Genomic DNA, 41,624 nt, shown 5'->3' with positions numbered 1-41,624 from the left:
TTCGAGAACGTGGTTACCCCAAGCTTCGTATGGTCCGCGAGAACGATGCCTTCCTCCGCACGCGCAAGCATTTTTCGCGAGATGTAGGCTTCGTCCAGATCATAATCGGTAATGCCATCGGTTAACGAGATCCCGCCAACCGAGATAAACGCTTTATTTACCTTGAACTGCTCCAGCAGCATTTCGGTAAGAGGACCGGTTGACGCTTGCTTGTTCCGGTCCATATCTCCGCCGATAAAAATAATCCTCCCCTGAAACATCTCCATCGCGAGGTTCAATATAGGCAGCGAATGGGTGATGACCGTGACATGAGGCCGGTCCTTAAGATAGCGCATGACCTCAATCGTGGTCGTCCCGTTATCAAGCAGAACGGTTTCGCCATCCTTGACAAGGGAGGCGGCGAGTTTGCCGATCGCGGCTTTTTCTTCCGCGCATGTCTGGGAACGACTGGTAAAGGACGGCTCGATATGCCCGGAACGCGATTTGACGGCGCCGCCGTAAACCTTGCGCAGCTGGCCTTCTTTCTCTAACCGGTCCAAATCCCTCCGGATCGTTTCGGCGGATACCTCCAGCTGTTCTGCCAAGGCGTGGACCTTCACCTTGCCTTCAAGCTCTAATTGATTCAAAATCTTCCCTCTGCGCTCCTCATAGGTTACGGACATAAATGCATTCGCCTCCATGTGATATATGACTGATGATGACCGAAGTTGTGGATTCGATCTTATATTAGGATGGATAATTGACGATGTCAACAAATATCATTGACTTCTGGGCATTTCCTCCTCTAATATACACATAAAACCACAACAACCAACATGAAAACCGCATGTCCAAGTAAAGGAGGCAATGTGCGATGAAGCCGATTCTTCGATTCGGAGACGATCATACCTTCAAGATCGTGCAGTTTACAGATATTCATTGGAAGAATGGGGAGCCGGAGGATCTGATGAGCCGGCGCTGCATGGAGACGGTGCTCGACCTGGAGCAGCCCGATCTGGTGGTGTTTACGGGCGATCTTATTTATTCCGGCGAAGCCGACACCGGTTATAGAAAGTGCCAGGATCCGGGGCAGGCCTTCAAGGATGCCGTGTCTGCGGTGGAGTCCCGCGGAATCCGCTGGGCCTTCGTATTCGGGAATCACGATACGGAGGGCGAGATCACGCGCGAAGAGCTGATGGATGTCGCCATGCAGCACGCTTATAACTGCGCAGAGCACGGCTCGCCGGATATTCATGGCGTAGGAAATTATACGCTGCCTTTATACGGCAGCAACGGAGAAGAGACGGCGGCCGTTTTGTACTTCTTCGACTCAGGGAGAGAGTCCGAACACCCTGCCGTTCCGGGGTACGATTGGATCCGGCGCGACCAGATCCGGTGGTATGAAATGGCGTCCCGGGCATACAGCGTCAAGCATCAGGGGAACCCGCTGCCGTCATTGGCTTTTTTTCATATCCCGCTGCCGGAGTATCGCGAGGTGTGGGAGCGGAAGACGTGTTATGGCAGCAAGTTTGAGAGGGTGTGTTGTCCGGAGGTGAATACCGGGCTGTTCGCGGCGATGCTCGAGCGAGGGGATGTGATGGGAACGTTCGCAGGACATGATCACATCAATGATTATTGGGGTGAACTGCACGGCATCCGCCTCTGCTACGGCAGAGCGACCGGGTATGGCACATATGGCCGTGAAGGCATGCTCCGGGGGGCAAGGGTCATTCGCCTGCATGAAGGAGAGCGGCAGTTCGACACTTGGATCACGCTGAGCGACGGCTCGCAGATCCGGGAGCAGGAGAAGCATGAACCCGGGACGTCTGACTGATACACAACACGCATAGCAGTAACAAACACACCTCTTATGAACATGGCGGTTATGAACCCGACCATTTCATGAGAGGTGTGTCTGTTTGCGTTATTTTCCCTGTCCGTTCGTAAGCATGCGCAGCAGCAGCTCCGCTCTGGGAGGCGCATAGCTCGGATCCTCCTGGGACTTCAGCGTCATTAATCCCGACAGCACGGATAAATAACAGGCCGCCAGTTCTCTCAGATCGCCAGCCGCGATCTCTCCTGCCTGCTGTCCGGCTTCGAACAGCGGCATGAGCTGATCCACGAAGGCATGGATGGAATAGCTCTCGATTATCTGTTTGGCCTCTTCCGGCACGCCATCCGAGGTGCGTGCTTGCTGAATCAGCATGAAGTGCGAATTATCGTCCTCTTGAAGAATCATGGAGGTCAGCAATGTAATTTTCTCAAGAGGGGTACCGGGCACGTCATAGATGTCGGAGAGCGCGTGCCGTGCCTCATCCATTGACCACTGTACGAGCGTAATGAACAACTCGTCTTTGGATTTGAAGTAATGATAAAGCAGGCCGTGACTGACTCCGGCTTCGGCGGCGATCATGCTCATTTTGGTTCCGAAAATACCTCTTTTTGAGAATACTTTGATGGCTGCTCGCATGATTTGTTCTTTTCGTTCGTCGCGTATTTGATGCAGTTGTTCTTCATTTAACGGGGCCATTTCTTGTCAATCCCTCACCATGGTATTCTCTTGCTGATATCCACAATAACGCATTTGGATTATTCGGGCAATCCCATGGTTAAGGGCAGGAATTCCGTATTGAAAGCGGGGATGATCTGTTCCAATAGCTCCTCCAGCGGCACACCGGCCTCTTCCAGCACTTGATGGAGCCAAGCGTTACCCTGTCCGGAACAATCCGCATTCACGATGGCGGCGATGCTTTTAGCATTAAACAGATCATTAGGCGAAGCGAGCAGGCCGGTGACCATCATGTACTGCTCAAATACGGCCATGTCGTGATGGCTGTAAGCCAGTTCCTGGCATATGTCGAACAGCCTCTGGGCAAAAGAAAACCCTTGGGCGGACAAGCGTCCTTCGTATTTCACGCCTGCCCATCTTAGATCAGCTGCTGCACTAAGCCACCATGCAGGTTCTATGGCGGATTGAATCTCCTGAAGTGCCGAACGCTCGAATCCCTGTTCAAGCTGGACTCCTTCCTGCTTAGACTGCAAGCAGCGGTCCAGCGTATCTGCCTGGATGGCCGCCACCGTCATGCCTTGGCCGAATATCGGATCGAAGCTGCAGAAGGCATCGCCAAGCACTAGAAGACCGGAGGGCCAGTCCTCCATCTCCTCGAAGTGCTGTCTCACGCACTCTTCGATCCGGTAGCCCCGCGGACTCGAGACAGGCTCCAACTGCTCAAGCAAGTTTCCGATGGCGGGTCCGAATAGATCTTGGGCTTCCTGATTGTACAGATCGCTTTCGGTTGTCGGATAAGATGCCCCTCCCGCTCGATACAGCACGATTTCCGCAAGCTGATTCTCGATCGGATTGAAGACGGCCGTGCCGATGCCGAGGGCGGGGTCTCCTTCGTTCACAATGGTGCTCCACGCCGCATGGATTTCCTTAGGCACCTTATAATGCCGCGTGCTGTAGCCAAGAGAGATGTGCAGCCGTTCAGCCTCCGGTATCGCATAACCGAGGTCCTGCAGCCAATCAGCCAGCTTGGACCCGCGACCGCTTGTATCCACGACGATATCCGCATTCATATGAAGGAGCGCCGTCTCTTTAGCGCTTCTGTCCCGGAACACAACGCCGGTAACGGCCTTCTTGCCGGCGTCAAACAGCAATTGTTGCGCTGTCAGTTTCGGTAAGAGAGTAACGTTTGGCAGCGTAGCCACTCTGCTGCGAAGGGTCCACTCCAGCAGGGATCGGCTGCATCCCGCATTGGGCTCATCAGGCAGTTCCAGCGTGCCGAAACGGTTGGTCATTTTAACGGACTTTTGCGCTCGGGGGTGAGCACCCTGCTGAAGCAGTTCCTCGGTTATGCCGGGGAACCAGCGTTCAACGATCATTTTGCCGCGTTCAAGAAAACGGTGGGGATGATAAGCCTGCGGCGTCCCGGCTCGATTCTCAGGACCTGCGGGAAATTCATCCCGATCGGCGATGACCACCTCCTCATAATGCCTCGATAACACGTTGGCGGTGAATAGTCCGGCTATGCCTCCACCAAGAATCAGCGCTTTTCCTTTGGAATTCATTTGATTACCTCCAATGTAGATTGATTTAGTCAGTCAATAATAAACGAAAAAAATACCATCTGATTTTCTGACTTGGACGAAGGTGACGGACTGATCGGGAGTGAGCCGCCGAAGAATTAGCGAGAAGTTGTAGCTCTTTTCGTTTCTCTAAATTATGATTGATTCAATCAGTCAATTATAAGATAGAGGGATTTCATGGATATGTCAATCCCGTTTTGTGTAAAAGAAGCGTGAATTGCCTATAACTCCCCTTGTGTTCCCCTCGGAATTTTGGGACAATAAGGAGTGGACTATGAATAGAAAGAGGACCAATCAATGAACAAACCATCCATTTATGGATTAACATTAGATCAGTTGACGGCTTGGCTAGGCGAGCGTGGACATAAGAAATTTCGGGCAACGCAGGTGTGGGAATGGCTGTATCGGAAGCGGGTTACGTCTTTTTCCGATATGACGGATGTGCATCCGGAATGTCTGCAGCTGCTCGAGGAACATTATACGATCCTGACCTTGGAGGAGCATACCAAGCAGGAGTCTCTGGACGGCACGGTTAAGTTTCTGTTCAAGCTGGTGGACGGCAACCTGATCGAGACCGTATTGATGCGGCATAAATTCGGATTGTCGGTGTGCGTGACCACACAGGTCGGGTGCAATATCGGCTGCAGCTTCTGCGCCAGCGGGTTGCTGAAGAAGAGCCGGGATTTGTCCGCAGCGGAAATCGTGGAGCAGGTCATGCAGGTTCAGCTTCACTTGGATCGGAGAGGCAGCAGCGAACGGGTCAGCCATCTCGTCGTGATGGGGATCGGGGAGCCGTTTGACAATTATGAGAACATGTCGGATTTCATCCGCGTGATCAAGGATCATAAAGGGCTTGCGATTGGCCCTCGTCATATTACGGTATCGACCAGCGGGCTGGCTAACAAAATCGTCGAGTTCGCGGACAGCGATCTGGGCGTGAACCTCGCGATTTCCCTGCATGCGCCGAACGACGAGATCCGGACCCGCATCATGAAGATCAACAAAGCGATTCCGATCGAGAAGCTGATGGCCGCGATTGATTACTATTTGGAAAAAACAAATCGCCGCATCACGCTGGAGTACATCCTGCTGAAGGATGTGAACGATCAGCGGGAGCATGCGCTCGAGCTGGCCGAGCTCGTGGGCGAGCGCCGCAATCTGGCGAACGTGAACCTCATTCCGTACAACCCGGTGGATGAGCACAGCCAGTACCAGCGCAGCACCAAAGAATCGATCACCGGGTTTTACGATACCTTAAAGAAACAGGGCATCAGCTGCAGCGTGCGGCTGGAGCATGGCACGGACATCGACGCAGCCTGCGGGCAGCTGCGCAGCAAGCAGATCAAGAAAGCTCAGTAACAAGCAGACAACGGCATCGTTGGAGGCATTACCAACGCACCATAAGTTGCCGAGTAGTAAGGGCGTATCCATTCGTATGGGTATGCTCTTCTTAAATTGGGGCCGGTAGGTGGCCTGTATGAATCCATTGCGAGAGGAATGAGCAGAAATGCCGGAGATCCATCCAATCATCAAAAAGCTGCAGTACAAGGACCTCGGCCAGCCGGTGCTGATGCTTAACGCACCGCAGGCCTATCAAGAGGTCATCATCTCCCTGCAGGGAGATGTTCATACGGAGCCTGTGCAAGCACCTTACGACTTCGTGCAGGCCTTTGGGACAAGCAATGAAGAATTGCGGCGGCTGGCCGAGATTGCTGCCGGCTCCGTGGCGGACAACGGCCTGCTCTGGCTGTGTTACCCCAAGAAGACGTCCAAGACGTACAAGAACTCCGATTGCAGCCGGGAGAGCGTTACGGGCATCCTTGCCGACGAAGGCTACGAGCCCGTTCGGCAGATCGCCATCGACGAGGATTGGTCCGCCTTGCGTTACCGCAAAGCGGAGCTGATCAAGACGATGACCCGATCGTTCGCCGCAACCGCGAAGGGGAAGGAACGGACCGGTCAAGAGGATGATAAATGATCGGCATCAGTCGTTTATAGCCCGATCAGCAAAATGACCCCTGTGAGGGTCATTTTTCTTAATGCGTTCTTTTCTTTTTTGGCGGGCGCCCGCTTGTGTATAATAAGCAGAGTGATAGAAAGGGTGGGAATATGTTAACGATCAAAGAATACAGCGTCGAGCTGGTGAAGGACCCGTTTGGTATCCTGACCGGCAAGCGCTTTGAGTTTGTATGCGATTTGGACGTGCCGGAGGATGACGAGCTCTATTCGGAGCATGGCGTCTACCTGCGAGTGATCTACCTGGATGATGAGGACGCTTCGCGTATCGTCAAATACGATTTCTATGAGCGCACAACGGATCAGTATCTGGATTTTGATATGGAGCCCGAGGAAGAGGAAGAACTCACGGCTTTTTGCAGGGAGCATTTGCAGGAAGAAGCCTAAGGCAAGATGATGCGGATAGAAAAGCGCCGTTGAGGGCTTCATTGCTCATCCCGTGTGAAACTTGCGTGTTATGCGTCACCTTAAAAAGCAGCAAACTGCTCAAGAAGGTCTTGCAAAGATTTCGTGGTTTTGGTAAAGTTATACACAACTTAGGATGAACGGAGGGTTACGTATGTTGGATTATTCCCGATTGAGATCTTTTCGCGGCTAATGAAATAGCGCTAAAGAGACCTGCACAGTTGCAGGGTAATCGGGATGGGTCCGTCTTTTTTACGTAACCCATTTTTATGATATGTCTATAGGAATGCATGTTTTTTCATGTGCGGGATAAGAGGTATGCTCACCTTCCCGTATTTGAACGTGTATTCGAGTAGGCATTTCCAGGAACGGTGGACGGTAAGGTCCCGTTTCGGTTACCCAGCACAGGCAGCTCGTTGCCTGTGCTTTTTTTGTTGTGATGACGGCCTATTACGATATCAATGAAATATGGAAGGGATGGATTCCTTATGACAATAGCTAAGCCCAATGACGATTATACGCAAGTGATCCAAGAGATGCTGGAGATAGCCGGTAAGCACGGGGTGAATTTGAATTCCGAAGGCATTGAGATGAATGAATCCGGGATGGACTTTCTCGTTGGATTTGCGGAGGAGGCCAAGACCGGGGCAAGGTGGATCCTGCGTAAGCCGAGAAGAACGGATGTGCTGGACAGGGCGGATAATGAGGCGCGGGTCCTGAAGCTGATCCAGTCCCATCTGCCGGTCGACGTGCCGGATTGGCGCATATATACGCCGGAGCTCATCGCCTATCCGCTGCTCGGCGGGCAGCCTGCCGCTTCCGTCAGTATGGAAGGTTATGCTTTTAATATGGATGCCGAGAATCCGGGTGAGCCGTTCGTTCACTCCCTGGCTGAGGCTCTGGTCGCCCTGCATGGAATCGACCACGATGCAGCCCGAGCCGCAGGCCTGCGGGTAAAAAGCCCCCAAGAAGTTCGCGAGGAGACTGCCCGAAACATGGACGACATCAAGGGCCGCCTAGGCGTTTCCGAAACGCTCTGGGAGAGGTGGCAGAAGTGGCTGGGAGACGACTCCTACTGGCCAACGCATTCCGCGCTGATCCACGGAGATCTTCATCCGCCGCATATCCTGATTGATGAGCGCGTGCGGGTTACCGGGCTGCTGGATTGGACGGAGTCGGAGGTAGCCAGTCCCGCCAAAGATTTCGTGCTGTACTATGCCATATACGGCGAGGATAATCTTCGTGTCCTGTTGGAACGGTATGAACAAGCGGGAGGAGTGGTATGGCCGCGCATGTTCGACCATATTGTCGAGCAGCATGCGGCTTATCCCGTGCTGATCGCCCAGTTCGCGCTCCTCGCGGGTCAGGAAGAATATATGACGATGGCGCGGAATGCGCTGGGCTTGACGGAGCAAGCTGGTTCGAATTAAGAGGGCGGGCATAGGCGAGGTGCCCGATGCACCCTGATTCCGCAGAAATTAAAGAGCCAACCGACGCATACATTCGGTTGGCTCTTTGCATGATATAAATAACAGAATTCAACATAATTTTGGATGAGCCGTAGGACATATAATGAAATCGTGGTGAAATAAGAAGTAGGTTTAACGTATTTTACTCCATTTCGTAACGCAATTTACATACCTGTAAACCTCTTGGAAGAGTAAATATGTTATCCTAGACATACTAAACTTACATACATCATTCATTAAGGAGGGATTGACCGTGAATATTGAGGTACGTTTATGCCCGAAGGAACAGTCATTTATTCTGCATAACATATATCCGCTGTACTTGCATGACATTGCTGAGATATGGGGGGTCCGTCCTAACCGGTTCGGTGTTTTTGAAAAAGAGGAAGTGCCGACCTTAAGCGAACAGAGCAAACAGCTCGATGTATGGTGGGAGCAGCCATCGGTTCTTTTTCCTTATCTGATCACCGTGGATGGCATAGCGGCGGGATTGGCCCTGGTGGCAACGACGCCATACATTCCATCGCCGAATATCCAGTACTATTTGAATGATTTTTTTGTGCTTCGGACTTTTCGAAGACAAGGTGTAGCCCAACGAGCGGCTGAGCTTGTGTTCGATCATTTCCAAGGCGCATGGGAGCTTCAGACGAATCCGACCGAGCGCAATATGAGCACCCAGATTTTTTGGCGCAAAACGTTAAACACGTACACGGGCGGACGGTATACGGAACATGATGGCGTCCATCCGGAGAAGGGGGATATGCTGGTCTTCCGTTTTAATAACAAATAAGACGAGGACTTTAGCATCCTATTTGGAACAGGGCTTGACAGCTGAATACTGCCGGGATAAACGGAGTTAAATTTTTCGAAAAATGCTAGGATGAGGACGCCAAGATCGCAAAGGATGCTGAATCAGAGAACTGCTGGGCGGTGCGAAGCAGTCAGCGGCGATGAATGGCCATCACCTCGGAGCAGATCCGCCGATCGTTTATGTTGAGGCGTATCCGGGTTTACCCAGCCGTTACCATGGGGCATCATTGATGGATGATGACAAGAGTGCGTGCTCGGCTAGCCGGCACGAATCAGGGTGGTAACGCGGAGACAAGGCTCCGTCCCTACAGGGGACGGGGCTTTTTTGTGTTCTCTGGGCTGCTGGAGACGCCAAAAAGGCGGCAGGTCCGTGCGATCGGTCCACCGCTTGGGTCTGGCAGAGAAAGATTATGGGAAGAGAGAGGGATGAATCATGTTAACGAAGCTGATGCCACAGGACGAGGCGCTGTGCCGGGAAGAATTTATTCGGGATGAGGTATCGTACAACCTGATCCATCTCATTGCCGGGTCGCCGCAGCGTATAGGCCTGAAATCGCCGGACGGACGCATGATCTATGCGCAGTCGCCCCGCGGGAACGCCTGGTTATGGATATCCCGGGACGTTACCATGGATCGACGGCAGGCTCTGCTACGAGAACTGGTCAGCGAGCTGGGGGAAGCAGCCCTGCCGGGCGTGACGGGAGAACCGGGCGTGGCCGGGCAGTTCGCCAGCTGCTACGCAGAGGAGCGCCATGGAGCCTATCGTCATCAGATGACGATGGAGGCTTACCATGCCCCTGCCGTGAAGAGCCCTTATGGCGTCGAGGGGAAGATCAGAAGGGCCGCTAAGGAAGATACGCAGCAGGTGGCCCGGTTTCTGGTCGGATTCTCGGAGGATGCTTATGGAGTCCGAGCGAATGCGGCAAGCCAGGTCGAGGCAGCGCAGCGGCTCATCCGGGATGGCGGATTATATGTATGGACGGCCGGCGGCAAAACGGTATCGATGGCCAACATTGCGCACCGGTCGCCAAGGCACGGCCGCATCAACGCGGTGTACACGCCGAGGGAGGAACGAAAAAAAGGGTATGCCAGCGCATTGGTTGCAGACCTTGGATCTATCCTGCTGCAGGAGGGATTGGTTCCCATGCTGTACGCCGACCAGGCCAACCCGGACTCCAACCGGCTGTATCAACATGTCGGGTTTACCCGATGCGGGACGATTAGCGACCTCAAGTTTGTCCACAATGGATAACAAAGCCCCGATGCGGCACGCTTGGACAAAGCTGGGGAAGACGAGGGGCCTCAACAAGTGTTATTCTATAAAGGTAGCTAGAAAATGCCGGGCCCGATTGGACAGGACATGATCCCTGAGCCAAACAATGCCCACGTCCGATTGGAAATCAGCGCTTGTAATGGACAGCGTCCGGATGTTGGGAATCGCGAAGGAGGACATGACCGACTCGGGCAAAATGGTGGCGCCAATGCCTTCGGCTACCAAAGCGACGATAATGGCAACGCTGGAGCATTCGCATATGACGCGCGGTTCAAGTTCGCCGCGTTTGAATTCTTGAATGACCCGCTCATGCATCCCGATCGTCTGATCGGTTTTTAAGGACAGGAACGGATACTCCGCCAGCTCGCGCATCGAGATTTCCGAATGGGAGGCAATGTTCTCCCAGCTGCTTGGAATGACCGCGACGAACGGGTCGGAGGGCAGGGGCTGAACGGCATAACGCTCGGGCCCGAAGCTGGATTCGAACGGAAGCCGGGTCACGGCGAGCTCGATATTGCGCTTGTCGAGCTGATCGGCCAGCAGGGAGTGGTCGCCTTCCCGAATCTTGAAGGTGACCTCGGGATATTGCTGCCGGAAGATATGGATGCGCTGAGGCAGGAGCGAAATGCAGGAGACGACGGCACCGATGGAGAGCATGCCGCGGACTCCCGCGTGGATCTCTTTCACCTCGGTCAGCGTTTCATTGAATTGGTTCAGCAGGGAGGCGGCCCTGTTCTGCAGCAGCTCGCCTGCGTGGGTGAGCTGAAGCTGCTTGCCGCTGCGTTCAAACAGCAGCACGCCGAGTTCTTCCTCCATCAGCTTCAGCTGACGGCTTAATGGAGGCTGCTCCATGTTAAGCTGTTTAGCCGCACGCGTGATCTGTCCTTCCTGGGCGATCGTCAGGAAATATCGCAGCTGCCGAATGTCCATTTTTCATACCCCCTCTCCATACCTTAAAGGTATGGTATCCCTATAAATCAGATATTTTTAATATAGGGCATCGATTGATATGATTCAACTAATAACGTTTGCAAAATAAGGAGATGTGTGCACATGACTTACGCGATATCCGTGGAATTAACGACCACCCCGAAGGAGAAGCCGAGCCATCATAAACAGGCTTTCGGCACGGTATTTACGGATCATATGTTTATTCTGGACTATGACGCCAGCAAAGGCTGGCACGACCCGCGCGTCGTCCCGTACCAGCCGATCGAACTTGACCCTGCCGCCAAAGTATTTCACTACGGCCAGACCGTATTCGAAGGCTTGAAGGCTTACCTGACGGAAGATCAGCGGATCCTCATGTTCCGCCCGAACAAAAATATTCAGCGGCTGAACCTGTCCAACCAGCGCCTGAGCATTCCGACATTGGATGAAGGGCTTGTGATGGAAGCGCTCAAGCAGCTCGTGCTTGTGGATCGGGACTGGATTCCTTCCGAGCCGGGCACATCGCTCTATATCCGTCCGTTTGTCATCGCAACCGAGCCCGTGCTCGGCGTAGCGCCGTCGCTGCAATACAAGTTCATGATCATCCTGTCGGTCGTCGGTTCGTATTATGCGGAAGGCATCAATCCAGTCAGCATCTACGTGGAGCCGAAATACGTGCGTGCCGTTGCCGGGGGCGTGGGCAATGCCAAGACGGCCGGCAACTATGCGGCAGGTTTGAAGGCGCAGGATGAAGCCACCCTCAAGGGATATTCGCAGGTGCTGTGGCTCGATGGCGTGCACCGCAAATATATCGAGGAAGTCGGCAGCATGAACGTGTTCTTCAAGATCGGCGATAAGGTGATAACGCCGGCGCTGAACGGAAGCATCCTGGATGGGGTTACCCGGAACTCCGTCATTCAGCTGCTGCAGCATTGGAACATCCCCGTGGAAGAGCGGGCCCTTTCCATCGACGAAATCGTGGAGGCTCACCGCAGCGGCTTGTTGACCGAGGCATTTGGCACCGGCACCGCAGCGGTGATATCGCCGATCGGTTCACTGGAATGGCAGGAGGAGCAATTGGTGATTGGCGAGGGAGCGACCGGCGAGCTATCCAAACGCGTTTATGATGCCATCACGGGCATCCAGCTCGGAAACGTTGAGGATCCGTTCGGCTGGACGGTTGAGCTTCCGTTATCTTAATGCACCTGTAAGGACCCGCCCCAGGCATACTGGGGGCGGGTCCTTTTTTTTCTACAGGCAAGAATAAGGCTTCCGTGGTTTATCTTCTATCTCGCCAAGAAAGACCCTCGCAACTTGCGGTGTATCCTCTGAGCGTAAACGTCGATCCATGTTTTTCTTAAGAGAGGCGCTCATGTTACGATGTGAGTACATCGTTGACACGTTGATTTACGAGGCATGGAGGTGCAATTGAAGTGAATCGTCCGCAAAGCGTCGTTCCGGACGCCATAGATTTTACGAACGCTGCCTTTCCGTTTACCGCGTCGACCACGCACGGCATATTCGCCGGAGCCCAGCGCCTGCATTGGCATCATGCATTGGAGCTTAACTATATTCAGGGCGGAACCGGTTTTATTCTGATCAACGGGATGAAGCTCCCGTTTCGGCAGGGGGATATCATATTCATCAACAGCAATGATCTGCATCGCGCGTATGAGACCGATAACCTGGTCATGGACGTCATTATGTTCGAGCCTTCCCTGCTGTCCATCGATCTCAAGTTCGACCCGGACCTGATGGCTCCCTTCCGCTCGCTCGGAAACGTAGACAGGCAATCTCCCGTGCACGATGAACTGGCCCGGCTGCTTCGGCGCATGATGGAGGAATATGAAGCCCGGGGGACCTCTTATATGAGCCTGATCCGTTCGGATCTCATTCGTTTCCTGAGTTTGGCGAACCGCCATCTGTCGTCTCCGGCTAAGGAGCACAGGCCGATCAAGGGCAGGGGGATGCACGCATTAAAAGAAGTCCTGCGCACGATGGAGCTTCATCTGGACTACGGCTGGACGCTGCAGGAGCTGTCGGATTTAACGCATCTGAGCCCTTCCCGGTTCAGCGCCCTGTTCCAGCAGGCCGTCGGAACCTCACCGCATCATTATCTGATCCAGCTGCGCTTGACCCATGCCGTGCACCTGCTGGAGACGACGGACCAGAAGATTATCGAGATCGCGGAAACCTGCGGGTTCCGGAACCTGTCCAATTTCAATCGTCTGTTCAAGCAACATGTCGGGGCTTCGCCAAGCGAGATCCGGGAGCGCGCTTATGCAGGCAGTCCCATGATCCCCTCCGCCACGAGTTCCAAGAAACAGTAAGATAGTATCACTCCTTGATCGTATAACAGTAGATGGCAACCTGTGGAAGCGGTATCTTAAACATATACCACCACATGACGCCCCCGTTGGGCGGGTAGGAGTGAAGTCCATGAGTTTGTATCTGGGTGTGGATGCCGGCGGCAGCAAAACGCATGCCGTCATCTGCGATGAACAAGGGAATATCCTTGGCAAGGGAGCGTCCGGCAACGGCAATCACCAGATTCACCGTGAGCATGCGGCCCGTAACATTGAGGAGGCCTGCAACCGGGCGCTTCAAGAGGCTGGAGCTGCCAAGGAAGATATCAGTTATGCCTATTTCGGCCTGGCCGGAGCCGATCGGGAAGCCGATTACGAGATCCTGCGCCCGATGATCGGGGCACTTGGATATCCGAGACATGCTATCGCATGCGATACGATCATCGGGATGAGGGCAGGAACGAGCCGTCCGTATGGCGCCGCATTGATCTGCGGTACGGGATTCAACAGCGCCGCCCGTAACCGTGCGGGGGAAGAACTGCAGTATGGCGGCTTCGGTTTCTTGTACGGAGATGGATATGCGGGCGGATCAGGGTTTGCGACGCTGGCCTTCCGGGCGGTTATTCGAGCCTGGGATGAGCGGGGACCGGCAACCTTGTTGACGTCGCTCGTTCTGGAGCAGATGGGATATACGTCCGTCGAACCGATGTACGAGGATGTTCTCTACGGCAGGATGAAGGTTCCGCCAAGTTTGGTGAAGACGCTGTTTCAAGCGGCTGAAGCGGGCGACGAGGTGGCAACCTGGATCCTCGAGAACGAAGGCGAAGAGCTGGCCAATGCGGTATGCACGCTGATCCGGCGGCTGGACATGGAGGACGAAGCCTTCGACATCGTTTATATCGGCAGCGTGCTGAACAGGCCGAACAGCTCGATCCTGACGGATGCAGTCGAACGTATCGTTGCGGTCCGTGCACCCCATGCATCCTGCGTAAGGCTGACATCCGATCCGGTTTCCGGCGCGTTGCTGTGCGCGATGGATGCCGACGGTCATGCCGTTGATGTTGAGACGGAGGCCAAACTGAAAGCATTTACGTTTGAGCAGGTAACCACAGCCTGACAGCAGATCGTTGTAATAGAGCGTAATAGATCCGGATCGAAACGAATTGATATCATACCTTGGAGGCGATTAACGTGGCAGCAGGATTGAAGATAGCGGTCATCGGGGGAGGTTCCTCCTATACCCCGGAAATTGTAGAAGGTTTCATTCGCAATTATGAGCAAATGCCGATTCGCGAACTATGGTTCGTTGATATTGAAGAGGGCAAGCATAAGCTGGAGATCGTGGGCAATTTGGCTAAACGCATGGTCAAGGAATCGGGTCTGCCGATCGAGGTTCATCTGACGCTGGATCGGAGGCAGGCGATTGCGGGTGCCGATTTCGTGACGACCCAGATGCGCGTTGGTTTGCTGGCGGCTCGCAAGCAGGATGAGCATATTCCGATTAAACACGGCGTCATCGGCCAGGAGACGACGGGGCCGGGAGGCATGCTGAAGGCGCTGCGCACGGTTCCGGTGATTCTGGACATTTGCCGCGACATCGAAGAGCTGGCACCGAATGCGTGGATGCTGAACTTCACGAATCCGGCAGGCATCGTCACCGAGGCGGTTGCGAAGCACAGCAAGGTCAAATCCGTCGGTCTGTGCAACTCCCCGATTAACTTTCAGAAGTTCCTGGCGGCGGAGTACGGCGTGTCGGAGAGGGACGTTCTGGCCGAGTTTGTCGGGATCAACCATCTCCATTGGGTGACGTCGGCGATCGTCAACGGTGATGAGAAAATGCCGGAGTTGCTGGACGGCGGAAAATCGTATACGGCGAAGAACGTGCCGACCTTCGGCTGGGACGCGGATTTTATCCGTTCGCTTGGGGCGATTCCGACGTATTATCTTAAATATTTCTACATGACCGATACGATGTTCGCGGACATGAAGGCCTCGCTGGAGAAGGACGGAACCCGGGCGGACGTGGTCAGCCGGGTAGAGGAGGAGCTGTTCGAGCTCTACAAGGACGAGAATTTGGCCATGAAGCCGAAGCAGCTGGAGCAGCGCGGCGGCGCTTATTACTCCGAAGCGGCCGTCAACCTGATGACGTCCATTTATAATGACCGTCATGATATTCAGACGCTGAACGTTTCCAACGGCAATATCTACGATTTCCTGCCTGCGGACGCCAGCATCGAGATCAATTGCGTGGTTACGGGTCAAGGGCCCATACCGCTGGCGCCGCAAAAGGTTCCTTCCCATGTGAAGGGACTGATGCATGCGGTGAAAGTGTACGAACAATTGACGATCGAAGCCGCCATTACGGGTGATCGCGGCATTGCGCTGCAGGCGCTGGTTCACCATCCGCTGGTGCCGTCCGTAACCGTAGCGAAGCAGCTGCTCGATGAAATGCTGGAGGCGAACAAAAAGTACTTGCCGGCTTTTTTTAAGCCGGAGGCCGTGGTGTAAGGCGGAATGAAATCAAACGTGCGGTTATGATATAACAACCTTGCAAACCCCTCTTCGTAATTGAAGAGGGGTTTTATTCATAGGAGTTCCGAAACCAAATCAATGAATGATATGAATGTCCGGATTGGATTCATTCCTGTCACATCTCGATGCCCTCGCCCGTCATACCCGTATAAAACGAGAAAGGGATGATGATGGATGCTACAATATGACGTTGCCGTTATAGGTGGAGGCGTAGCGGGTTTAACAGCAGCAATCTATGCGGCGAGAGCCGGGAAGCAAACAATACTCGTTGAAAAGCAGGAACGTTTGGGGGGGCGGGCCATGACCCATAAGAAGAAGGGAGCCTACTTCAATCTGGGCGGGCATGCCTTATATCATGGAGATGCTCTTTCAACCTTTCGCGAATTAGGGCTCCAATTGCCGGGGGGTCAACCTTCTGTTGACGGGTACGGAATTTGGAAAGGGAAACTAAGTCCGTTACCCATGGGCGTGAAATCTCTATTCACCACCCCTCTATTATCCTGGAGGGGCAAAATGGAGCTCGGTGCTTGGCTTGCGAAATTAGGTAAACTGGATACGCAGTTGTACGACAAGATGAGTGTGCGCGAATGGATTGAAGGCAACGTGCAGGATCCCATGGTACGAAATTTATTCTATTCGCTATTGCGTACGGCGAGTTATGTGGTAGCTCCTGACCTGCAGGCGGCCGGTCCCGTACTGCAGCAGCTTAAGCACGCGCTGAAGGGGGTATTGTATCTGGATCGGGGCTGGGGGGCCATGGTCGATGAATTAAAACAAAAGGCTCTGGAGCACGGAGTTCAAATCGTAACGAAGAATAAAGTCATTTCGGTTGATCATTACGAGGGAAAGGTACGGCACGTCCTTTGCGGCGATGGCATGAAGATAGAAGCCAATCATATTATTCTTACCACGCCTCCAGCTGTCGCCCACGAACTGGTGCCCCATGCAGAAGAAACCGCTCTGCATACGTGGAAGGAGCAGGCGGTGGAAGTGACGGCGGCTTGCTTGGATGTAGCCCTGCGTCGTCTTCCGGAGCCGAAGCAGCAGTTTGTGTACGGCCTCGATCAAACCGTCTTTCTCTCGAATCAATCCCGAGCGGCTTACCTGAGTGAAGATGGCGCACAAGTCATAACCTTGATTAAGTATCAGGGCAAGGAGAAGGACGCAAGAAGGGATTTGCAGGAATTAGAAGGAACCTTGGATTTGGTTCAGCCGGGTTGGCGCGACGAGCTCGTTGCGAAACAATACCTTCCTAGCATCACGGTTTGCCACGATTTTATGCATGTGAAACGCCAGGAGAACCCGGGTCCAGCCGTCCCTGAAATCATCGGGTTATATGTAGCGGGAGAATGGGCAGCGCATGGCGAACTCTTGGTTGATGCTGCAACGGCAAGCGCCAAGCGGGCCGTACAGCATATACTCTCGCTTGAAAGTGAGGAAAGGACCCCGAATGAGCACAGAGTCATTGTATAAAAGCTATCGATCCGCTCTTTTCTCGTTAGCTTACCGGATGCTGGGAAGTGTGATGGATGCGGAAGATATCGTCCAAGAGGCCTTCATCAGCTATAACCAATTGCCCCACCCGGAGGACATTCGCAATGAGAGAGCGTTTCTGTACAAAATCGTAACGAATCGCTGCTTGGATTTGCTGCGCTCTTCTGCCAAAAAGCGCGAGCTGTACGTCGGTCCCTGGCTGCCGGAACCCCTGATCGAGAATATGGAGTCAGAGACGGACCCTTCTCTTATCGTAGAGCAGCAAGAGTCCATTTCTACAGCATACCTGCTGCTCCTTCAGCAGCTTAACGCGGTGGAAAGAGCCGTTTTTCTTCTCCGCGAGATTTTCCATTATTCCTATGACGAAATTGCTGAAATCCTGGGGAAAAGCAGTGCGAATTGCCGTCAAATCTTCCGCCGTGCTAAAGGCAGCATTCATTTTGATCCTGATCAGAGACCCTCGATCTCGGTGGCGGAGGCGCAGATCAAGGATTTTGTGGATTCCCTTTTACAGGGGAACACGAATAAGCTGCTGGAGCTGTTAAGCGAAAATGTCGTGCTCTACTCGGACGGCGGCGGTAAAGTCAGAGCGGCACAAATACCTGTGGTTGGAGTCCATAAAGTGATCCAATTGCATCTGAACCTGCTTAAAATGTATGAAGGACAATATGTGTACTCTTATCTTACCGTCAATGGTCTGCCGGGAATACGGATCCGGTTGGATCACGGTGTCCAATTTATTTATTCTTTTGCTTTTAAAAACAATCGGATCGAAACGATGTATACCGTGGCGAATCCGGATAAACTCAGACATATACAGCTGCCGTGATACAAAAAGCAGGGCTGATTTAAGATCATGGGATCTTAGTCGGCCCTGCTGCTGTCTAATGCCAAGGAATTTTCAGGAGATACTCCTCGCGGAGTCACTCCAGCATTTCATCTGCTTACTCATCGTGGTCCAGCCAGTCAAGCTTATGGCCGGCAGGCTGCTGTTCTGCAGCAAAGTAATCCGTTATACGCCTGAATATGCCATGAAGCCGCCGTCCACGGGAATCACCGTTCCCGTGACGAAGCCGGAGGTCTGATCGTCCACGAGCCAGAGCAGGGTGCCCAGGAGGTCCTCCGGCACGCCGAACCGTCTCATGGGGGTATGGGAGATGATTTTATGAGAGCGCTCGGTTAATGAACCGTCGCTATGAGTCAGCAGATTGCGGTTCTGCTCGGTCAGGAAGAAGCCCGGCGCGATCGCGTTCACGCGAATGCCCGATTCCGCGAGATGAACGGACAGCCACTGCGTGAAATTGTTGATGGCCGCCTTGGCTGCGCTGTAAGCCGGCACCTTGGTCATTGGGCTGGGTGCGCTCATGGACGAGACATTCAGCACGACGGCCCCGGGACGCCCCAGCATCCCTTCCGCGAAGATTTGCGTCGGTATCAGCGTGCCGATGAAGTTCAAATCGAACACGCTGCGGAAGCCCGGCACGCTTAACCCGAAGAAGGTTGTCACATCGGGCTGCCCTACATCTTCCGGACGGAAAATCTCGTTGGTTGTATTCGCGTCTTTCCGGTTGCCGCCGGCTCCGTTAATCAGGATATCGCAGGGTCCGAAAGACTCGCGCACAGCTTTTTCCGCTTGCCGGACGCTGTCCACATCCGTTACATCGCAGGGAACGGCAATCGCCGTACCGCCGGCAGCCGTAATTTCATCGGCCACCTGCTGCCCTTTCTCGGCCGTACGATTCAAGACGGCCACCTGGGCACCTTGCCGCCCCAGCTCAAGAGCCATCGCCCGGCACAATACGCCGGAGCCGCCCGTAATGACAACCGTCTTCCCGTTTAATGACGGATGAATGGGAAGGGATGGCGTCACTTGCGGTGCGGATTCAACAGAAGCTCCGCTTGATCCGGGTTCGGATGAACCCGATGCATGGATATTTGCCTCACTCATTGTACGGCCTCCTTCAGCTCACCTGAACTTCCTGCGCGCTCCCGGCTGTAAGCGTCCCACAGCCCCCAGAGATACATAATGCCCAAGGCGCGGTCATACAGGCCGTAACCCGGACGGCACTGCTCGCCCCAGATATGCCGCCCGTGATCGGGCCTTACGTATCCGGTGAAACCGTTGTCATGATAGGCCTGCACAATGCCGGAAATATCGACGGTACCGTCCTCGGTACGATGGGACGTTTCGATGAAATCGCCGTTCTCGTAAACGCGTACGTTCCGGATATGCGCGAACGGAATCCGGTCGTGGAACTCATGGATCATGGAGACGATGTCATTGTCCGGATTGGCGCCAAGCGAGCCGCTGCATAAGGTCAGGCTGTTCGCCGGGCTATCGTAGAGCTGCAGGAATCTCCGGAGATTTTCCTGGCTGGTGATGACCCGCGGCAGGCCGAAGATCGGCCAAGGCGGATCATCCGGGTGAATGGCCATTCGGATGCCGTTCTTCTCGGCAGCCGGAATGACGGCGCTTAAGAAATATTCGAGATTGCGCCACAGGTCCTCCTCGGTAACGCCGCGGTACGCTTCGAACAGGGAGGTCAGATGCGCCAAACGCTCCGGCTCCCAACCCGGCATGGTGAGCGCGCTGTTCCGGTTGATCGTCTGAACCAGCTCCATCGGATCGATGCCGTGGATTTTGGCCTTCTCGAAGAAGAGGGCCGTCGAACCATCAGGGGTCTGTTTATGAAGATCGGTTCTAGCCCAATCGAACACCGGCATGAAATTGTAGCAGATGACTTTGACGCCAACCTGGCCCAATTTCTCAATCGTCCGGATATAGTTGGCTATGTACTGATCCCGGGAAGGAAGGCCGAGTTTGATGTCCTCGTGCACATTCACGCTTTCCACGACGTCAATATGAAGCCCGTACGCTTTGGCTTGGTCCGCAATTTCCTCAATTCGCTCCATCGGCCATTCCTCGCCGACGGGAATATCGTGAAGTGCCCATACGATGCCCTCCACGCCGGGGATTTGTCTAATCTGATCCAGCGAGACCGTATCGTTGCCCTCGCCGAACCATCTGAATACCATGCGCATTTCTTCACCGCCCTTTACAAGTTTAAGGAGTTAACGCAAAGCTGCTGGGAATTTTGCAGTTACGAGTGTAACGCCAAGATGGAAGCCGTGACGAGTAAGGGTCTTTCGCGGGTAACGGCTTATTTAAAATAATCGGGATGCTTCTCTTTCAGCACGGCCAGATTGGAGATAATCAGGCTGAGATGCTGCTGCATTTCCCGTTCGGCGTGATCGGCGTCATGACGCGAAATCGCGTCCGCGATCTCCCGATGCTGCTCGTAAAGGTTAGTCCAATTCGGATCGGCAGACAGCCATAACATCCGGCTCCGGTTCAGATGAGCGTTCATCTGCTGCAGCACGTTCCATGTGCCGACCTTGCGGCAGCCTTCGAACAGAATACGGTGGAAGGCCTCATCCAGCTCAAACATGTGCTTGCCGTCATGCTTCTCGATGCTCTCGCGCTGCTCGGACAGATTTCGCTCCAGCTCGGCGAATTTCTCCTCGGGGAAGCTTTCGCAGGCAAGCCGGACGACGGCTTTCTCCAGCTGCTCGCGCATGAAGCGCGCTTCCTCGACCAGCTCCGAATCGATGAGCGAGACGCGCGTGCCGCGCTGAGGAAGCACAACCACAAGGTCCTCCTGGGCCAATCGGACGAAGCTTTCCCGCACCGGCGTCCGGCTGACCTCGAAGGAAAGGGAAACCTCCTTCTCGGACAGAGCCGTTCCCGGGGGCAGCTCGAGACTGACAATCTGCTGCTTCAGCCGGGAGTACACGATATGTCCGGCCGATCCTGGCTGTAATCGCAAAGATTCTACCACTGCATCACCTCCTAATGTATTCCATACTACCATACTTGTATGGTAGTATGGAACTGAAAATCGAAATAAGAATCGGAGGGGAATCATATGAGCCGTTTGGACACGGAAAATCTGCTGCTGAACAGCAACAGCGCGAAGAAACTTTTTTATGATTATGCGGAAGGGATGCCGATATTCGATTACCACAACCATCTAAACCCGAAGGATATTGCCATCAACCGGCAGTTCGATAACCTGACGGAGCTATGGCTGGAGGGGGACCATTACAAATGGAGGGCGATGCGCTGGCTTGGCGTCGACGAAGAGCTGATTACAGGCAGCGCCAGTCCTGAAGCGAAGTTCATGGCCTGGGCGGAATGCGTTCCGCGATTGGTCGGCAATCCGCTTTATCACTGGACCCATCTGGAGTTGACCCGCTATTTCGGGATTCAAGAGCGGTTGACCGCAGAGAATGCCAAGGAGATCTGGGACGCTTGCAATGAGCAGCTGAAGGCCCCTGTCTTGCGGGCAGGCGGAATTCTGGAGAAATTCAAGGTCAACGTGGCCTGCACGACGGATGATCCCGTCGATTCGCTGGAGTTTCACCGGGCCATTCGGGATCAGGGGGAATTATCCACCGTCGTGGCCCCCGCATTCCGGCCGGATCGGGTGCTGGATATCATGAACGCGGACTTCTCCTCCTATGTACGGACGTTGGGAACCACCGCAGGTATAGACGTGGACACCTATCAGGGATTGCTGGATGCCCTGCAGGAGCGGATTCAATATTTCCATGACCATGGCTGCCGCCTGTCGGATCACGGCTTTGGCGTTTTTCCTTATGAACAGGCCGACGTTAAAGAAGTTGCGGATATTTACGGCAAAGCCATCGACGGAGGCAGCCTAACCCCGCTCGAGGAACGGAAATACCGCACCCATACCCTGCTCAAGCTGGGGGAAATGTATCATGCCAAGGGCTGGACCATGCAGCTGCACATTGGGGCGATTCGGAACAATAATGCGCGGATGTTCGCGAAGATCGGCAAGGACAGCGGGTATGACTCGATTCTCGATTTCCATCTGGCGGAAAGCCTGAACGGATTCCTGAGCAGGCTCGACAGGAACGATCAGCTGCCGAAAACCATTGTGTACAGCCTGTATTCCTCGCATTACGAAATGATCGCTACCACGATCGGGAATTTCCAGTCGGCCGGCGTCGAGGGCAAGCTTCAGCTCGGTTCCGCTTGGTGGTTCCACGATCAGAAGGAAGGGATGCTGAAGCAGCTCACCGCGCTGTCTTCCATGGGGCTGATCAGCACCTTTGTCGGCATGCTGACCGATTCCAGGAGCTTTATGTCGTTCCCGCGGCATGAATATTTCCGGAGAGTGCTGTGCCGCCTGTTCGGCGATTGGATCAAGGAAGGGGAACTGCCCGCGGATTATGAATATATCGGTGCCATCATCCAGGATATTTGCTACCACAATGCCGAGCGTTATTTTCAAATTCATTGACAATTGCGTGCAGAGCAGGAACAATAGATTTACTATATGAAAGCGTTTCCTGATGAACAGATAGAATATCTGTTACAGGCAGATGTGCGCGAAAAGGCGAGGGGGACATACCGTGCAAGGGAACCGGGCGATATTGGTGGATGACGAGGTGTTTACGCGCAAAGGGCTCCTGAAGCTGATTGATTGGGAAGCCTGCGGCTTTCACATTGTGGATGAGGCGGATAACGGGGAAGACGCGCTGGAACTGATTGAACGGCTTCGGCCGGATGTGGTCATCACCGATATCCGCATGCCGGTGCTGGATGGACTCGAGCTGATCAGACGCGTCGTCACGGACGATATCGTGAAGCCGTATTTCATTATTGTAAGCGGATACGATGACTTCAACTATGCCCAGCAGGCTGTCCGTTACGGGGTGCATGATTTCATTCTGAAACCGATTGACGAGACGGAATTCAGTCAGGCGCTGGTCCGGCTCAGCGAAAGGCTGGAGTCGGACCGCGAGGCACGCTCGCGGGAAGAGAAGCTGTTGTCGGGCGCCTTGATGGAATCGCTCATTATAGGGGAGGCGGATGAGAGTCTGCTGCAGGAATGGGAGCGGCGTCTTGAGCTCCGGCCGGAAGACCGTCTGTTCTATGTCTTTGTCGAACGGAATGACCATCCGCCGGCTTCGGCTAACGACAATGACGGGGGCGACTTCAAGGACAGGGTGGAAACAGCCCTTCTTGCGATCTCGAATGGAGAACAGCCCTTCTATCTGCATGAGCACCGCAACCGCATCGGCATCATCGTTCCGGGAAGCATCCTGCAATCATTCCAGGGTTGTCAGCGTGGATTTGCTAGGCGCCTTCAGCAATCGCTCGCCGATTCGAAGCACGAAAGAATCTTCGTCTATTTTGGCCGGCCGGTTTCACGTCTGTCCCTCGTCCAGGATGCCTACGAAACGGCCAAGCAATCGCTCCTATACAAGTACATCTATGATGAGAGCGGCATCGTGATCCATGAAGAAGCCGCGGTGCATGATCTGCAATACATCGGGCTGGAGGATCGCCTTTACCAGCAGCTGCTGGAGCAGATCGAGGAGCTGCATTTCGAGAAGCTGGAGGAGACGATTCGTTCGCTGTTCGAATCCTTCCAGGAGAAGCTGCATGCTCCCGAAGCGGTGAAGACGGCGATCAACCAATGCGTGCTGGGCGTGGTCCGTGTGCTCAGCAGCATGGACGGGGATCAAAGCCGGCTGTCCAGTCTCGAGCCGATGACCGAGTGGCATGACCGCAACTTGTCGCTTCAGGGGCTGAAGCGGTTGTTCACGGATTTTGCGATTGAGAGCGCGAACTATATCGGGCAGCTTCGCAAGGAACAGCACAAGGGCGGAATCCAGAAGATCCGGGCTTATATTGAGGCCCATTATCATGAGAATATCAGTCTGAAGGGCATTGCCGGGAAGTTTTACATGAACCCGGTTTACCTGGGTCAGCTGTTCAAAAAAGCGTACGGCATGTATTTTAATGATTTTTTGCTCCAGCTGCGCGTGAACGAAGCCAAGCGATTGCTGCGCCAGACGGATCTGCGCATCTATGAGGTGGCGGAGCGGGTCGGCTTCGGCAATCCGGACTATTTCGTGACGCAATTCGAGAAGATTGAGCGGATGACGCCAAGCGAGTACCGGAACCGCTTGATGAAGGAGGCCGCGTCCGAAGGGACGAATGCATGAAGCCGAGCCTGAATAATGTCCGTCTGCGGGACAAGATGCTGCTGCTTTATTTCCTGGCCGTCTTTTTGCCGATCCTGATTACCAACCTCATCTTCTACAATGTGACGTCCGGCAGCGTAAGGGAGCAGCGGATCCAGGATATTACCGTAGCGCTTGAACAGATGAAGAACGAGTTCCGCCGTGAAGTCGAGGACGCCTTGGAGATCTCCTCGGTCTTCTACACGGACGTTCAATTGAACGAGATCGTAGAAACGGTGTACGATCATCCAGCCGATTATATCGAGGCTTATGATACTTATCTCCGCCGCATATTGAATTCGGGCAGCGCCGTATACAATTCGGTCAGCGAAATTACGGTGTATGTCGACAATCCGACCCTGCTGTATTCCGGCGGCATCAATTATATCGATGGCCAGGTGAAGGAAGAGGCTTGGTACAAGGCGATCGCGGGCAAGAACGTAACCCAGCCGATCGTGATGCGTACGGGCGAGAACGGCCAATTGGACAGCTTCAGCATCATCCGAAGCATGAATTATTTCAGCTCCCAGGATGACCACACGAAGTATCTCAAGATCGATATGCGGATGCCTTCGATCCGGCAGATCATGAGCAATCTGAATGTGCAGGGCAAAGTGTATCTGCTGAGCGGGGCAGGGAATATTGAATATACTACAGACCCGAAGGTCGATGTCACGCAGGGCGCTGTACCGTACAGCAGCATCGCGCATGGCGACAGGTTTCTGGAGTTTCATACCGATACGTTCACGACCAACAATCTGAACACCTGGACGATCATGGCGGTGACGCCGGAGGATGTGGTGCTGCGCGACGTGCATCAGTCCTTGCGGTTCGTCATTGTGCTGACCTGCCTGAATTTTCTGCTTCCGAGCCTGGTGATTGTTTGGATCAGCCGTTCCCTTAACGTACGACTTGTACGGATTCTCAAACATATGAAGAAGGTCAAGAACCAGAATTACGACACCATCCAAGAGGCTGAGGCACGTGACGAGATCGGTCAGCTGACGGGTGAATTCAACCGGATGACCTTGCAACTCAAGAGCCTGATCAATGACGTGTACGTGGCGGATATCCAGAAGAAGAATTTGGAGCTGCAGCGGCGGCACGCGCAATTGAATGCGCTGCAGAGCCAGATTAATCCGCACTTCCTCTTTAATGCCCTGGAGACGATCCGCATGCGCAGCCTGATGAAGGATGAGGATGAGACGGCTAGGATCATTCATAATATGGCGAAGATCTTCCGCAATTCGCTCGTTTGGAAAAAAGACATGGTGACGCTCAAGGAGGAAGTGGAGTTCATCCATTGTTTCCTTGAAATCCAGAAATACCGGTTTGGCGACAAAATCGATTATTCGGTTCATGCTCCAGCCGAAGAGGGCCACCTGCAAATACCGAAAATGGCCATCGTCACGTTTGTGGAGAATGCCAGCATTCACGGCATCGAGCCGCTCAAGCACGGGGGGCGCATTGAAGTTCGGGTTGTGCGCGAGGGCCAATCCCTGATCTGTACCATTCAGGATAACGGGGCAGGCATGCCCGCGGAGAAGGTGGAACGCATCTACCGTTATCTCGAGACCGAGGACGAGATGGGAGAGCGGATCGGCATTCAGAATGTGATTTACCGGTTAAAGCTGTACTACGGCAGCCGGTTCCGGTTTGAAATTGACAGCTCGCCTGGACAGGGCACACGGGTCAAACTGTCCATTCCCATTGAAACATAAGGACGGCAAATCCTGCTGCGGCATTCCGAATCGGAGTGACCCTAGCAGGATTTGTTCGTTAGTCGGCGGAAGTGCAGGGGAGAAGGCTGCGGAGCTGCCATTTTTCACGGCAAAGGATACGGTTCTATAGTTTTCAAAGTATCACCTAAAGATTGACGGGTGAAAATCGCTACAGAGCTCTCTTATAATGAAAGTGCTTACAAATTAACGAGACCGAAAGGGGTAGGTCAAGAGCATGAACAAGAAATTTTGGCTGAGCTGTCTGACCGTGGTTATGATGGTATCGCTTCTGGCAGCGTGCGGCGGCAGTAAAGAGGCAGCGGATAATACACCGGCAGCCGGCGGCGAAGGCGAGAAGAAAGAAGAGAAGGTCACCTTCACCTATTTCAACGCGGCAGCCGGTAAAGACAAAAATACGAACGAAACTACCATCGGTAAAATTTTCGAAGACCAAACCGGCGTGAATTTTAAAATGGAGCATTTGGTAGGAGACGAGAACACCAAGGTGGGAACCTTCATTGCCAGTAACGACTATCCCGATGTGATTGTGCCGGGGAGCTCGATCGATAAGCTGGTCGGGGCGGGCGCCTTCATTCCGCTCAATGACCTGATCGATAAGTACGGCCCTAACATCAAGCGGGTGTACGAGCCTTATTACAACCTGATGAAAGCCGAGGACGGCAACATCTACTTCCTGCCGCTGAGCGCGGTTGTAGGAGAGTACACGTCGGCTCCCAATATCGAGCAAGGAGCATTCTGGATCCAACGTCGCGTCCTGAAGGAAGCGGGTTATCCGAAAATCAAGACCTTCGACGAGTACCTGGCCCTGATTCGCGACTACGTGAAGAAACATCCGGAGGAAGGCTTGACCGGATATCTGGCGCTGACGACGCAGGATAAATTTTTTGCTCTGACCAATGCCCCGATGCACTTGGCCGGCTATCCGAACGATGGCGGCATCATCATCGACATGGAGACTCACGTAGCGAATGATTACGCGGACGACGACATTACGAAGCGGTACCTGCAAGAGCTGAACAAGCTGAATGCGGAAGGCCTGTTCGATAAATCCTCTTTCGTGGACAACTATGATCAATACCTTGCCAAACTGACTTCCGGTAAGGTGCTCGGCTTCTTCGATTATCGATGGCAGGTAGGCCAAGCGATGAACAATCTGCGCGAAACAGCCAATAAATCGGGTAACGACGATCTCGAATACATGGCGCTGCCGATCGTTTACGATGAGAATACCAAGGATCAGTATCTGGATCCGCCATCCTTTGTAAACAACCGCGGCGTAGGAATCTCCGTCAGCGCGAAGGATCCGGAACGCATTGTGAAGTATTTCAACAACCTGCTGACGGACGAGAACCAGATTCTCTCGAACTGGGGCATCAAGGACGAGACGTATTCCGTAGATGAGAAAGGCCGCTTCTACCGTACGGAAGAGCAGATTGCACAGACCAATACGGAAGCCTTCCGCGAGTCGTTCGGCTTCAAGTACTTTGAATACAACTGGCCTCGTTACGGCAACGGTTCTACGCTTCCTGACGGTAATTCCGTGGGTGCGGGACGCCAGCCTGAGGTTGCCAAAATGTCCTACTCCGAACCGGACAAGACATTGCTTGAAGCATACGACATCGATTCCTTCTCGCAATTGTTTGCGGCACCGGACGACCGTCCATGGTACCCGGCTTGGAGCATTCCGATCGATCAGGGCTCGCCGGCCCAAATCTTCACGCAGAAGAAAAGCGATTTGCAGCGCAAATACTTCCCGAAACTGGTTCTTGCCAGCCCTGCGGAGTTTGACGGCATCTGGAACGAATACGTGGGCGAGTTCGGCAAGCTGGACGTGAAGGGATACGAGGATCTGATCACCGAGGAAGTAGCCAAGAAAATCGCAAATGCCCAAGGACAATAATAGATGAAGGAGAGGCGAACAAGGGCGGACCGCCGAAATGGCCGAGATCCGTCCCTCCTCTTCTAGGGCCTGGATAGGAAGGAGAAGAAACCGTGGATAAGGCGAACCCGATTGGACCTGCAGAGACCACGGCGCTAAGTGAAACGCCGGCGGTATCGAAAGGTTTCTTCAATAAACAACGAAAGAACGATACTGGTTTGAATCATAGACGGCCATCAGGCGAAAAGAGCTTCTTCCGGAAGCTGCTGCAGCAGAAGGCGCTTGTCTTCATGTCGATTCCTTTTTTGATATGGTTGTTTGTCTTTAAGTACCTGCCGCTGTGGGGCTGGACCATCGCGTTTCAGGATTTTAAACCGGCGAAGAAGATATTCGATCAGGAATGGGTAGGCCTGCAGCATTTTACCTTCCTGTTTCAGGACGAACACTTCCTCCGGGTCATGCGCAACACGCTCGCCATGAGTTTTATCAACCTTGTCTTAGGTTTTGTCACGGCGATTGTGTTAGCGATCCTGCTCAATGAACTGCGTAATTTGATGTTCAAACGGGTCGTGCAGACGATCAGTTATTTGCCCCATTTCATCTCTTGGGTTGTGGCTGCGAGCATTATTTCGACGGCCTTGTCCGCAGACGGCGGGATTATCAATGAACTCCTCATGTGGTTCGGGATTATTAAGGAACCGATCCTATGGCTTGGGGAAGGGGAATATTTCTGGGGAATACTCGGTGTTTCGGAAGTATGGAAGAATGTCGGCTGGAACACCATTATATATTTGGCGGCCATGACGATGATCGATCCCTCGCAGTACGAGGCGGCGGAAATCGATGGCGCCGGGCGCTTTCAACGGATCTGGAACATCACCTTGCCGGGTCTGAAACCGGTATTCATCATCCTGCTGATCATGAATATCGGCAACCTGCTCGAATCCGGTTTTGAACCGCAATACTTGCTTGGCAACGGCATGAACGTGGATTATTCCGAGAACCTGGATATTTTCGTGCTGAAATACGGTATTCAGATGGGCAACTTCTCGCTCTCGATTGCAGCCGGTATGTTCAAGACGGTCGTCAGCTTCATACTCTTGTTCACGGCTAACCATATCGCGAAGAGACTGGGCGAAGACCGATTGTTCTAAGCGAAAGCTTGCGAGAACCGTTCTCTATCAGAAAACGTACAGGAGGATTCATATGGCGAAGATTTCAGATGCACCGCGAGCCCATGCCCGGTTCAAGTCTCCCGCGGACCGGTTATTCGATACCTTTAATATAATCTTCATGATCTGTCTCATGATTGTCACGCTGTACCCGTTCATCAATACGCTCGCGGTTTCCTTCAACAATGCGACGGATTCGGTGAAAGGCGGCATATATTTATGGCCGCGGGATTTCACGTGGGAGAATTATAAATATGTATTTAACGAAGCCACGATATTCCACGCTACCTTCATCTCGGTTCTGCGTACGCTGATCGGCACGATCACTTCCGTATTCTGCTGTGCCATGGTGGCCTACACGATCAGCCGTCCGGAGTACGTGCTGCGCAAATTCGTGTCGATCGCCTTCATTTTGACCATGTATTTCAGCGGCGGTTTGATTCCGAACTTCCTGCTGATTCGCGAATTGGGCATGCTGGGTACCTTCTCGGTATACATCATTCCGGGCCTGATCGGCGTATTCAACGTCATCGTCATCCGCTCCTTCATCGAGGGATTGCCTGAGGGGATCCTGGAATCGGCCCGGATCGACGGCGCCGGCGAATTCACGACCTTCCTGAAAATCGTGCTTCCGCTGTGCGTGCCCGTGCTTGCCACGGTATCGCTGTTTACGGCGGTATCCCAATGGAACTCCTGGTTCGACGTATTCTTGTACAACTCCTCGTACGGCGAGCTTAGCACCCTGCAATACGAGCTGATGAAAATACTCCAGAATTCGAACTCCTCGCTGAATTCGGGCAACGATTATGCAAGCCAGTTTGCAAGCTCGGAAAGCGGCGCGAATCAGGTCACGCCGACCTCCATTCGGGCAACGATGACTATTGTGGCCAGCGTGCCGATCATTCTGGTATACCCGTTCCTGCAGAAATATTTCGTGCAAGGGATGACCCTTGGCGGGGTGAAAGGTTAAGCTGCGGGAACCGCTAAAGATACGCCGTGCGCACTGTTCCCTGGAGCGCACGGTGCGTGGTCCGCGGCATGTCTGGATGTCCGTCGACCAACGGATGCCGGTGGCATCATGATCATCAACCAGCAATCTTGCTATTATCTTTAATTCTAAGGAGGGATTGGATATGTCCAACACGCAGCGAAGTGAACCCAGGCTTAAGGAAATGTTCGCGGATGACTTTCTCATCGGAGCGGCCGTGAATCCGAGGACGATCGAAACGCAGGAGGAATTGCTAGCGTACCATTTCAACAGCATTACGGCGGAAAATGAAATGAAGTTTGTCAGCGTGCACCCGGCAGAGGATACGTACACGTTCGAGGAGGCGGACCGGCTTGCCGATTTCGCCCGCAAGCATGGCATGAAGATGCGCGGCCATACGCTGGTATGGCATAACCAAACGACCGACTGGCTGTTCGAGGACAAGAACGGGGGCCTGGTGGATAAAGCCACGCTGTACGAACGGCTAAAGTCGCATACCGACACGGTCGTGAAGCGGTACAAGGGTGATATTTACGCCTGGGACGTCGTGAATGAGGTAATCGCCGATGAAGGCGCCGAACTTCTTCGTCCGTCCAAATGGCTGGACATTGCGGGCCCCGACTTTATCTCCAAGGCATTCGAGTATGCGCATGAAGCCGATCCGTCAGCCCTCTTGTTCTATAACGATTACAATGAGTCCCATCCGAATAAAAGGGACAAAATCTACACGCTGGTCAAGTCTTTGCTGGATCAAGGAAATCCTGTTCACGGCGTTGGCTTGCAGGCCCACTGGAATCTGTACGATCCGGATCTTGACGATATCCGGGCGGCGATCGAGAAGTACGCGTCGCTCGGCCTGCAGCTTCAACTCACGGAGCTTGATGTGTCGATGTTCCGGTTCGACGACAGGCGGAAGGATCTGACCGAGGCGCCGGAGGAGCTGCTGGAGGCTCAAGCGAAGCGGTATGAGGCGATGTTCGGCATATTGAAGGAATACCGGGATTATATTACGTCCGTGACCTTCTGGGGTGCTGCCGACGATTACACCTGGCTGGACAATTTCCCGGTACGGGGGCGGAAGAATTGGCCCTTCCTGTTCGATGAGCGGCATCAGCCGAAACCGGCGTTTCATCGCTTGGTGGAGCGTATGGTCAAAGTGTAAGGATTTTAGGGGTTGAACCCATCATTTTAGATAACGACAGCGATAATATAGGCGGCTGAAGGCGCCATCAGCTTGTCATCTAGCCGGTCCTTGTGGCCGGCGTCTGCATGTTAGTCCTTAAGGAAGCAGGAGTCGAAAACAGTGAGATGCTGGGGAGAAACGTTAACCTTGGCCCAAGAAGGGGGAAATTACGTTGAACAGCACTTTATATCAAGCGTGGCTGCAGTATGCGCCCATTAAGGACCGGGAGCTTGCTGCCGTGTACAGCCGGCTGTTAGGCACCGTGGTTGCGGATCTGCAGCAGTCGCGGGTGGCTAACGCTGCGATCCAGGAACTGAGGAATGCATGTCGATCCATGCTCGGCGTCGTACCGTCCATCACATCCGAGGCTAAAGCTTCATCCTATCTCGAGGTGCGAATTCATGCGGAAGACGCCGAAGAGGGCACGGGAGAAATTGGGGAAGATTCCATGGGAGCAGGGAGAGCCCGGCTGGGCGCAGAGGGTTTTCGGCTGGAGCATTCTGGCCATGGGCAGCAGGAGAAGCTGATCCTGACAGCCGGATCCGGGAAAGGCGTGTTATACGGGGTGTTTCATTTATTGAGATTGCTGGCATCCCACCACACGTTGACCGGTCTGAACGTAACCGAGCAGCCTGTGAACGGATTGCGGATGATAAATCAATGGGATAATGCCGACGGCTCAGTTGAACGGGGATACTCGGGCAACTCGATTTTTTACGAAAACGGACGGTTCACCGAAAATCTGGATCGCATAAGAGACTACGCCCGTCTGTTAGCTTCCGTGGGCCTGAATGCCATCTCCATTAATAACGTCAATGTGCATGAAATCGAGACGAAGTTCATTACCGCGGAATATTTGCCGACGATTGCAAAGATCGCGGATATCTTCCGGGAATATGGCATTATGCTGTACCTGAGCATAAACTTCGCCGCTCCGCTGCATATCGGCGGCGTACCCACGTCGGACCCGCTGAACGAAGAGGTTCGACAGTGGTGGAAGGATACGGCGGATGAGATCTACGATCATATACCGGACTTCGGCGGCTTTGTGGTCAAGGCGGATTCGGAGCACCGGCCGGGGCCGTTCGCCTATGGTAGAGACCACGCCGATGGCGCCAATATGCTGGCCGAAGCGCTGGAACCGCATGGCGGGCTTGTCATCTGGCGCTGCTTCGTTTACAACTGCATGCAGGATTGGCGGGACCGCAGCACGGACCGCGCGCGGGCGGCCTATGATCATTTTACCCCGCTGGACGGACGGTTTAAGGATAATGTGCTGCTGCAGATCAAGAACGGACCGATGGATTTCCAAGTACGGGAGCCGGTATCCCCGCTGTTCGGCAGCATGAAAGAGACCAATCAGGTGCTGGAGTTCCAGATCGCCCAGGAATATACCGGACAACAGCGCCACGTATGCTATTTGGTGCCGCAGTGGAAAGAGGTGCTGGATTTCGATACCTACGCGAACGGAACGGGGTCCGAGGTTAAGAAGATCGTGGACGGTTCGCTGCACGGCATGAAATACAGCGGGATCGCCGCCGTTTCCAACATCGGGAATGATGAGAATTGGACGGGTCACACCTTGGCGCAGGCGAATCTGTATGGATTCGGCCGGCTGGTCTGGAACCCGGATATGTCCGCTGAAGGGATTGCGGAGGAATGGACGAGGCTGACCTTCGGCAATGATGAGACGGTGGTCGCCGTGGTGTGCGGCATGCTGATGCAATCGTGGCCGATCTATGAAAGCTACACCTCGCCGCTCGGGGTGGGCTGGATGATTACGCCGCATACGCATTACGGACCGGATGTGGACGGTTATGAATATTCAAGGTGGGGCACCTACCATTTCGCGGATCGGGACGGTATTGGGGTGGACCGCACGGTGGCGACGGGCACGGGGTACACCGCACAGTATTTCGAGCCGAATGCGGCCCGATATGATGCGCTGGAGGATTGTCCTGAAGAGCTGCTGCTGTTCTTTCATCATGTGCCGTACTCGCATGTGCTGAAATCCGGTAAAACGGTGATTCAGCATATCTATGACACGCACTTCGAAGGTGCGGAAGCTGCGGCCGGGCTCTTGAAAGCATGGACATCGCTCGAAGGCAAGGTCGATCTGGAGCGTTTAACCCAAGTCACCGAACGGTTAGCTGACCAGGCCGAGCATGCCAAGCAATGGCGGGATGTGATCAATACGTATTTTTACCGCAAATCCGGCGTGCCGGATGCGCAGGGGCGGACGATTTATTAAGGGAGCCCAGGTTTTCCGTATTCGGAAATATAGGGGGGTGCCCCATCAGGCTGCTGACCTGATGGGGCACCCTTTTTCATGGGCCGAAAATTATCGCGGGTACAAGCATATACTGTAGATGACATGCCCCCACGGCAAAATGTTCCGCAATCTCATTCCATAAGCTGGGCTTTATAGGGTGGGGGGCTATATGATATACTAGGGTTAGAATAAGAAGAAGTAACGTGATCAAGGGGGGAATGGGTATGACAACCGAGAACCATGTACATGATGCATGCGCAGTAACCGGTGAACGGAAGAGCCATCATTCGGACAAAACGAAAAGCAATCTCATCAGCCGGTTGAACCGGATTGAAGGGCAGATCCGCGGCGTGAAGGGCTTAATTGAGAAGGATACGTACTGTGACGATGTGTTAAACCAGATTTCCTCGATCCAGTCGGCCTTGAACGGCGTCAGCAAATTGCTGCTCGAGCATCATATGAAGAGCTGTGTGGTGGAGCGCCTCCAGGAAGGCGACGATGAGGTCATTACCGAGCTGTTAACCACCATGAACAAGCTGATGAAGTAACGAAAGCTCCCTGCTGGGACTACCCGTTTGCGATGAATATCCATGGAGCTGCCACCTTTGGAAGGTGGCAGTAATGGTTTGGTGAAGTGAAGAAATACCCCACGGTTACGGGGTCTAATCATAGCGCGGCCATGTTTTTCAAAAAAAATGAGAAAACCCATTGACTAATTATAGGGTAGGGGGGTATACTAACATCAAGAAATGAGAACAACGAGTTTGATAACTCTTCGGGGCTTGGCTGTTACAGAGCCCTAATAAATCCAATACCTAAAGGAGAGATTGATTATGGAACAGGTAACTATAAAAGTAGAAGGCATGTCCTGCATGCATTGCGTGAATTCCATCGAAGGAGCTTTAAAGAATGAGAACATCGAGGGACATGTGGATTTGAAGGCAGGCACGGTCTCCGTGAAATATGACGCAGGCAAAGTCAATTTGGATCAAATCAAAGAAATTATCGAGGAACAAGGATATAACGTAGTTTAACCAAACGGCACGAGGATGAAGAGGGGTGAGGAGAAGATGGGAGCAGAAGCAACAATGGAACAGAAGAAAACGTCGCTGCAGTTAACGGGTATGACATGTGCCGCCTGTGCGAATCGGATTGAGAAGGGTCTTAGCAAAATGGAGGGCGTCCAGGAAGCGAATGTGAATTTTGCGCTGGAAAAAGCGTCGGTTACATTTGATCCGAATGTGGTTACCGTCCAGCAGATGGAAGAGAAAATCGAAAAGCTGGGTTACGGAACAGCAAAGGAAACGGTGGACCTTCAGCTGATTGGCATGTACTGTGCTGCCTGTGCTACGAAAATCGAGAAAGTGGTTAGCCGGATGCCAGGCGTGAATCAGGCCAACGTCAATTTTGCACTGGAGACGGCCCGGGTGGAATTCAATCCCGCCGAGGTCAGCCTTAGCGATATTCAACAGCGCGTGGAGAAGCTCGGGTATCAGGCGGTTTCCAAACAGGAAACGCTTGATCAGGAAGGTCACCGCAAGGAGGCCATCACCAAGCAAAAGCGGAAGCTGCTCCTGTCGGCGATTCTGTCGCTGCCGCTGCTCTGGGCCATGGTGAGCCATTTCTCCTTCACCTCCTGGATCTGGATGCCGGATCTGTTCATGAACCCTTGGTTCCAGCTGATCCTGGCAACGCCGGTACAGTTTTTTATCGGGAAACAGTTCTATGTGGGAGCTTATAAGGCCCTCCGCAACAAAAGCGCCAATATGGACGTTCTGGTCGCACTCGGTACCTCGGCAGCCTATTTCTACAGTCTGTATTTAACGATCGATTGGGCCGCTGCCGGAGCAAACGCACACCATGGGCCTGAAATGTACTATGAAACGAGTGCGGTGCTGATCACGCTGGTCATTATGGGGAAACTGTTCGAATCCCTGGCCAAAGGCCGTACCTCGGAGGCCATTAAAACCCTGATGGGTCTTCAAGCCAAAACGGCGCTGGTCGTTCGTGACGGTCAGGAGATGACCATCCCGGTGGAACAGGTCCTGGTGGGTGATTTAGTACTGGTAAAGCCGGGTGAGAAAATTCCGGTGGACGGTAAAGTCGTCGAGGGCATGTCGGCGGTAGACGAGTCGATGCTGACCGGTGAGAGCATTCCGGTTGAGAAAAAAGCCGGCGATGCCGTCATTGGCGCCACGATGAACAAGAACGGACGCTTGACGCTTGAAGCAACGAAGGTGGGCAAAGAGACCGCTCTAGCCCAAATTATCAAGGTGGTTGAGGAAGCGCAGGGCTCCAAGGCCCCGATTCAGCGGGTCGCCGATGTCATCTCCGGCATTTTCGTTCCGATCGTGGTCGGCATTGCGGTTGTTGCTTTCCTCGTATGGTACTTCTGGGTAACGCCTGGTAATTTCGCGCAATCGTTAGAAATTGCCATTGCGATCCTGGTTATTGCTTGTCCGTGTGCGCTGGGTCTGGCTACGCCGACCTCGATCATGGCGGGTTCGGGCCGCGCTGCAGAGCTGGGCGTTCTGTTCAAGGGCGGGGAGCATCTGGAGTCCACGCACAAAATCGACGCGATTATTCTGGACAAAACAGGAACGGTCACGAAAGGCAAGCCCGAGCTGACCGATGTGGAAGTCGACAACATCGATCAGGAGCTGTTCCTGCGTTTGGTCGGAGCTGCCGAGAAGAGCTCCGAGCATCCGCTTGCCGAAGCGATCGTGGCCGGGATTGAGGCGAAAGGGACGAAGCTTCCGACTGCCGAGCATTTTGAGGCGATTCCAGGCTACGGCATCCAGGCCAGCGTGGAAGGACACGAAGTTCTGGTCGGTACTCGCAAGCTGATGGCACTGCATAACGTGCCGGTCGATGCGGTCCTGGCCAGAATGTCGGAGCTGGAAACCGAGGGTAAGACCGCTATGCTTACCGCGGTAGACGGCCGATATGCTGGTCTTGTGGCCGTAGCGGATACCATCAAGGAGACGTCTAAGGCTGCTGTAGCAAGGCTGAAGCAAATGGGTATTGAAGTGATCATGATTACCGGCGACAACGAACGCACGGCTCAGGCCATTGCCAAGCAGGTTGGCATTGACCATGTGCTTGCCGAGGTACTGCCGGAGGGCAAAGCGGATGAAGTGAAGAAACTCCAGCAGCAGGGCAAGAAGGTCGCCATGGTCGGCGATGGCATTAACGATGCGCCAGCCCTTGCGGTTGCCGATATCGGCATGGCCATCGGCACAGGCACGGATGTGGCCATGGAAGCCGCCGACGTTACGCTGATGAAGGGCGACCTGAACAGCATTCCGGACGCCATCTACATGAGCCGCAAGACGATGAGCAACATCCGTCAGAACCTGTTCTGGGCCTTGGGCTACAATTCGCTCGGCATTCCGATTGCCGCCATCGGGCTGCTGGCGCCTTGGGTGGCCGGGGCTGCCATGGCACTTAGCTCCGTATCGGTCGTGCTGAATGCCCTTCGTCTGCAGCGGATGAAGGTATAACGGGAGGCAGGCAGACCTTTTATATACAGTATGGTTTGTAACCAAGCAAGAAAACGATATTAGGGTGACTTGATGGGAGTGTAGACATTTGGCCATGCAAAAATTTGCTGTGACCCCCGGCTTTGAAGTGGGCGGAACGCTGTTCCGCCCGGATCAGCTGGCCGTATTGGGCTCCATCGTAGGCGAAGATGCCCGCATCGAGATGACAACCTTCAAGCAGCTGTACGTGGAGATGGATGAAGAGCGGGTGGAGGAAGCCAAGGCGAAGCTGGAAGCCGCCGGCCTTCAGGTACATCCCGCCGGCTTCGTCTCCAAGAGCCTGATTACCTGCAACTTTTGCCGGGGGGCGGAGGATTCGGGATTGGATATTGCCAAGATGCTGGATGAAGCCATCGCTGACCATCCCGTACCCAATCCGCTAAAGATCGGGTACGCAGGCTGCGCGCTTGGCACCAGCGAGCCGCTGCTGAAGGATATTGCCGTTATTAAGATGCGAAATACCTACGATATCTATGTAGGCGGGGAGCCGAGAGGCTTGAAGGCTTCGCTGGCGAAGCAGCTGCATGCGGATTTGACGCCGGAGCAGCTGGCTCCGATCATCTTGAAGCTGATCGCCATCTATCAGGAGCACGGCAAGAAAAAAGAGAAGTTCTCGCGTTTCGTTGAGCGCATGACACTGGATCATCTCCGCCAATCCACGGTGGCTGAGCGGATGGATACGGCAGGATGAATTAAGTACAACGAAAGGCATCACCTCAGGGTGGTGCCTTTTTTTGTGGGTGGAGGCTGGAAACTGGGGTTCCGCCCATTCGTCGGAGTCCAGCTGGCGCCACCATGACATCTTCTTTATTCTTCAAGGTAACATCTATAGTTCGGGGGGATACGCCGAAGCAACGATGGATATACTTTCAGGAGCACCTGCGGGTGCTCTTTTTCTATTTAGCAGATTTGTAGTGCAGCAGCATCTTTGTCCATCCTGGCGAAGCTGAATCATTATTAATATAGACGGGTCTCCATCGGGCTCGAATGTGGGAATAACCACCAAATCGGGCATTTTATCGTGGTTGACGAGCCATGTGAAAGGGTATACAATTTAAATTGTTAAAAGCTTTTAACTATTTAAATTTGTAATATATAAGTGAGGGACTTCGTTAAGCATCGAGGTGATGAAACTGGATAAGCGGGAGCATTTATCTAACATGGTAGCCCGTCAGATGATGACGCTTGTGGCGAACTATGCCAAGATTCTGGACAATGATTTGACCGGCCCCCAGTATTACGTGCTTCAGACCTTGGCGTATGAGGGGCAGCAGACCAGCTCATATTTTGCCAATGCCCTGAATGTTACGCTGTCGGCTGTCACCAACTTGAGCAACAAGCTGGTAAGCAAGGGTTATATTGAACGGGTAGCGTCGAGCGAGGACAGGCGTCAAGTCTATCTTAGGATCACGGAGCAGGGACGCGAGGTGGAAGCCCGGATGATTGCGAAGTACCGTGAATTGAATGAAGGCTTATGGTCGGATTTCTCGGATCAGGAGATGGATGTCTTGATCGCTTCGTACGAGAAGATGATCGAGCATTTGCAGCTTAAGATCGGGCAGTCCCATATGGACAGCCAATCCAACGACTAACATTAGGAGGTATTTATATGGGGAGATTAGACAATAAAGTAGCGATTATTACGGGTGCGGCTGGAGGCATGGGTAAAGCTGATGCTCTTTTGTTTGTGCAAGAGGGGGCCAAGGTAGCGATTACGGACCTTCAGGAGGATAAAATCAAGGACGTCGTCGCTGAGATTGAAGCGCTCGGCGGCGAAGCGCTGGGGATCAAGCATAACGTTGCTTCCGAAGAAGATTGGGTCCGCGTCGTGGACGAAACGGTTCAAAAATTCGGCAAAATCGACATTCTGGTCAACAATGCCGGTGTCTCCAATGCAACGCCGTTCATGGATTTGACGGTCGAAGGCTGGGAGAAGACGATGTCGATCAACGTTACGAGCATATTCCTCGGCCAAAAATATGTCATTCCGCACATGATCGAAGCCGGCGGCGGTTCCATCGTCAACATCTCCTCCATTGCCGGCCTGACGGGCGGAAGCGGCGCCGGTCCTTACACGGCAAGCAAAGGCGCGGTACGCATGCTGACCAAAGCCACGGCCGTTGACTTTGCGAAGCATAACATCCGCTGCAACTCGGTACACCCGGGCTACATCGAAACGCCAATGACCGTGGATCTCTTCAAAGACGAAAAAATGATGCAGTGGTTCCAATCCCAGACGCCGTTGCCACGACTCGGCAAAGCGGAAGATATCGCGCGCGGCGTGCTGTTCCTGGCATCCGACGAGTCCTCTTACATTACGGGCGTCGAGCTGCCGATCGACGGCGGGTATTTCGCGAAGTAAGCCGGACATTCATTCGGCTTGTTCCTAAGCTTTCGATGTTTTGAATCATAAGGACACAAGCTCAGTCAGACGTTATATTTATTTTCATCAAGGGGAGTGTTGTTTCATGTCCGATAACCAACAGATTGCTGTCATTACCGGCGCGGCCAGCGGGATCGGCAGAGTCGCCAGCCTGAAATTGGCTGAGAACGGTGCCGCGGTTGTGCTCGTGGATTTCAACAAGGAAGCCGGCGAAGAGACGCTGCGCTTGATTAAGGAGCAAGGCGGAGAGGGAATCTTCGTGCAGGCGGATGTGACAAAAACCGAGGATGTTCAGAACTATGTGAACAAGGCGGTTGAAGCTTACGGCCGAATCGATTTCTTCTTCAACAATGCAGGTATCGTGCAGAAGTTCTCCATGCTGGACGATATCGACGAGAACGAATTTGACCGTCAAATGTCCGTGAATGTGAAGGGTGCTTTCCTTGGCATGAAGTATGTTTTGAAGGTCATGAAGGAACAGGGCAGCGGACATATCGTGAACACGGCTTCCACGGCGGGCATCCGCAGTGAACACAGTGCCGCCGCATATTCGGCAAGCAAGCACGCGGTTGTGGGCTTGACCAAGGCAGCTGCGTTGGAATACGTGAAGCAGGGCATTCGCGTGAACGCCATCTGCCCGGGCGGCGTTCAGACGCCGCTGACCGCAGCGGTGGCCAAGTCCTTCATGGAAGGCGGCTATGTGCCTGAGGAAGTGGGCAACATGCGGATGGGACGTCCGGCTGAGGCGGACGAAATCGCAAACGTGGTTGCCTTCCTGGCTTCCCCGGGCTCCAGCTACATGACAGGCTCGCTGGTTACGATTGATGGCGGGCTGACGCTGTAATATCCGGATTGAAAAAAAAGACCAGTCAGGCACCGGAGTTCCGGGTTTGACTGGTCTTTTTGGCATGGCATTTATTTGATGCCGACGGCTTCCGCCAGCAGCTCATATGAACGGAGGCGTGCTTGATGATCATAGATCGCGGCCGCGACAATGATTTCGTCCGCGTCCGTCGACTGCTGGAACTGCTCCAGCTGCGCGCGGACGGTTGCGGGACTGCCGATGGCGGAAAAACTGAGCTGGCGCTTCACGATGGCCTGTTCCTGCAGGTTCCACAGATCATCCATGCTGTCCACCGGCGGACTCAGCTGGCCGGTGCGGCCCCGGATGATGTTCAGGAACTGCTGGTACGGCGAGGTAGCCAGGCGCTGCGCTTCCTCATCCGTGTCGGCGCAGATCACGTTCACGCCGATCATGGCATACGGCTGGCTCAGCTCGGATGAAGGGCGGAAGCTGGTCCGGTACAGATCGAGCGCCGCCATTAGATAGTCCGGAGCAAAGTGGCTCGCAAAAGAGAACGGAAGCCCCAGCTGCCCTGCCAGCTGCGCACTGAAACCGCTGGAGCCGAGCAGCCAGATCGGAACATGCAGGCCTTCCCCCGGAATCGCCCGGATGCGCATGGACGAGCCGGAGGTAGGCTGGAAGTAATTCCGCAGCTCGCCGAGGCGGTCCGGGAAGTCCTGGCCGTCGCTGCCAGGGCCGCGGCGGAGCGCCCGGGAGGTCAGCTGATCCGAACCCGGCGCACGGCCAAGACCGAGATCAATCCGGCCGGGATACAAGGATTCGAGGGTGCCGAACTGCTCGGCAATGACAAGCGGAGCATGGTTCGGCAGCATAATGCCGCCGGAACCGACGCGAATCTTGCTGGTGCCCCCGGCCACATGGCCTATGACCACCGAAGTGGCCGAGCTGGCGATCCCCGGCATGTTGTGATGTTCGGCAAGCCAGTAGCGGTTATAACCCCACTTCTCGGCATGTTGAGCGAGATCGAGCGTATTCCGCAGCGACTGTGCAGCTGTGCTGCCCGCTGTAATCGGCGCCAGATCGAGGATGGAAATCGGGATATCGCGAAGCGTTTTGGACGCTGTATGGTCAAGATTTGCTTCTGTCATACGGAATGACCTCCTTATTCGTGCACGGCACGGTAAGTATTCTATATAGAGATGGGCACCGGGTCGAACGGACGCCGGACATGAAATCCATCTATCGGAAAAATGGTATCTCTATATAACGAACATTATATACCTACTTAATCCA

Annotated in this window: 36 protein-coding genes; 28 read left to right on the top strand and 8 right to left on the bottom strand. The window is 53.8% G+C overall.

Features of this window, described 5'->3' with window-relative positions:
• On the bottom strand, positions 1–662 hold a 662-nt coding region (locus HMPREF9412_RS16210), incomplete at its 3' end, for a DeoR/GlpR family DNA-binding transcription regulator (protein ID WP_009592683.1).
• A gap of 191 nt (positions 663–853) precedes the next feature.
• Between HMPREF9412_RS16210 and HMPREF9412_RS16205 the strand changes: the two genes are divergently transcribed.
• Positions 854–1,813 (top strand): metallophosphoesterase family protein, encoded by a 960-nt coding sequence (locus HMPREF9412_RS16205; protein WP_009592713.1) that lies wholly within the window; start codon positions 854–856, stop codon positions 1,811–1,813.
• A gap of 90 nt (positions 1,814–1,903) precedes the next feature.
• On the opposite strand, the gene HMPREF9412_RS16200 is transcribed toward HMPREF9412_RS16205, so the two are convergent.
• Together HMPREF9412_RS16200 and HMPREF9412_RS16195 are read right to left on the bottom strand one after the other, a co-directional pair.
• The gene (locus HMPREF9412_RS16200; RefSeq protein WP_009592706.1) at positions 1,904–2,509 is read right to left on the bottom strand and encodes a TetR/AcrR family transcriptional regulator; all 606 of its coding nucleotides are present in this window, start codon (positions 2,507–2,509) and stop codon (positions 1,904–1,906) included.
• A gap of 59 nt (positions 2,510–2,568) precedes the next feature.
• Positions 2,569–4,050, bottom strand: a complete 1,482-nt coding sequence (locus tag HMPREF9412_RS16195; protein ID WP_009592710.1) for an FAD-dependent oxidoreductase — start codon at positions 4,048–4,050, stop codon at positions 2,569–2,571.
• Between the two features lie 315 nt (positions 4,051–4,365).
• Between HMPREF9412_RS16195 and rlmN the strand changes: the two genes are divergently transcribed.
• From rlmN to HMPREF9412_RS16165, 6 genes are all read left to right on the top strand, one after another.
• A complete protein-coding gene (gene rlmN, locus HMPREF9412_RS16190; RefSeq protein WP_009592691.1) occupies positions 4,366–5,427 on the top strand; it encodes a 23S rRNA (adenine(2503)-C(2))-methyltransferase RlmN in 1,062 nt (353 codons plus the stop codon).
• 148 nt (positions 5,428–5,575) lie between these two features.
• Positions 5,576–6,046 carry a hypothetical protein gene (locus tag HMPREF9412_RS16185; RefSeq protein ID WP_009592717.1) on the top strand — a complete coding sequence of 157 codons (471 nt, stop codon included), beginning with the start codon at positions 5,576–5,578 and terminating at the stop codon, positions 6,044–6,046.
• A gap of 131 nt (positions 6,047–6,177) precedes the next feature.
• Positions 6,178–6,471 (top strand): DUF6509 family protein, encoded by a 294-nt coding sequence (locus HMPREF9412_RS16180; protein ID WP_009592692.1) that lies wholly within the window; start codon positions 6,178–6,180, stop codon positions 6,469–6,471.
• 506 nt (positions 6,472–6,977) lie between these two features.
• On the top strand, positions 6,978–7,919 hold the full coding sequence (mphI, locus tag HMPREF9412_RS16175) for a macrolide 2'-phosphotransferase MphI (protein WP_009592687.1): 942 nt from the start codon (positions 6,978–6,980) through the stop codon (positions 7,917–7,919).
• A gap of 292 nt (positions 7,920–8,211) precedes the next feature.
• Positions 8,212–8,748: a GNAT family N-acetyltransferase gene (locus tag HMPREF9412_RS16170; protein WP_009592697.1), complete on the top strand. Its 537-nt coding sequence runs from the start codon at positions 8,212–8,214 to the stop codon at positions 8,746–8,748.
• A 453-nt stretch (positions 8,749–9,201) separates the two neighbouring features.
• On the top strand, positions 9,202–10,020 hold the full coding sequence (locus HMPREF9412_RS16165) for a GNAT family N-acetyltransferase (protein WP_009592685.1): 819 nt from the start codon (positions 9,202–9,204) through the stop codon (positions 10,018–10,020).
• Between the two features lie 60 nt (positions 10,021–10,080).
• On the opposite strand, the gene HMPREF9412_RS16160 is transcribed toward HMPREF9412_RS16165, so the two are convergent.
• Positions 10,081–10,971 carry a LysR family transcriptional regulator gene (locus HMPREF9412_RS16160; RefSeq protein WP_009592712.1) on the bottom strand — a complete coding sequence of 297 codons (891 nt, stop codon included), beginning with the start codon at positions 10,969–10,971 and terminating at the stop codon, positions 10,081–10,083.
• 123 nt (positions 10,972–11,094) lie between these two features.
• Here HMPREF9412_RS16160 and HMPREF9412_RS16155 point away from each other — a divergent pair, with 123 nt between their 5' ends.
• From HMPREF9412_RS16155 to HMPREF9412_RS16130, 6 genes are all read left to right on the top strand, one after another.
• Positions 11,095–12,171: a branched-chain amino acid aminotransferase gene (locus HMPREF9412_RS16155; protein WP_009592682.1), complete on the top strand. Its 1,077-nt coding sequence runs from the start codon at positions 11,095–11,097 to the stop codon at positions 12,169–12,171.
• Between the two features lie 233 nt (positions 12,172–12,404).
• Positions 12,405–13,301, top strand: a complete 897-nt coding sequence (locus HMPREF9412_RS16150) for an AraC family transcriptional regulator (protein ID WP_009592714.1) — start codon at positions 12,405–12,407, stop codon at positions 13,299–13,301.
• Between the two features lie 109 nt (positions 13,302–13,410).
• Entirely contained in the window at positions 13,411–14,394 is a 984-nt protein-coding gene (locus tag HMPREF9412_RS16145) for an N-acetylglucosamine kinase (RefSeq protein ID WP_009592708.1), read from the top strand.
• A 74-nt stretch (positions 14,395–14,468) separates the two neighbouring features.
• Positions 14,469–15,785 (top strand): 6-phospho-beta-glucosidase, encoded by a 1,317-nt coding sequence (locus tag HMPREF9412_RS16140; RefSeq protein WP_009592690.1) that lies wholly within the window; start codon positions 14,469–14,471, stop codon positions 15,783–15,785.
• 198 nt (positions 15,786–15,983) lie between these two features.
• On the top strand, positions 15,984–17,282 hold the full coding sequence (locus HMPREF9412_RS16135; RefSeq protein ID WP_009592698.1) for a phytoene desaturase family protein: 1,299 nt from the start codon (positions 15,984–15,986) through the stop codon (positions 17,280–17,282).
• Positions 17,260–18,132, top strand: a complete 873-nt coding sequence (locus tag HMPREF9412_RS16130; protein WP_036672475.1) for an RNA polymerase sigma-70 factor — start codon at positions 17,260–17,262, stop codon at positions 18,130–18,132. The genes HMPREF9412_RS16135 and HMPREF9412_RS16130 overlap by 23 nt, the downstream gene beginning before the upstream one ends.
• A 183-nt stretch (positions 18,133–18,315) precedes the next feature.
• Here HMPREF9412_RS16130 and HMPREF9412_RS16125 read toward each other — a convergent pair whose 3' ends face one another.
• From HMPREF9412_RS16125 to HMPREF9412_RS16115, 3 genes are all read right to left on the bottom strand, one after another.
• The gene (locus tag HMPREF9412_RS16125; RefSeq protein WP_009592699.1) at positions 18,316–19,251 is read right to left on the bottom strand and encodes an SDR family oxidoreductase; all 936 of its coding nucleotides are present in this window, start codon (positions 19,249–19,251) and stop codon (positions 18,316–18,318) included.
• Complete coding sequence (gene uxuA / locus HMPREF9412_RS16120) at positions 19,248–20,345, bottom strand: mannonate dehydratase (protein WP_009592696.1); 1,098 nt, start codon at positions 20,343–20,345, stop codon at positions 19,248–19,250. The genes HMPREF9412_RS16125 and uxuA overlap by 4 nt, the downstream gene beginning before the upstream one ends.
• 119 nt (positions 20,346–20,464) lie before the next feature.
• Positions 20,465–21,142, bottom strand: a complete 678-nt coding sequence (locus HMPREF9412_RS16115; protein WP_009592701.1) for a GntR family transcriptional regulator — start codon at positions 21,140–21,142, stop codon at positions 20,465–20,467.
• A gap of 87 nt (positions 21,143–21,229) precedes the next feature.
• On the opposite strand from HMPREF9412_RS16115, the gene uxaC reads away from it, so the two are divergent.
• From uxaC to HMPREF9412_RS16040, 15 genes are all read left to right on the top strand, one after another.
• The gene (gene uxaC, locus HMPREF9412_RS16110; RefSeq protein WP_009592694.1) at positions 21,230–22,633 is read left to right on the top strand and encodes a glucuronate isomerase; all 1,404 of its coding nucleotides are present in this window, start codon (positions 21,230–21,232) and stop codon (positions 22,631–22,633) included.
• Positions 22,634–22,745: 112 nt separating this feature from the next.
• Positions 22,746–24,347, top strand: coding sequence for a response regulator transcription factor (locus HMPREF9412_RS16105; RefSeq protein WP_009592703.1), 1,602 nt, complete (start codon positions 22,746–22,748; stop codon positions 24,345–24,347).
• Positions 24,344–26,086, top strand: coding sequence for a sensor histidine kinase (locus HMPREF9412_RS16100; protein WP_009592705.1), 1,743 nt, complete (start codon positions 24,344–24,346; stop codon positions 26,084–26,086). Before HMPREF9412_RS16105 ends, HMPREF9412_RS16100 begins: the two co-directional genes overlap by 4 nt.
• A gap of 235 nt (positions 26,087–26,321) precedes the next feature.
• The gene (locus tag HMPREF9412_RS16095; protein ID WP_009592688.1) at positions 26,322–28,007 is read left to right on the top strand and encodes an ABC transporter substrate-binding protein; all 1,686 of its coding nucleotides are present in this window, start codon (positions 26,322–26,324) and stop codon (positions 28,005–28,007) included.
• 92 nt (positions 28,008–28,099) lie between these two features.
• A complete protein-coding gene (locus HMPREF9412_RS16090; protein WP_009592715.1) occupies positions 28,100–29,140 on the top strand; it encodes an ABC transporter permease in 1,041 nt (346 codons plus the stop codon).
• Positions 29,141–29,192: 52 nt separating this feature from the next.
• Positions 29,193–30,128 (top strand): carbohydrate ABC transporter permease, encoded by a 936-nt coding sequence (locus tag HMPREF9412_RS16085; RefSeq protein WP_009592709.1) that lies wholly within the window; start codon positions 29,193–29,195, stop codon positions 30,126–30,128.
• A 163-nt stretch (positions 30,129–30,291) separates the two neighbouring features.
• Positions 30,292–31,308 (top strand): endo-1,4-beta-xylanase, encoded by a 1,017-nt coding sequence (locus HMPREF9412_RS16080; protein WP_009592686.1) that lies wholly within the window; start codon positions 30,292–30,294, stop codon positions 31,306–31,308.
• A gap of 193 nt (positions 31,309–31,501) precedes the next feature.
• A complete protein-coding gene (locus tag HMPREF9412_RS16075; protein WP_009592711.1) occupies positions 31,502–33,580 on the top strand; it encodes an alpha-glucuronidase family glycosyl hydrolase in 2,079 nt (692 codons plus the stop codon).
• Positions 33,581–33,825: 245 nt separating this feature from the next.
• Positions 33,826–34,149, top strand: coding sequence for a metal-sensitive transcriptional regulator (locus HMPREF9412_RS16070; RefSeq protein ID WP_009592707.1), 324 nt, complete (start codon positions 33,826–33,828; stop codon positions 34,147–34,149).
• Positions 34,150–34,434: 285 nt separating this feature from the next.
• Entirely contained in the window at positions 34,435–34,635 is a 201-nt protein-coding gene (locus HMPREF9412_RS16065; protein ID WP_009592700.1) for a cation transporter, read from the top strand.
• 36 nt (positions 34,636–34,671) lie between these two features.
• Positions 34,672–37,104 carry a heavy metal translocating P-type ATPase gene (locus tag HMPREF9412_RS16060; RefSeq protein ID WP_009592693.1) on the top strand — a complete coding sequence of 811 codons (2,433 nt, stop codon included), beginning with the start codon at positions 34,672–34,674 and terminating at the stop codon, positions 37,102–37,104.
• A gap of 88 nt (positions 37,105–37,192) precedes the next feature.
• Entirely contained in the window at positions 37,193–37,834 is a 642-nt protein-coding gene (locus HMPREF9412_RS16055; RefSeq protein WP_009592695.1) for a nitrite reductase, read from the top strand.
• 469 nt (positions 37,835–38,303) lie between these two features.
• Entirely contained in the window at positions 38,304–38,735 is a 432-nt protein-coding gene (locus HMPREF9412_RS16050; RefSeq protein WP_009592716.1) for a MarR family winged helix-turn-helix transcriptional regulator, read from the top strand.
• A 17-nt stretch (positions 38,736–38,752) separates the two neighbouring features.
• Positions 38,753–39,505: an SDR family NAD(P)-dependent oxidoreductase gene (locus HMPREF9412_RS16045; RefSeq protein ID WP_009592684.1), complete on the top strand. Its 753-nt coding sequence runs from the start codon at positions 38,753–38,755 to the stop codon at positions 39,503–39,505.
• 106 nt (positions 39,506–39,611) lie between these two features.
• The gene (locus HMPREF9412_RS16040; protein ID WP_009592689.1) at positions 39,612–40,370 is read left to right on the top strand and encodes an SDR family NAD(P)-dependent oxidoreductase; all 759 of its coding nucleotides are present in this window, start codon (positions 39,612–39,614) and stop codon (positions 40,368–40,370) included.
• A gap of 71 nt (positions 40,371–40,441) precedes the next feature.
• Here the strand turns inward: HMPREF9412_RS16040 and HMPREF9412_RS16035 are convergent, their stop codons facing one another.
• A complete protein-coding gene (locus tag HMPREF9412_RS16035) occupies positions 40,442–41,479 on the bottom strand; it encodes an LLM class flavin-dependent oxidoreductase (RefSeq protein WP_009592702.1) in 1,038 nt (345 codons plus the stop codon).
• Between the last annotated feature and the right edge of the window lie 145 nt (positions 41,480–41,624).

Origin of the sequence: Paenibacillus sp. HGF5 (genome assembly GCF_000204455.1) — a bacterium.
GTDB lineage: Bacteria > Bacillota > Bacilli > Paenibacillales > Paenibacillaceae > Paenibacillus_AQ > Paenibacillus_AQ lautus_A.
Note: the sequence above shows the minus strand (reverse complement) of the source record. Positions and strands in the feature narration are given on the sequence as shown.

What these genes read in the sequence shown, in the direction of transcription:
- HMPREF9412_RS16205 (WP_009592713.1), top strand. Translation starts at nt 854, where the DNA reads ATGAAGCCGATTCTTCGATTCGGAGACGATCATACCTTCAAGATCGTG.
- HMPREF9412_RS16200 (WP_009592706.1), bottom strand. Translation starts at nt 2,509, where the DNA reads ATGGCCCCGTTAAATGAAGAACAACTGCATCAAATACGCGACGAACGA.
- HMPREF9412_RS16195 (WP_009592710.1), bottom strand. Translation starts at nt 4,050, where the DNA reads ATGAATTCCAAAGGAAAAGCGCTGATTCTTGGTGGAGGCATAGCCGGA.
- rlmN (WP_009592691.1), top strand. Translation starts at nt 4,366, where the DNA reads ATGAACAAACCATCCATTTATGGATTAACATTAGATCAGTTGACGGCT.
- HMPREF9412_RS16185 (WP_009592717.1), top strand. Translation starts at nt 5,576, where the DNA reads ATGCCGGAGATCCATCCAATCATCAAAAAGCTGCAGTACAAGGACCTC.
- HMPREF9412_RS16180 (WP_009592692.1), top strand. Translation starts at nt 6,178, where the DNA reads ATGTTAACGATCAAAGAATACAGCGTCGAGCTGGTGAAGGACCCGTTT.
- mphI (WP_009592687.1), top strand. Translation starts at nt 6,978, where the DNA reads ATGACAATAGCTAAGCCCAATGACGATTATACGCAAGTGATCCAAGAG.
- HMPREF9412_RS16165 (WP_009592685.1), top strand. Translation starts at nt 9,202, where the DNA reads ATGTTAACGAAGCTGATGCCACAGGACGAGGCGCTGTGCCGGGAAGAA.
- HMPREF9412_RS16160 (WP_009592712.1), bottom strand. Translation starts at nt 10,971, where the DNA reads ATGGACATTCGGCAGCTGCGATATTTCCTGACGATCGCCCAGGAAGGA.
- HMPREF9412_RS16155 (WP_009592682.1), top strand. Translation starts at nt 11,095, where the DNA reads ATGACTTACGCGATATCCGTGGAATTAACGACCACCCCGAAGGAGAAG.
- HMPREF9412_RS16145 (WP_009592708.1), top strand. Translation starts at nt 13,411, where the DNA reads ATGAGTTTGTATCTGGGTGTGGATGCCGGCGGCAGCAAAACGCATGCC.
- HMPREF9412_RS16135 (WP_009592698.1), top strand. Translation starts at nt 15,984, where the DNA reads ATGCTACAATATGACGTTGCCGTTATAGGTGGAGGCGTAGCGGGTTTA.
- HMPREF9412_RS16130 (WP_036672475.1), top strand. Translation starts at nt 17,260, where the DNA reads ATGAGCACAGAGTCATTGTATAAAAGCTATCGATCCGCTCTTTTCTCG.
- HMPREF9412_RS16125 (WP_009592699.1), bottom strand. Translation starts at nt 19,251, where the DNA reads ATGAGTGAGGCAAATATCCATGCATCGGGTTCATCCGAACCCGGATCA.
- uxuA (WP_009592696.1), bottom strand. Translation starts at nt 20,345, where the DNA reads ATGCGCATGGTATTCAGATGGTTCGGCGAGGGCAACGATACGGTCTCG.
- uxaC (WP_009592694.1), top strand. Translation starts at nt 21,230, where the DNA reads ATGAGCCGTTTGGACACGGAAAATCTGCTGCTGAACAGCAACAGCGCG.
- HMPREF9412_RS16100 (WP_009592705.1), top strand. Translation starts at nt 24,344, where the DNA reads ATGAAGCCGAGCCTGAATAATGTCCGTCTGCGGGACAAGATGCTGCTG.
- HMPREF9412_RS16095 (WP_009592688.1), top strand. Translation starts at nt 26,322, where the DNA reads ATGAACAAGAAATTTTGGCTGAGCTGTCTGACCGTGGTTATGATGGTA.
- HMPREF9412_RS16085 (WP_009592709.1), top strand. Translation starts at nt 29,193, where the DNA reads ATGGCGAAGATTTCAGATGCACCGCGAGCCCATGCCCGGTTCAAGTCT.
- HMPREF9412_RS16080 (WP_009592686.1), top strand. Translation starts at nt 30,292, where the DNA reads ATGTCCAACACGCAGCGAAGTGAACCCAGGCTTAAGGAAATGTTCGCG.
- HMPREF9412_RS16070 (WP_009592707.1), top strand. Translation starts at nt 33,826, where the DNA reads ATGACAACCGAGAACCATGTACATGATGCATGCGCAGTAACCGGTGAA.
- HMPREF9412_RS16065 (WP_009592700.1), top strand. Translation starts at nt 34,435, where the DNA reads ATGGAACAGGTAACTATAAAAGTAGAAGGCATGTCCTGCATGCATTGC.
- HMPREF9412_RS16060 (WP_009592693.1), top strand. Translation starts at nt 34,672, where the DNA reads ATGGGAGCAGAAGCAACAATGGAACAGAAGAAAACGTCGCTGCAGTTA.
- HMPREF9412_RS16050 (WP_009592716.1), top strand. Translation starts at nt 38,304, where the DNA reads ATGGTAGCCCGTCAGATGATGACGCTTGTGGCGAACTATGCCAAGATT.
- HMPREF9412_RS16045 (WP_009592684.1), top strand. Translation starts at nt 38,753, where the DNA reads ATGGGGAGATTAGACAATAAAGTAGCGATTATTACGGGTGCGGCTGGA.
- HMPREF9412_RS16040 (WP_009592689.1), top strand. Translation starts at nt 39,612, where the DNA reads ATGTCCGATAACCAACAGATTGCTGTCATTACCGGCGCGGCCAGCGGG.
- HMPREF9412_RS16035 (WP_009592702.1), bottom strand. Translation starts at nt 41,479, where the DNA reads ATGACAGAAGCAAATCTTGACCATACAGCGTCCAAAACGCTTCGCGAT.